Source organism: Halosimplex amylolyticum, from assembly GCF_051414035.1.
In the GTDB taxonomy this organism is placed as follows: domain Archaea; phylum Halobacteriota; class Halobacteria; order Halobacteriales; family Haloarculaceae; genus Halosimplex; species Halosimplex amylolyticum.
Genome location: NZ_JBLKNW010000007.1, coordinates 56,800 through 111,244, shown reverse-complemented (window position 1 = coordinate 111,244; position 54,445 = coordinate 56,800). Strand labels below are relative to the sequence as shown.

The 54,445-nt window shown below is 69.0% G+C and carries 58 protein-coding genes and 1 pseudogene (2 of these 59 running past the window's edge); 32 read left to right on the top strand and 27 right to left on the bottom strand.

From position 1 onward, the window contains the following. Together ACMGFE_RS21665 and nucS are read left to right on the top strand one after the other, a co-directional pair. Positions 1–423, top strand: partial view of a DUF6735 family protein gene (locus ACMGFE_RS21665; protein ID WP_436927377.1) — the 3' portion only. It extends 144 nt beyond the left edge of the window; only the last 423 of its 567 coding nucleotides appear in the window; its start codon lies beyond the left edge, outside the window; it ends in the stop codon at positions 421–423. Positions 424–566: 143 nt separating this feature from the next. Next, entirely contained in the window at positions 567–1,325 is a 759-nt protein-coding gene (gene nucS / locus ACMGFE_RS21660) for an endonuclease NucS (RefSeq protein ID WP_436927376.1), read from the top strand. A 47-nt stretch (positions 1,326–1,372) separates the two neighbouring features. On the opposite strand, the gene mutS is transcribed toward nucS, so the two are convergent. Next, positions 1,373–4,165 (bottom strand): DNA mismatch repair protein MutS, encoded by a 2,793-nt coding sequence (mutS, locus tag ACMGFE_RS21655; protein WP_436927375.1) that lies wholly within the window; start codon positions 4,163–4,165, stop codon positions 1,373–1,375. A gap of 118 nt (positions 4,166–4,283) precedes the next feature. On the opposite strand from mutS, the gene ACMGFE_RS21650 reads away from it, so the two are divergent. Continuing rightward, the gene (locus ACMGFE_RS21650) at positions 4,284–4,616 is read left to right on the top strand and encodes a thioredoxin family protein (protein WP_436927374.1); all 333 of its coding nucleotides are present in this window, start codon (positions 4,284–4,286) and stop codon (positions 4,614–4,616) included. A 14-nt stretch (positions 4,617–4,630) separates the two neighbouring features. Here the strand turns inward: ACMGFE_RS21650 and ACMGFE_RS21645 are convergent, their stop codons facing one another. From ACMGFE_RS21645 to ACMGFE_RS21615, 7 genes are all read right to left on the bottom strand, one after another. Next, entirely contained in the window at positions 4,631–5,401 is a 771-nt protein-coding gene (locus ACMGFE_RS21645) for a sensor domain-containing protein (RefSeq protein ID WP_436927373.1), read from the bottom strand. Positions 5,402–5,506: 105 nt separating this feature from the next. Next, on the bottom strand, positions 5,507–5,851 hold the full coding sequence (locus ACMGFE_RS21640; RefSeq protein WP_436927372.1) for a DUF7521 family protein: 345 nt from the start codon (positions 5,849–5,851) through the stop codon (positions 5,507–5,509). Between the two features lie 61 nt (positions 5,852–5,912). Continuing rightward, positions 5,913–6,224 carry a DUF7521 family protein gene (locus ACMGFE_RS21635; protein ID WP_436927371.1) on the bottom strand — a complete coding sequence of 104 codons (312 nt, stop codon included), beginning with the start codon at positions 6,222–6,224 and terminating at the stop codon, positions 5,913–5,915. Positions 6,225–6,250: 26 nt separating this feature from the next. Continuing rightward, entirely contained in the window at positions 6,251–6,610 is a 360-nt protein-coding gene (locus tag ACMGFE_RS21630; protein ID WP_436927370.1) for a helix-turn-helix domain-containing protein, read from the bottom strand. A gap of 76 nt (positions 6,611–6,686) precedes the next feature. Further along, a complete protein-coding gene (locus ACMGFE_RS21625; protein ID WP_436927369.1) occupies positions 6,687–7,004 on the bottom strand; it encodes a hypothetical protein in 318 nt (105 codons plus the stop codon). Positions 7,005–7,082: 78 nt separating this feature from the next. Next, positions 7,083–8,117 (bottom strand): ferredoxin--NADP reductase, encoded by a 1,035-nt coding sequence (locus ACMGFE_RS21620; RefSeq protein ID WP_436927368.1) that lies wholly within the window; start codon positions 8,115–8,117, stop codon positions 7,083–7,085. A 55-nt stretch (positions 8,118–8,172) separates the two neighbouring features. Beyond that, on the bottom strand, positions 8,173–8,808 hold the full coding sequence (locus tag ACMGFE_RS21615; protein WP_436927367.1) for a DsbA family oxidoreductase: 636 nt from the start codon (positions 8,806–8,808) through the stop codon (positions 8,173–8,175). Positions 8,809–8,999: 191 nt separating this feature from the next. Here ACMGFE_RS21615 and ACMGFE_RS21610 point away from each other — a divergent pair, with 191 nt between their 5' ends. The 3 genes from ACMGFE_RS21610 to ACMGFE_RS21600 all read left to right on the top strand — a co-directional run bounded on the left by ACMGFE_RS21610 (position 9,000) and on the right by ACMGFE_RS21600 (position 11,115). Further along, positions 9,000–9,725, top strand: a complete 726-nt coding sequence (locus ACMGFE_RS21610) for a hypothetical protein (RefSeq protein ID WP_436927468.1) — start codon at positions 9,000–9,002, stop codon at positions 9,723–9,725. Positions 9,726–9,795: 70 nt separating this feature from the next. Then, entirely contained in the window at positions 9,796–10,155 is a 360-nt protein-coding gene (locus ACMGFE_RS21605) for a hypothetical protein (protein ID WP_436927366.1), read from the top strand. Positions 10,156–10,233: 78 nt separating this feature from the next. Next, positions 10,234–11,115: an EamA family transporter gene (locus ACMGFE_RS21600; protein ID WP_436927365.1), complete on the top strand. Its 882-nt coding sequence runs from the start codon at positions 10,234–10,236 to the stop codon at positions 11,113–11,115. 39 nt (positions 11,116–11,154) lie between these two features. On the opposite strand, the gene ACMGFE_RS21595 is transcribed toward ACMGFE_RS21600, so the two are convergent. Next, on the bottom strand, positions 11,155–11,322 hold the full coding sequence (locus tag ACMGFE_RS21595) for a DUF7331 family protein (RefSeq protein WP_436927364.1): 168 nt from the start codon (positions 11,320–11,322) through the stop codon (positions 11,155–11,157). A 134-nt stretch (positions 11,323–11,456) separates the two neighbouring features. Between ACMGFE_RS21595 and ACMGFE_RS21590 the strand changes: the two genes are divergently transcribed. Then, positions 11,457–12,404, top strand: a complete 948-nt coding sequence (locus tag ACMGFE_RS21590; RefSeq protein ID WP_436927363.1) for a phosphotriesterase family protein — start codon at positions 11,457–11,459, stop codon at positions 12,402–12,404. Positions 12,405–12,486: 82 nt separating this feature from the next. On the opposite strand, the gene ACMGFE_RS21585 is transcribed toward ACMGFE_RS21590, so the two are convergent. After that, positions 12,487–12,738 (bottom strand): DUF5789 family protein, encoded by a 252-nt coding sequence (locus ACMGFE_RS21585; RefSeq protein ID WP_436927362.1) that lies wholly within the window; start codon positions 12,736–12,738, stop codon positions 12,487–12,489. A gap of 112 nt (positions 12,739–12,850) precedes the next feature. Between ACMGFE_RS21585 and thiD the strand changes: the two genes are divergently transcribed. Beyond that, complete coding sequence (thiD, locus tag ACMGFE_RS21580) at positions 12,851–14,215, top strand: bifunctional hydroxymethylpyrimidine kinase/phosphomethylpyrimidine kinase (protein ID WP_436927361.1); 1,365 nt, start codon at positions 12,851–12,853, stop codon at positions 14,213–14,215. Positions 14,216–14,260: 45 nt separating this feature from the next. Here the strand turns inward: thiD and ACMGFE_RS21575 are convergent, their stop codons facing one another. Then, positions 14,261–16,441, bottom strand: coding sequence for a PGF-CTERM sorting domain-containing protein (locus ACMGFE_RS21575; RefSeq protein WP_436927360.1), 2,181 nt, complete (start codon positions 16,439–16,441; stop codon positions 14,261–14,263). Between the two features lie 169 nt (positions 16,442–16,610). Between ACMGFE_RS21575 and ACMGFE_RS21570 the strand changes: the two genes are divergently transcribed. Continuing rightward, positions 16,611–17,330: a pentapeptide repeat-containing protein gene (locus tag ACMGFE_RS21570; protein ID WP_436927359.1), complete on the top strand. Its 720-nt coding sequence runs from the start codon at positions 16,611–16,613 to the stop codon at positions 17,328–17,330. 18 nt (positions 17,331–17,348) lie between these two features. On the opposite strand, the gene ACMGFE_RS21565 is transcribed toward ACMGFE_RS21570, so the two are convergent. After that, positions 17,349–18,071 (bottom strand): sugar phosphate isomerase/epimerase family protein, encoded by a 723-nt coding sequence (locus tag ACMGFE_RS21565; protein ID WP_436927358.1) that lies wholly within the window; start codon positions 18,069–18,071, stop codon positions 17,349–17,351. Positions 18,072–18,258: 187 nt separating this feature from the next. Here ACMGFE_RS21565 and ACMGFE_RS21560 point away from each other — a divergent pair, with 187 nt between their 5' ends. Then, on the top strand, positions 18,259–19,329 hold the full coding sequence (locus ACMGFE_RS21560) for a Gfo/Idh/MocA family protein (protein WP_436927357.1): 1,071 nt from the start codon (positions 18,259–18,261) through the stop codon (positions 19,327–19,329). Positions 19,330–19,437: 108 nt separating this feature from the next. Continuing rightward, positions 19,438–19,644: a DUF8029 family protein gene (locus ACMGFE_RS21555; RefSeq protein WP_436927356.1), complete on the top strand. Its 207-nt coding sequence runs from the start codon at positions 19,438–19,440 to the stop codon at positions 19,642–19,644. Positions 19,645–19,667: 23 nt separating this feature from the next. On the opposite strand, the gene ACMGFE_RS21550 is transcribed toward ACMGFE_RS21555, so the two are convergent. The 3 genes from ACMGFE_RS21550 to ACMGFE_RS21540 all read right to left on the bottom strand — a co-directional run bounded on the left by ACMGFE_RS21550 (position 19,668) and on the right by ACMGFE_RS21540 (position 22,449). Then, positions 19,668–21,143 (bottom strand): receiver/sensor box histidine kinase, encoded by a 1,476-nt coding sequence (locus tag ACMGFE_RS21550; RefSeq protein WP_436927355.1) that lies wholly within the window; start codon positions 21,141–21,143, stop codon positions 19,668–19,670. A 161-nt stretch (positions 21,144–21,304) separates the two neighbouring features. Then, on the bottom strand, positions 21,305–22,282 hold the full coding sequence (gene corA, locus ACMGFE_RS21545) for a magnesium/cobalt transporter CorA (protein ID WP_436927354.1): 978 nt from the start codon (positions 22,280–22,282) through the stop codon (positions 21,305–21,307). Further along, on the bottom strand, positions 22,279–22,449 hold the full coding sequence (locus ACMGFE_RS21540) for a hypothetical protein (RefSeq protein WP_436927353.1): 171 nt from the start codon (positions 22,447–22,449) through the stop codon (positions 22,279–22,281). Before ACMGFE_RS21540 ends, corA begins: the two co-directional genes overlap by 4 nt. A gap of 227 nt (positions 22,450–22,676) precedes the next feature. On the opposite strand from ACMGFE_RS21540, the gene ACMGFE_RS21535 reads away from it, so the two are divergent. Then, positions 22,677–22,850, top strand: coding sequence for a hypothetical protein (locus ACMGFE_RS21535; protein WP_436927352.1), 174 nt, complete (start codon positions 22,677–22,679; stop codon positions 22,848–22,850). 42 nt (positions 22,851–22,892) lie between these two features. On the opposite strand, the gene ACMGFE_RS21530 is transcribed toward ACMGFE_RS21535, so the two are convergent. From ACMGFE_RS21530 to ACMGFE_RS21520, 3 genes are all read right to left on the bottom strand, one after another. Then, positions 22,893–23,540 (bottom strand): DUF6517 family protein, encoded by a 648-nt coding sequence (locus ACMGFE_RS21530; RefSeq protein WP_436927351.1) that lies wholly within the window; start codon positions 23,538–23,540, stop codon positions 22,893–22,895. Between the two features lie 139 nt (positions 23,541–23,679). Continuing rightward, on the bottom strand, positions 23,680–25,164 hold the full coding sequence (gene cysS, locus ACMGFE_RS21525; protein WP_436927350.1) for a cysteine--tRNA ligase: 1,485 nt from the start codon (positions 25,162–25,164) through the stop codon (positions 23,680–23,682). 61 nt (positions 25,165–25,225) lie between these two features. After that, entirely contained in the window at positions 25,226–25,699 is a 474-nt protein-coding gene (locus ACMGFE_RS21520) for a DUF7523 family protein (RefSeq protein WP_436927349.1), read from the bottom strand. 103 nt (positions 25,700–25,802) lie between these two features. Between ACMGFE_RS21520 and ACMGFE_RS21515 the strand changes: the two genes are divergently transcribed. Then, the gene (locus ACMGFE_RS21515) at positions 25,803–26,678 is read left to right on the top strand and encodes a CbiX/SirB N-terminal domain-containing protein (RefSeq protein WP_436927348.1); all 876 of its coding nucleotides are present in this window, start codon (positions 25,803–25,805) and stop codon (positions 26,676–26,678) included. 21 nt (positions 26,679–26,699) lie between these two features. On the opposite strand, the gene ACMGFE_RS21510 is transcribed toward ACMGFE_RS21515, so the two are convergent. Both ACMGFE_RS21510 and ACMGFE_RS21505 read right to left on the bottom strand, forming a co-directional pair. Next, the gene (locus ACMGFE_RS21510; protein WP_436927347.1) at positions 26,700–27,803 is read right to left on the bottom strand and encodes an outer membrane protein assembly factor BamB family protein; all 1,104 of its coding nucleotides are present in this window, start codon (positions 27,801–27,803) and stop codon (positions 26,700–26,702) included. After that, a complete protein-coding gene (locus tag ACMGFE_RS21505; RefSeq protein WP_436927346.1) occupies positions 27,800–28,825 on the bottom strand; it encodes a M48 family metalloprotease in 1,026 nt (341 codons plus the stop codon). Before ACMGFE_RS21505 ends, ACMGFE_RS21510 begins: the two co-directional genes overlap by 4 nt. 237 nt (positions 28,826–29,062) lie before the next feature. Between ACMGFE_RS21505 and ACMGFE_RS21500 the strand changes: the two genes are divergently transcribed. Further along, the gene (locus ACMGFE_RS21500) at positions 29,063–30,289 is read left to right on the top strand and encodes a DR2241 family protein (protein WP_436927467.1); all 1,227 of its coding nucleotides are present in this window, start codon (positions 29,063–29,065) and stop codon (positions 30,287–30,289) included. A 19-nt stretch (positions 30,290–30,308) separates the two neighbouring features. On the opposite strand, the gene ACMGFE_RS21495 is transcribed toward ACMGFE_RS21500, so the two are convergent. Together ACMGFE_RS21495 and ACMGFE_RS21490 are read right to left on the bottom strand one after the other, a co-directional pair. Beyond that, on the bottom strand, positions 30,309–30,884 hold the full coding sequence (locus tag ACMGFE_RS21495) for a DUF7524 family protein (RefSeq protein WP_436927345.1): 576 nt from the start codon (positions 30,882–30,884) through the stop codon (positions 30,309–30,311). Between the two features lie 101 nt (positions 30,885–30,985). Continuing rightward, positions 30,986–31,180, bottom strand: coding sequence for a methytransferase partner Trm112 (locus ACMGFE_RS21490; protein ID WP_436927344.1), 195 nt, complete (start codon positions 31,178–31,180; stop codon positions 30,986–30,988). A gap of 139 nt (positions 31,181–31,319) precedes the next feature. On the opposite strand from ACMGFE_RS21490, the gene ACMGFE_RS21485 reads away from it, so the two are divergent. After that, positions 31,320–31,499, top strand: coding sequence for a hypothetical protein (locus ACMGFE_RS21485; RefSeq protein ID WP_436927343.1), 180 nt, complete (start codon positions 31,320–31,322; stop codon positions 31,497–31,499). A gap of 61 nt (positions 31,500–31,560) precedes the next feature. On the opposite strand, the gene ACMGFE_RS21480 is transcribed toward ACMGFE_RS21485, so the two are convergent. Continuing rightward, positions 31,561–32,946, bottom strand: a complete 1,386-nt coding sequence (locus tag ACMGFE_RS21480) for an adenylosuccinate synthase (protein ID WP_436927342.1) — start codon at positions 32,944–32,946, stop codon at positions 31,561–31,563. A 271-nt stretch (positions 32,947–33,217) separates the two neighbouring features. On the opposite strand from ACMGFE_RS21480, the gene ACMGFE_RS21475 reads away from it, so the two are divergent. Further along, positions 33,218–33,523, top strand: a complete 306-nt coding sequence (locus ACMGFE_RS21475; RefSeq protein ID WP_135364319.1) for a hypothetical protein — start codon at positions 33,218–33,220, stop codon at positions 33,521–33,523. Positions 33,524–33,553: 30 nt separating this feature from the next. Here the strand turns inward: ACMGFE_RS21475 and ACMGFE_RS21470 are convergent, their stop codons facing one another. After that, the gene (locus ACMGFE_RS21470; RefSeq protein ID WP_436927341.1) at positions 33,554–36,358 is read right to left on the bottom strand and encodes a DUF7527 domain-containing protein; all 2,805 of its coding nucleotides are present in this window, start codon (positions 36,356–36,358) and stop codon (positions 33,554–33,556) included. 143 nt (positions 36,359–36,501) lie between these two features. Between ACMGFE_RS21470 and ACMGFE_RS21465 the strand changes: the two genes are divergently transcribed. The 11 genes from ACMGFE_RS21465 (at position 36,502) to ACMGFE_RS21415 (ending at position 47,663) form a co-directional block, all read left to right on the top strand. After that, positions 36,502–36,906 (top strand): DUF7541 family protein, encoded by a 405-nt coding sequence (locus ACMGFE_RS21465; RefSeq protein ID WP_436927340.1) that lies wholly within the window; start codon positions 36,502–36,504, stop codon positions 36,904–36,906. Between the two features lie 187 nt (positions 36,907–37,093). Next, positions 37,094–37,351 carry a DUF6684 family protein gene (locus ACMGFE_RS21460; protein WP_436927339.1) on the top strand — a complete coding sequence of 86 codons (258 nt, stop codon included), beginning with the start codon at positions 37,094–37,096 and terminating at the stop codon, positions 37,349–37,351. A gap of 221 nt (positions 37,352–37,572) precedes the next feature. Further along, positions 37,573–39,375, top strand: coding sequence for a cytochrome c oxidase subunit I (gene ctaD / locus ACMGFE_RS21455; RefSeq protein ID WP_436927338.1), 1,803 nt, complete (start codon positions 37,573–37,575; stop codon positions 39,373–39,375). A 319-nt stretch (positions 39,376–39,694) separates the two neighbouring features. Continuing rightward, entirely contained in the window at positions 39,695–39,979 is a 285-nt protein-coding gene (locus tag ACMGFE_RS21450; RefSeq protein WP_436927337.1) for a DUF7520 family protein, read from the top strand. 394 nt (positions 39,980–40,373) lie between these two features. Further along, positions 40,374–40,643: an NADH-quinone oxidoreductase subunit J gene (locus tag ACMGFE_RS21445; RefSeq protein ID WP_436927336.1), complete on the top strand. Its 270-nt coding sequence runs from the start codon at positions 40,374–40,376 to the stop codon at positions 40,641–40,643. Further along, positions 40,640–41,041, top strand: a complete 402-nt coding sequence (locus tag ACMGFE_RS21440; protein WP_436927335.1) for a hypothetical protein — start codon at positions 40,640–40,642, stop codon at positions 41,039–41,041. The genes ACMGFE_RS21445 and ACMGFE_RS21440 overlap by 4 nt, the downstream gene beginning before the upstream one ends. Further along, the gene (gene nuoK / locus ACMGFE_RS21435) at positions 41,041–41,346 is read left to right on the top strand and encodes an NADH-quinone oxidoreductase subunit NuoK (protein ID WP_436927334.1); all 306 of its coding nucleotides are present in this window, start codon (positions 41,041–41,043) and stop codon (positions 41,344–41,346) included. Before ACMGFE_RS21440 ends, nuoK begins: the two co-directional genes overlap by 1 nt. Position 41,347: 1 nt before the next feature. After that, on the top strand, positions 41,348–43,441 hold the full coding sequence (gene nuoL, locus ACMGFE_RS21430) for an NADH-quinone oxidoreductase subunit L (RefSeq protein ID WP_436927333.1): 2,094 nt from the start codon (positions 41,348–41,350) through the stop codon (positions 43,439–43,441). Next, positions 43,441–45,000: a complex I subunit 4 family protein gene (locus ACMGFE_RS21425; protein ID WP_436927332.1), complete on the top strand. Its 1,560-nt coding sequence runs from the start codon at positions 43,441–43,443 to the stop codon at positions 44,998–45,000. The genes nuoL and ACMGFE_RS21425 overlap by 1 nt, the downstream gene beginning before the upstream one ends. Beyond that, positions 44,994–46,523, top strand: coding sequence for an NADH-quinone oxidoreductase subunit N (locus ACMGFE_RS21420; RefSeq protein WP_436927331.1), 1,530 nt, complete (start codon positions 44,994–44,996; stop codon positions 46,521–46,523). The genes ACMGFE_RS21425 and ACMGFE_RS21420 overlap by 7 nt, the downstream gene beginning before the upstream one ends. Positions 46,524–46,712: 189 nt before the next feature. Continuing rightward, positions 46,713–47,663 carry an NADP-dependent oxidoreductase gene (locus ACMGFE_RS21415; RefSeq protein WP_436927330.1) on the top strand — a complete coding sequence of 317 codons (951 nt, stop codon included), beginning with the start codon at positions 46,713–46,715 and terminating at the stop codon, positions 47,661–47,663. Between the two features lie 213 nt (positions 47,664–47,876). Here ACMGFE_RS21415 and ACMGFE_RS21410 read toward each other — a convergent pair whose 3' ends face one another. Next, entirely contained in the window at positions 47,877–48,350 is a 474-nt protein-coding gene (locus ACMGFE_RS21410; RefSeq protein WP_436927329.1) for a redoxin domain-containing protein, read from the bottom strand. A 63-nt stretch (positions 48,351–48,413) separates the two neighbouring features. On the opposite strand from ACMGFE_RS21410, the pseudogene ACMGFE_RS21405 reads away from it, so the two are divergent. After that, a pseudogene (locus ACMGFE_RS21405) lies at positions 48,414–48,620 on the top strand (mechanosensitive ion channel family protein); the annotation flags it as partial. A 21-nt stretch (positions 48,621–48,641) separates the two neighbouring features. Here the strand turns inward: ACMGFE_RS21405 and surE are convergent. Continuing rightward, positions 48,642–49,517: a 5'/3'-nucleotidase SurE gene (gene surE, locus ACMGFE_RS21400; protein ID WP_436927328.1), complete on the bottom strand. Its 876-nt coding sequence runs from the start codon at positions 49,515–49,517 to the stop codon at positions 48,642–48,644. 142 nt (positions 49,518–49,659) lie between these two features. Here surE and ACMGFE_RS21395 point away from each other — a divergent pair, with 142 nt between their 5' ends. Next, positions 49,660–50,250, top strand: a complete 591-nt coding sequence (locus ACMGFE_RS21395; protein ID WP_436927327.1) for an NUDIX hydrolase — start codon at positions 49,660–49,662, stop codon at positions 50,248–50,250. 34 nt (positions 50,251–50,284) lie between these two features. Here the strand turns inward: ACMGFE_RS21395 and ACMGFE_RS21390 are convergent, their stop codons facing one another. Continuing rightward, positions 50,285–51,661, bottom strand: coding sequence for a cytochrome P450 (locus tag ACMGFE_RS21390; RefSeq protein ID WP_436927326.1), 1,377 nt, complete (start codon positions 51,659–51,661; stop codon positions 50,285–50,287). Between the two features lie 470 nt (positions 51,662–52,131). Here ACMGFE_RS21390 and ACMGFE_RS21385 point away from each other — a divergent pair, with 470 nt between their 5' ends. From ACMGFE_RS21385 to ACMGFE_RS21375, 3 genes are all read left to right on the top strand, one after another. After that, on the top strand, positions 52,132–52,806 hold the full coding sequence (locus ACMGFE_RS21385) for an O-methyltransferase (protein ID WP_436927325.1): 675 nt from the start codon (positions 52,132–52,134) through the stop codon (positions 52,804–52,806). A 190-nt stretch (positions 52,807–52,996) separates the two neighbouring features. Further along, the gene (locus ACMGFE_RS21380) at positions 52,997–53,599 is read left to right on the top strand and encodes a chemotaxis protein CheC (RefSeq protein ID WP_436927324.1); all 603 of its coding nucleotides are present in this window, start codon (positions 52,997–52,999) and stop codon (positions 53,597–53,599) included. Positions 53,600–53,722: 123 nt separating this feature from the next. Beyond that, positions 53,723–54,445 carry the beginning of a long-chain fatty acid--CoA ligase gene (locus ACMGFE_RS21375; protein WP_436927323.1) on the top strand. The gene runs 933 nt beyond the window's last position, so only the first 723 of its 1,656 coding nucleotides appear in the window; it begins with the start codon at positions 53,723–53,725; the stop codon falls past the right edge of the window.

Sequence of the window (54,445 nt, the reverse complement as noted above, 5' to 3'; positions counted from 1 at the left end):
CCCGTCCGCACGGCCGTTCCCGCCGACCGCGTCCTCGCCCGGATCGACCCGCGAGGCTACGAGGCACTGGTCGCGGTCGCTGTCGACGGAGCGGTCGAGGCGTATCTGGTCTGCTGGCCGGGCATCGAGACCGGCCAGCAGACCGGGACCGACGCCGCGACGGCAGGGTCCCGCACCGACGCGGCGGCGTCGTTTGTCCGTGACGCCGCCGTGCTCGTGCCGTGGACCGACGCGGCGACCGCCGCGCGTCTCCGACGGTTTTCACGTATCGCGAAGGGCGTCCTCGGCGACGCCGTCGACGCCCGCCTCCTGCCCGCCTGGATGGCGACGGCGTACCTCGCCGTCCGACTGGCCCGACACCCCGACGTCTGCGACGCGTTCCTGTGGTTGCCCCCGGGGGGTGAGATGGCGGCGGAATCTTAGTCGTCAGCCCTCGCTTCTCGCCCCCGATTCACGCCCCTGCACCCCGCCTCTGCTTCACGCCTCCGCTCCCCGCGCCCGCTCCCCGCCGCCGTTGCCCGCCCGGTGTCGCGCGGTTTTTACCCCCGGAACTGCAAGCGGGAGGCGTGACTGCCGTCGAAGACGGACTCCGGCTGGAGACGCGCGAGCGGCCGGATCACGGGACCGCCCGGGACCTCGTGGCCGCGGCCATCGACGCGGGCGCGTTGGTGACCGTCGTCGGTCGCTGCACAGTCGACTACGAGGGGCGCGCGTCGAGTACGCTCGGTCCCGGCGAGCGACTGGTGATGCTCAAACCCGACGGCGCCGCCCTGGTCCACACCGACGAGGGCCAGCAGCCGGTCAACTGGCAACCGCCGGACTGCGAGCACGGGGCGACACTCGACGACGGCCAGCTACTGGTCGAGAGCCACCGCGAGACGCCCGAGGAGCACCTCGCGGTGCGCTTCGAGTCCGTGCTCGAAGTGTCGGCCTACGGTCTAACCGACGAGCGCGACCTCTCCCTGGAAGGCACCGAGGAGGACCTCCGCCAGCGCATCCTCGACGAGCCGTACCTGATCGAAGAGGGGTTCATCCCGCTCGCGACCGAGCGGGCGACGCCAGCCGGCGCCGTCGACATCTACGGCGAAGACGCCGACGGCCGGGCGGTGGCCGTCGAACTCAAGCGCCGGCGCGTCGGCCCGGACGCGGTCGGCCAGCTGGGTCGCTACGTCGACGCGATGGAGCGGGACCTCCACGCCGAGACGGAGATGCGCGGGATCCTCGTCGCCCCGTCGGTGACCGACCGGGCGAGCCGACTGCTCGCCGAGCGCGGTCTGGAGTTCGTCCCGCTGACGCCGACCGGGGCCGCGGAATCCGTCGACTGACCGCGGAGCCCGCGGGCTGGCCGAGGGAGCGTCGACCCCGGCCGTTCTCACTCGTCCAGCGACTCTTTCAGTTCGGCGAGCGCGTTCATCGCTTCGAGCGGCGTCATCGTCGCGACGTCGAGGGCTTCGAGTTCCTCCGCCAGCGGCGAATCCGCCGGCTCGTCGACGTCACGGTCGTCGCGGTCACCGTCGTCAGGGTCGTCGGCCGTGTTACTGACCCGGACGCTTTCGGACGAGTCGTGGCCGTTGGTCTCGACGGCGGGTTCGGCGGCGGCCCCCGCGTCGCTCTCGTCGAGCAACTCCCGGGAGCGCGCGACCACGTCGTCGGGGACGCCGGCCATCTTGGCGACCTCGATGCCGTACGAGGCGGCCGCGGCACCCGGCGCGACCTCGTGTTCGAACACCACGTCGTCGCCCTCGCGCTCGGTCTCGAAGTGGAGGTTGAACACGCCGGGCAGTTCGTCTGCGATGCCGGTCAGTTCGTGGTGGTGGGTGGCGAACAGCGTCGTCGCGCCCACCTCGTCGTGGACGTGTTCGGTGACCGCGCGGGCGATGGCGAGGCCGTCGGCGGTGCTGGTGCCCCGTCCCACCTCGTCGAGGAGGACCAGCGAGTTCTCCGTCGCGTTCCCGAGGATGTCGGCGAGTTCGGTCATCTCGACCATGAACGTCGACCGGCCGCCGGCGATGTCGTCGCTGGCGCCGACGCGGGTGAACACCCGGTCGACCACTGGCAGTCGGGCCGCCGCGGCGGGGACGAAGCTCCCCGCCTGAGCGAGCACGGCGATGAGCGCCACCTGGCGCATGTACGTCGACTTGCCGCTCATGTTCGGACCGGTGATCACGGCGAAGAAGTCCTGGTCGTCGAAGTGCGCGTCGTTCGGGACGAACCGCTCCTCGGTCCGCTCGACGACCGGGTGGCGCCCGGCCTCGACCTCGAAGCCGTCGGCGCCGACCTCCGGTCGGCTGTAGTCGAACTTCGCCGCGACGCTCGCGAACGAGACGAACACGTCCAGCCGTGCGAGTCGGTCCGCCAGCGCCTGCACGCGCTCGGACTCCTCGGCGACGTCGCGGCGGACCTCGCAGAACAGTTCGTACTCGAGGTCGTCGGCGCGGCCCTCGGCGCGGATGATCTCGTCCTCGCGCTCCTTGAGCTCCGGCGTGACGAAGCGCTCGGCGTTCTTCAGCGTCTGCCGGCGCGTGTAGTCGTCGGGCACGCTGTCGAGGTTCGGGTCCGTCACCTCGATGTAGTAGCCGTGGACGGAGTTGTGGCCGACCTTCAGCGAGTCGATGCCGGTGCGCTCGCGCTCGCCGGCTTGGAGGTCGTCGATCCACGCCTTGCCCTCGCGTTCGGTCTCGCGGAGCGTCCCGAGTTCGTCGTCGAACGCCGGCTTGACGACGCCGCCCTCGGTGAGTTCCGCGGCGGGGTCCTCCCGGATCGCGCGGTCGATGAGGTCGCGCACGTCCGCGAGCGAGTCGAGGTTCTCCCGCAGTTCGACGAGCGTCTTGGATTCGACGTCGGCGAGCGCCGCTTCGACGTCGGGGACGACGGCGAGCGTGTCGTGGAGCGAGCGCAGGTCCCGGGCGTTCGCCCGGCCGCGGGCCACCCGCGAGACCAGCCGCTCGATGTCGTACACGTCGTCGAGCAGTTCGTGGAGTCGCTCGCGCAGCGTCACGTCGCCCGTGAGTTCCGCGACGGCGTCGTGGCGGGCGGCGATACGGTCCTCGTCGAGCAGGGGGCGCCGGAGCCAGTCGTTCAGTTTCCGTCGCCCGAGCGCACACGCCGTCTCGTCGAGCGCGTCGACGAGCGTCAGCCCCTGGTGGCCGTGGACCGCCCGGCGGTCGAACAGTTCGAGGCTCTCCAGGGCGACCCGGTCGAGCAGCATGTACTCCCGGGGGTCGTACCGGGTGAGGTGGTTGATGTAGTCCAGCGCGGCGGTAGCTTCGCCCTCGGCGGTCGTCCCGCCCGGCCCGGCGACCGCCGCCGTCGAGTCGTCGCCGATGTCGCCCGCGTCGGGGTTGCCCCCGCGGGTGTACTCGGCGTAGGCGAGCAGGGCACCGCAGGCGCGGACCTCGGCCTGGTCGGCGAGGGCGAGGTCGCCGAAGTACGCCTGTACGCGTTCGCGTGCTCGATCCGTCTCGAAGGCGGTTCGCTCGTACGGCGAGACCATGCAGTCGCCGTCGAAGACGTCGACCGGGGCGTCCGGGCCGACGATGGCCTCTGCGGGGGCGAACCGGCCGAGTTCGTCGGCGACCGAGTCCAGCCGGTCGGCGCTCGTCGCGTAGCAGTCGCCGGTCGACACGTCGAGCAGGGCCAGCCCGTAGGGACCGTTCTCGTCCGCCCTCGGGCGAGCGGTCCCGCGGGCCCGGTCGCGTTCGCCCGTCGAGGCGTCGCGGTCCGTGTCGCTCGCTGTGAGGCAGGCGACGTAGTTGTTGTCGGCGCTGCGGAGGAGTTCGTCCTCGGTCAGGGTTCCGGGCGTGACGACGCGCGTGACCGCGCGGTCGACGACGCCGGTCACCTCGTCGGGGTCTTCCACCTGGTCGGCGACGGCCACCCGGTAGCCGGCCTCCAGCAGTCGCTCGATGTACGACTCGGCGTTGTCGATGGGGATGCCCGCCATCGCGTACTCGCCGGTGGAGTCCTCGCGTTTGGTGAGGGTGATCTCGCAGAGCCGCGCGACTCGCTCGGCCGCCTCGCAGAACGCCTCGTAGAAATCGCCCACCTGGAACAGCACGAGCGAGTCGTCGTACTCCCGGCAGAGCTCGAAGTACTGGGCCATCATCGGCGTCAGGTCGTCCTCCCGGTCGGCCATCTTCGCCGGCGCACCCAGAGCCGCGTCCATGGGTGTGAGACAGCGGACCGTCCGGGTTATATCCATCGGGTCCGCGTCCCGCGACCGACTCGGCCACTGTCGGGACGACCGGCGCGACGCTTACACGTCTCCGGACCGTGGATCCGGTATGGCTGCGACACACGACCGCCCGGTTTCACTGTCGAATCGCGACGACCTCGACGACGTCATCGCCGACCACGACCGCGTCCTCGTCGAGTTCCACACCGAGGGCTGCGGCAAGTGCAAAGCGATGGAGCCGGTCCTGAGCGGGGCCGCCCAGACCACCGACGCGGTCGTCGCGACGATGAACCCGCGCGACGACCCCGTCCTCGTCGACGAGTACGACGTGCGCAGCGTCCCCAAACTCATGCTGTTCGTCGACGGCGAACTCGTCGCGACGCGCGAGGGGGAGGTCCTGAGCGTCGACGAGGTCCAGGCGTTCGTCAGCGGCGAGGACTGAGCCGGGGCGGCGAGTTACACGTCCAGGATCCGACGGACCGTCGACCGGTCGGTCCCGCCGAGCAACAGGGACGCGTACCACCCTGCGACCCGCGCGGCGAAGTTACAGACGTGGAGCGAGCAGATCGCCGCCAGCACGCCGACCACCGACACCGCGAGGGCCTCCGGGAGCGTCGTGACGTACCACGTCGTCACCCGGAAGGGGATGGTCAGGCCGACCTGCCAGGTCTGGAGGGCGAACTCGATCGACGGCCGCGCGCTCACCTCGCCGGAAACTGGGTGGACTCCCACGTTGACGTCCTCGTAGTACAGCGGGACGAACAGCAACGACAGCGATATCGCCCCGAGCGAGACGAGGAGGGTGAACGCCCCGACCCCGAGCGCGAGCTTGCTCACCAGATAGACGAGCCCCTTCCACGTCGAGAGGCTGGTGAAGACGTACTTGAGGTGGGCGACGGGATCTGAGAGCGGTGGCTGGTCACCGTCGCCAGCCGGCACGTCGACGGCGAGCGCGCGGTCCGCTACGAACCGTTCGAGCGCGGTCAGTTCGCGCGTCAGATACACCATACCGACGATCAGGCCGATCCCGACGAGGAGCACCGAGAGCCCGAGGCCGAGCGCGAACCCGACGGTGAAGGCGATGAAGTAGCCAAGTCCGACCGGGAACAGCGCCGAGAGGTACAGCAGGTTCGCGTACGTCTGGAGGCGGAGCGGGACCCGGAGGAACCGCCAGAGGAGGGCGCGCGGTCCGCCGGGGACAGGGGGGAGCGAAACCCGTTGACTCATTGTCGGCTGCTCGCCCGCCGGTGTAGTAAAACGAATGGTGATAGTGCAGGCCGACCGCGCGAGTCGACGATCGGCACGGAGTCGCGGAGAGTCGCGGACTGGCCCTCACGCGCCGGTCAGCGCGTAGAGGATCGAGCCGAGGCCGAGGATCTCTAGGATCGTCCAGGCGAGGACGGCCGCGGCGTCGCTGGCGCCGAGCGGACCGGCGAGTACCGTCGTGACGACGAACGGGAGCGCGGTCACGAGGAAGATGCCGAGGCCGAGGAACAGCATCGGGCGGCTGTCGTTGCGCCGGTAGCCGCGAAACGCCTGGTAGGCCACGAACAGCCCGACGACGGCCGTCAGCGACCGCGCGAGCGTCGCCGGCGTGACGCCGACGATAGTCTGGAGGGGCGGGATCGTCTCGGCGAACGCCAGCGCAAGTGCGAGCGCGAGCGGGTCGCCGCTCATGGGCCCACCTCCTGGCGGGCGGCGGTCGGGGCGGTCGCGTCTTCGGGTCGCGTGCGTCCGGTCATGGTTGTCCGTAGATGGCGTAGAGGATGCAGCCGAGGCCGAGCAGTTCGCTGACGGTCGTCGAGAGGAGGCGGACGGACTCGGGCGTCTCCGTGAACGTCGGGAGCAGGATGCGGAGGGCGATGGGGCCGCCGGTCAGGAGGACGATCCCGACCGCGAGGAACAGCATCGCGCGGTCGCGGGTCCCGCGGTAGCCTTTCAGCGCCTCGTAGGCGATCAGCACGGAGAGCCCGGCGGCCGTAGCGAGACCCAGCAGGGCCAGGGCGGCGACGACGGGGGACCCGCCGGTGGCCGAGACCTGCGCCGGCATCGGAGCGAGGGCGGTTGCGGTCGGTATCATGGTTCGGTCAGTCCCTCGAACAGGCGCGTGAACCGGTCGGCGGCGTCGACCTCGCGGCGCGAGACGTCGATCGAGTACTCGCCGTCCTCGATCTCGACGGTGACGCGCTCGACGCGGGTCTGGTAGGTCTTGTAGTGGTGGCCGTCGGGGTCCAGTTGCTGCTGTTCGACGATGAGGTCGTGGTCCTGTAGCTGCTCGATGCGCCGGTAGATGGTCGGCGGCGACGCGTCGCATCGGTCGGCAAGGGCCGAGGCCGACAGCGGCTCCCGGCTCGACTCGACCAGGATCGCGCGGGCGTACTCGTCGTCCAGCAACGAGATCACCCCCGACTCCTCGGGATCCTGGCCCGCGCTCATCACTCGCCGCTATTCCCGGCGGGCCTATAAAAACGTCCGCACTGTTTCCGAGTCGGAAACCGCGGCCCGCCGGCGGCTAGACGAACTCCGCGACCCAGCTCGCGGCCAGCAAGAGGAACGCACCGGTCGAGACGACCGGCAGAACGTACAGATAGGCGGGCGCCGGCTCGGCTCCGTCGTGGAGGGAATCCGGATTGCGGTGCATCCAGACGGCGCTCGCGAGCGCGAACCCGCCGATAGCCGCCAGCCCTGCCGCAGTCGTCGTCGCGGTGCCCGCGAGCCCCGCCAGCGCGAAGTCGCCGACGTACACGAGGCCCATGAGACCGACGACGTACGCGAAGACGTCGGCGCGTCGGATCCGCTCGCTCGGGGTCCGGGAGAGGGCGGTCGCCATACCGATGCCTCTCGCTTCGTTCACAGGATTCTTTCGGTCGACGCGCTGGTGCGCTGCTCGTCCGTCGTTCTGATCGGGCTACCCGAACCCTTCGGCGTCGATGCGGTCGTCGGGGACGCCGACGGACTCGGCGGCGTCGACGAGGCTGTGGACCATCGCGTTCAACCCGCAGGCGTACACTTCGGCGTTCCCCGGGTCGATTCGCGCGTCGACGCCGGAGTCGGGCGACTCGCCCAGCCACTGCTCCAGTTCGCGGCCGAGCGGCGCCGTCACGGTCGATTCGTCGACGTGTTTCACGAACGCGTGTTGCACGTAGTCGGTCTCGCCGGTCCACTTCGAGAGGTAGGACTCGCGGCTCAGACAGGGGACGAAGTGGAAGTTGTCGCGCTCGCTGGCGTATTCGCGGAACGCCTCGCGGTAGGGCAGGTCGTCTTCCCAGGCGGCCCCGAGGAAGACCCACACGTCCCGCTGTTGGCCCTGCACCTCGTCGAGTCCCGTCTCGAAGACGTAGTCGACCATGCCTTTGAACGGCGCGACGCCGGTCCCGGTGGCGAGGAAGACCAGGTCGCGCCGCGAGGGGTCGTCGAGCACTAACTCGCCGCGCGGACCGCGCATCGTCACCCTGTCGCCGACCGAGAGGTCCGCGCAGAGCTGCGGGGAGAGGTCGCCGCCGGGGACGCGGCGGACGCAGATCTCGACCGTGTCACGGGTGGGGGAACTCGCCAGCGAGTACGCCCGGGAGTTGCCGCAGTAGCGCAGGCCGACGTACTGGCCGGCGAGGTACTCGAAGGGCTCGTCGGGCTCGAACTCGATCCGCGTGAGCATCGGGTAGGGCCGCTCGTAGCGCTCCATGAGCGCCCCGCAGCGGCGCGCGAACCCGTGATAGCCGTCGGCGCGGAGTTCCTCGACGAGCGTCCCCCAGTCGTCGTAATCCGAGACGCTCTCGTAGCGGTCGGCCAGGCCCGCCTCCTCGAACCAGTGGTCGACGGCCTCGCGGACCTCCTCCGTCCGGTCACGGTCGAGGTCCTCGGTCGCGACGACCGTCGCCGACTCCGTCACCAGCGGCAGGTCGGCGATGCGGTCGTGCTTCGACGCGTGTTTCCTGACGGTCATTACCCAGTCGTGGGTCCGCCGAGCGTAAGAAGTGTGGGTCGGCGGGCGGCTCCGATCAGGCGCCTTCGACTAGCCGCTCGATGTGCTCCGGCGGGACGGCCCCGCGGGCCGCGTGCTCGCCGTAGATGAACGTCGGCACGCCGGTGACGCCCTGTTGGCGCGCCTCGTCGAACCGTCGTTCGACCTCGTTTCGCCACTCCTCGTCGTCGACGGCGGCGCGGATCTCCTCGGGGTCGAGGTCGGCCTCCCCGGCCAGGTCGGCGAGCACGTCGACGTCGCCGATGTCGCGCTCGTCCTGCCAGAGCGCCTCGAAGATCGCCACGTCGAACGCCAGCCACTGCTCGTAGGGGTAGTGTTCCTTGACGTAGAAGGAGGCGACCTGCGCCGGCAACGAGTCCACGTCTCGCGACAGGTCGAGGCTCATCTCGACGCCGTACTCCTCCTGTAAGCGCTCGACGTTCGCTTTCGCCTGCTCGAAGTACTCCTCGTCTTTGCCGTCGTCGACCGAGTGGTCGATCGACCCGTCGGAGTTGCGCTTGCCCGCGCGCAGGTCGAAGGGGCGCCAGTCGATCGCCAGTTCCTCGTCGCGCTCGTCCTGGTACTGTGACAGGGACTCGCGGCCCAGGTAACAGAACGGGCAGACGTAGTCGGAGTAGATCCCGATGCGTTCGACGTTCTCCGTGTCGCTCATGGCCGGCGGTAGTGGTCGGACGCGGAAAAGGAACGCGACGGACGACGGTCACGCCGACCCGACGCCGGCGGCCCGGTGTCGAGAGACGCTCTCAGTAACCCTCGAAACTACCGGGACGAGTACTTTTTTGACCGATGCTCGGCGTCGTGACAGGTATGTCGACGACGACGATCAGGGGTACGGTCGGCGGACTGGGACGGCGAGCCAATCCGGCGTTCGCGGTGGCGGTGATCCTCGTCCCGCTCGCCGCGCTGGGCTACGCGCTGACGGTCGCGTCGCTCCAGGGACACACCTACGTTCACGTCATGGCGGGCGTCTTCTGGACGGGCATCGACCTCTTCATCGGCGCGGTCGTCGGCCCGGTCGTGGGCGGGCTCGACGACGAGCAGAGCGCGGCGGTCTTCCAGCGGCTGACGCCCAAGACCGCGTTTCTCCTCCCGTCGCTCGCGACGGTGACGATCGCGAGCGGACTCGCGCTCGCTCAGCGACTGGGGCTGTTTACCCACGCCGAACCGTGGCTGGCCATCTTCACGGCCGCCAATCTGATCCCCGTCTTCGTGCTGATCGGCTGGCGGCTGGACTGTTACGACGACTGGCGCTGGCGGGCCGGCTTCGCCGTCGTCACCGTCGGCTCGCTCGCGTGGGTCGGGCTCACGATCGGCGAGTTCCGGATGACCGAACCCGCCGTCGTCGTCGCGCTCGCTATCGTCACGGTCCTCTCGGTGCAGGGCTTCGGCTTCCTGCTGCCCGGCGAAGTGCGGATGTACCTGGAGATGAACGCCGCCGACCCGGACCCGTCGGTCATCGCCGCCATCGGGAAGCAAAACGCGATGCTCGGCGGCGTCCAGGGCGTCTTCCAGCTCCTCCTGATCCTCGACATGGTGTACCTGCGCTACGGCGGTATTCCCTGGCTCTGAGCCGGGCAGACTCCGAGTGACCGGGTCGGCGACCCCTCCCTTTTTTGACCCGCCGCTTCTGACCTCGCTCATGGGACTCGTCACTGGGCTGATCACGTTCGTCGTCGGGGTACTGGTCGGTGGGTTCGGCATCTACGTCGGCGCCGAACTGATCGCGGGCGGCGGGAGCTTCGAGAAAGCGGTCACCGCGGCGATACTCGGGTCGGTCGTCTGGGCGGTCGTCGGGACGTTTTTCGGGTGGATCCCGCTGCTCGGGCCGATCCTGACCTTCGTCGCGTACCTCGCCGTCCTGAACGTCGCCTACTCGGGCGGCTGGGTCGAGGCGCTCGCCATCGCGGTCGTCGCCTGGCTCACGCTCGTCGTCGTGTTCGCGGTGCTCGGCCCGCTCGGACTCGGCGTGTTCTCCGCGGTCGGCGTCCCCTGGGTGTAGGTCACCCCTGGTGTCGGTCGACTGTCGCGACCGGGACCAGAAGGGAACGCTCTTGGTCTCACAGGGGAACCTTCCGCCGTGTTCGGCCCGGAACCCGGACTGGTCTACGCCGGCATGGCGGCGCTCGTCCTCGGCGTCTACCTGTTCTGCATCAAGCGCTACTTCAGCGACTACCCGTCGACGGTGTACGTCGCGCTGACGTTCGCGGCGTCGCTCGTCTGGTACCTGCCGATCGCCGCCGTCGCGAGCGACGGCCCCTTCCTCCCGGGCGGATTCGGCGCTCCCGGCGTCGGCATGTTCGCGCTTACAGTCGGTGGCTCGATCCTGGCCTTCCTCGCCTCGTTCCGGGCCATCGCCGTCGGCGACGTGTCCTACGTCGCCCCGATCAGCAAACTCGTCGCCGTCTTCGTCCTCCCCATCGAACTGATCTTCCTGCAGGAGCACCTCTCCGCGGTCCAGATCGCCGGCGTCCTCGTCGCGACTGCCGCGGTGTACGTGGCCAACTACGAACCCGGGAAACTGATCGACCCGTTCGTCCAGGCGGCCCGCTCGCGCCCGGCCCAGCTCGCGCTCGCCAGCGCCGCCATCTTCGGCGTGGTCGACGTCGGCAAGCGCGTCCTGATGCAGGAACTGCAGGTGCCGCCGGAGACGTTCAACCTCGTGCTCTTCGTGGTCGTGCCGCTCTCGCTCGCGCCGCTGGCGGCCCGACGGGTACCCGAGGGCGTCCGGGATGACCTGCACCTGTTCGCGGGTGCCGGACTCCTGATCGCGGTGGGCGAGCACTTCGTGATGCTGGCGTTCTCGACGCTCTCGGCCAGCCTCGCCTCGCCGATCATCAACACGCAGGCGGTCATCGCCGTCCTGCTCGGGGGCGTGATACTCGGCGAGGACGCCTTCAGGGTACGACTCGTCGCCGCGGCGTTCGCGATCGCCGGCGTGACGCTGATCACCGTCGGGTGAGAAGAGACGCGCACTCGCCGTGAGGCGCGGCCCGGGTGGCTACTCGGACGGCCCGTACGCGTGTACGTCCTCGAAGTCGATGGCGTAACTGGCCTGGATCCAGGCCTCTGTGTTCTCCCGGTCGTAGAGCACCAGGTCGCCGTCGATGGTCTCGAAGGTCCCGCATCGATCCGCCGCCCGTTCCAGTCGCCGCTGCGTCTCGGACATCGTGTGGTTCGCTCTAGTTGCTATCGTTGATCGAGTTAAGCTTTACCGTGGGTATGATACCCAAACTCTATATTGTATAAGGGTGCCGGCACGGCGCGGGACCGGTCGCGCTCGCCGGTGTGCGAGGTGTTACGGTGTTCGCTACCGTGGCGGCAGACGTGAAAATCCACACGACGCGTGGACCGCTCGAACGGGAGGACCTGGGGCTGATACTGCCACACGAGCACGTCTTCGTCGACCTCGGGCCCGCGGAGGAGGCGAACTGGCGCGACGCGGACCCCGCGGAGGTCGTCGAGGTGATGGCGCCCGAGATCGAGCGCGCCCGCGAGGCCGGGGTCACCGCGCTCGTCGAGGCCACGCCCGAAGGCGTCGGCCGCCGCGTCGACGTCGACCTGGCCGTCTCGGAGGCCACCGACTTCCCCATCGTCGTCCCGACGGGGATCTACCAGGAGCCGTCGATCCCCGAGTGGGCCCGCGACGCGAGCGAGGACGAACTGACCGAGTGGCTGGTCGGCGAACTCACCGAGGGCGTGGGGGACACCGGCGTCACGGCGGCGTGGATCAAGGTCAGCACCGACGACGACGACCCGACCGGGCTCTCGTCCGACGAGGAGACGATCCTCAGAGCGGCCGCCCGGGCCGGCGAGCGGACCGGTGCGGCCATCGGGAGCCACACGCTCCACGGCGAGGTGGTCCACCGGCAACTGGACGTGATCGAGGAGGTCGGCTACAGCGCCGACCGGTTCATCTGGATCCACGCGCAGGCCGACGACGAGCGATACCACCGCGAAATCGCCGACCGCGGCGCCTACGTCGAGTACGACTGGATCGGCGGCGACGACCAGAACGACGCCGACTACGTCGACCGGATACGGACGCTCCGCGACGCCGGCCACACCGACCGGATCCTCCTGAGCCAGGACCGGGGCTGGTACGACCCCTCGGAACCCGGCGGCGGGGAGCAGAAACCCTACACCTACCTCACCGAGACGTTCCTGCCGCTGCTCCGCGACGCGGGCTTCGAAGAGACGACCATCCGCCGGATGACCCACGACAACCCGTTCGACGCGTACGCGAGATAGGCGACGCTGCCATCTCGACACCTTCCCGATACCCCGCCGCTCGCTGCCGGCGCTCCCTCGCCGTTCGTCCCCCGCCGACTCGCTATCCCTCGCCCTCGGACTGGTAGGGCTCGCCGACGGCTTCTCGCGGGAGGTCGTTCTGGACGGCGGTGTAGGCGTCGTCGGCCGACTCGAAGCGGTTCGCGTCGGCGTTGCCGACCAGGTCGCCGAGATTCCGCTCCCCCTCGGCCAGCTGGACCGTCACGCCTCCGCAGGCGTCGGCGAGTTCCTCGCGGTCGGCCGGGTAATCGAACTCCCCGAGGTACGTCTCGACTTCGGCCAGTTCCAGTTCCATGTCTACACACACGGCCGGCAGGTGTTTGTGCGTAGTTACCATCTGTCTGCGCGGAACGTACTGCGGTCGGTGTCTCGCCACGGCTTTAGTGTCGGCGCGGGAACACCCGCACATGACACGACGGGAAGCGCCGGTCGCGCCGCCGGTCGTCCTCGCGATCGCGGGGAGCGACTCCGGCGGCGGCGCCGGCATCCAGGCGGACCTGAAGACGATCGAGGCCGGCGGCGCGTTCGGCACGACAGCGATCACGAGTGTCACCGCGCAGAACACGACGGGCGTCGAGAGCACGCACGTCCTCCCGACGGAAGAGATCGACGCCCAGTGCGAGGCTGTCTGTTCCGATATGGACGTCGCAGCCGTCAAGACCGGCATGCTCGCCACGAGCGAGGTTGTCGACCTCGTCACCGAGCGAGTCCGCGCGACCGATGCGCCCGCAGTCGTCGACCCCGTGATGGTCGCGGCGTCGGGCGACCGCCTGCTCGCCAGCGAGGCCGAATCCGCCTACGAGGACCTCGTCGCGGAGGCGACGCTCGTCACTCCCAACGCCGACGAGGCGGGGGTCCTCACCGACGTGACGCCCGAGAGCGAGGCCGAGGCCCGCGAGGCGGGCGAGCGACTGGTCGACCTGGGCGCCGACGCCGCCCTGGTCAAGGGCGGACACGTCCCCGGCGAGAGCGTGGTCGACGTGCTCGTCACCGGCGACAGCGTCGAGACGTTCCGCCACCCGCGGGTGGACACCGACGCGACCCACGGCTCCGGCTGTACGCTCTCCTCGGCGATCGCCGCCCGCCTCGCACACGGCGACGACCTCGTCGACGCGGTCGGCGCGGGCATCGACCTGCTCGCTCGCGCCGTCCGCTACAACCTCGACGTTGGCGAGGGCCCTGGCGCCGTCCACCACGCCGTCGAACTGCGCGACCGCGCCGCCAGCGACGCCACCGCGGAAGCCGTCGAGGGGGTCGTCCAGTCGTTCGTCGACCGGGACGTCGGGCCGCTGGTGCCCGAGGTCGGGCTCAACGTCGCCGGCGCGACCCCCTACGCCGAACGACCTGACGAGACCGCGGCCGTCGAGGGGCGCATCACGCGGACCCTGTCGGGCGCACACCCGAACCGCGGGGTCCGTTTCGGCGCGTCGACCCACGTCGCCCGCCTGCTGCTCGCGGCCCGCGAGCACGACCGCGCGCTCCGGTTCGCGGCCAACTGTCGCTACGGCGACGACGTCGCGACCGCCCTGGACGAACTCGACGGTCCCGTCGCCGAGTTCGACGCCGGCGAGCGCACCCAGAACGGCCAGGAACGCGCCGTCGAGCGCGGCGTCGCGGCCGCGTTCGACTCGGTCGACGAGACGCCTTCAGCGGTCGTGAACCGCGGCGCGTACGGGGACGAGCCGCTGACGTTCGTCCTCGCCCGCGAACCCGACGCGCTGGTCGACCGGACGCTCACCCTGCTCGAAGTCGTCGAGTCGACCCCGGAGTAGTTCGGTGCGCTCGCCGCGCTCGCTCGGCCCAGATGCTGCACCCGCTCAGCCCCGGCGTCGGCCGAGCAGAGCGAGCGTCGCGAGCACGGCGACGAGCGCCGTCACCGGCCCGAAACCGGGTCCGAAGCCGGTGCTCCCGCCGCTTCCACCGTCACCGCCGCCCTGGCTGTCGCCGCTTTCGCCGGCCCCGCCGTCGCCGGTCTGTCCGACGGTGACGGTGAGCGTGCCGGCGTCGCCGACGGTGAACTCGTAATTACCCCGTTCCAGTCGGGCGACGCCCGAGACGGTGCGGTTCTCGCGAGGACCGAGCGCGACCCGCCGGTCGATGATCGGCCCGTCCGGCCCGCGGATCCTGACGGCCCCGCGCGCCGGAACGTCGTGCGTATTGCTGACCGTGGCGGTGAACGCCACCGCGCCGGGCGCCGAGAGGGTCGTCCGGTTCGCCGAGAACGCCGTCACCGTCGTCGGCGCGGGGTCGTGCACCTCGACGGTCACCTCGTCGCTCCCCACGGCGAGCGTGTGCTCGCCGGGTTCGCTGAAGGTCCGCTCGAACGCGTGGGTCGTCCGGCCGCCCGGTCGGATCGTCCCGGATTCGACGGCGGCGATCCGCTCGTCCACGACGAACCGTGCCTCGTACTCGGCGGCCGCGTCGCCGGTGTTCGAGACGGCGCCAGTGAGCGTCACCGTCTCACCGGCGAACAGCGTCAGTTCGGGACCGTCGAGGCTGCGGTTGCGGTACGGTCCGGTGACGGTGAGGGCGTTAGAGCCGTCGACCAGCCCGATCTCGACCCGCGCCGGCGTCGACCCGAACGCCTCGCGGTGGGCCGCGTTCGTCCAGAGGTCGGGAGCCCGTTCGGTACTCGCGTAGGTGACCGCCGCCCGCCGGACCTCGGCGTCGCCGACCGTCCCGACCGACTCGAAGACGGTCCGGTGGTCGACCGGTCCCGGGTGGGCGTTCATCGTCGAGAAGACGGCCTGGAGCGACCGCGACCGGTCCGTCGCCAGGCGGATCCGCCGGTCGGCGTCGGCGGCGACGAGGCTCCCCTTCAGGTAGTTGGCGGCGTTGGCCCACGTCGACGGGTCGGTGAGGACCGCGTCGGACTGCGGGCGGTTCGTCCCCTGCCGGAGCACGTTGCGAAGACCGTCGAACTCCACGTGGCCCTGATCCATCGCCAGCAGCGCGGCGTAGTAGGTGGCGAACGCCTCGGTCGTCCACCGCGCCGAGGGCGCCGTCTCGAAGTCCTGTCGGGTGTGGACGTACTCGTGGATCCAGGTGTTCTCGGCGGTCGCGAGCGGTTCGGCGTCGCGGACCCACATGTCGCTGTCGCCGTACTGCAGACCGCGCACGCCCCACTCGACAGTCGTCGTCGGCGCGGCGAACGCGATCACCTCGTCGTCGCGGTCCCCGACGCGCAACTGGTCCGAGGAGGCAGCGAACGTGTCGAGGATCGACTCGGGCGATTCGGCGAGCGTCGCGCGGTCGGGGACGACCAGCCTGAACTGCTGGCCGTGTGCCCGCCGCTCGTGCGTCTCGATTTCGCCCATGTAGGCGATCCACTCGCCGACGTAGCCCGGTCCCGCGGTGACCGAATCGCGAGTGATCCCGATCGGTTCGGCCCCCTGCCAGGACCAGCTCGTCGGGATCGACGGCTTCCGGAACAGCGCCCACTCGCCGGCGTCGACGAAGAGGTAGCGCCCGCGAGCACCCTCCGGGCCGGCGAGATCACGCGTCTGGTTGACCTGCATCGTGAACGTGATCCGCGGCTCCGTCGTGTTGCCGTCCCACTCGTAGGTGGTCCCCTCGCCCCGCGAGAAGCCCGTCGTCTCCGTGACGGTCACCGAATCCGGGAGTTGCGGCTTCAGCGCCGCGACGCGGTCCGGCACCCGGTAGCGCTGGACGACGGTGACCTGGCCGCGCGTCTCGGGCGTCAACCGGAGCTCTTGCGTGGCCGAGATGTTCGCCACAGCGCCGTCGAAGACGTCGTCGGTCCCGACCGCCGAGGCTGTCCCACCCGAGTCGGTGACCGACTTCGTGATCCGCTCGGGCGGCGCGTCCGGCCCGACCGCGTCCGCGGCGAAGCCGTCCCCGGTCGCCCTCGACGGCCCGTCCGAAATCGGGGACCCGGCGTCGGAGAGGCCCGCGGCCACGCTCGCGCCGAGCGCGCTCGCGAGCAGTGAGAAGACGACGGCACCGACGAGACATCGGCGAACCAGCGACGAATCCATATTCTCGCATTGGGAAGGGTCTCCTTAACAGTTGGCCGTCCGGTCTCGGCGGCCGGACCTCCCCGGGTTCGGCCGGCGTGCGACGGTCCGAACGCACGGCACGTTCCGGGTCGGGGTGTCCCGTAGCGTGACCGATCTTTTTGTGGGGCACCCGTGTAGCTCCGGGGGAATGCCACGGCAGGGCGACGATCTCAGCGGTCGGGACCTCTCCGGTGCGGACTTCAGCGACGCGAATCTCCGTCACGTGGACCTCAGCGAAACGGACCTCTCGGACGCGGACCTGAGCGGTGCGAACCTCGGGCACGCCGACCTCGGCGGCGCTGACCTCTCCGGGGCCGATCTCAGCGACGCGAATCTCGGGCACGCGACCCTCGTGGGCGCTGACCTGACGGACGCGACGCTCTCGGGCGCCCAGATGGAGCACGCCGTCTTCGAGGCAGGCGGCGATTCGGAGGCGGGGGACCTCTCCTCTGCCGTCGGGTCAGTCGTCGTCGGCGCGACACTCGTGCTCGGGGTCGCGCTCTCGCTCGTCGGCTGGTCGAACTTCTGGATCGTCTTCGTCGTCGGGTTCGCCGGCGTGCTCCCCGTCGCGAGCGCGCTCGCAGGGTGGTACGAGAGCCGCGTCAGCGATCCGGATTCGGAGGATCCCGACGACCAGACCGATGCACTCGCCGCACTGCGTCGACGGTACGCCGACGGCGAGATCGGCGACGCAGAGTTCGAGCGACGCGTCGAGCGGCTGCTCGAAGCCGAATCGGTCGACGACGCCGAGACTGTCTACGGGGAGTCGGCCCCAGAGTCAGAGTCGGAGTCTGTGTCACAACCGGCGTCGGAGCCAGAGTCGGGGTCGACGGCCGCTGATCGGCGAGCGGAGCGGGAAGTCGAGTAGCGCCGCGGCCAGTCCGTTTCAGAGGTCGGCGAGGAACTGGGCGCCGTGGTCGATGGACGCGGCGGGGTCCTCGGGCTGGTCGTGTTCGTAGACGAGCCACTCGGCGCCGGCGTCGCGGGCCGTGTCGGCGCAGGCCTGCATGTCCACGTCGCCGTCGCCGATCTCGCAGAAGTCGCCGTCGTCCATGTCCTTCATGTGGACGATCTCGACCCGGTCGCCGTAGCGCTCCAGGAAGTCGACGGGGTCGTGGCCGGCGGTCTCGATCCAGCCCACGTCCGGTTCGAGGAGGAGGCTGCAGGCGTCGGCGAACACCTCGTAGCCGTTCGTGTCGTCGAACGCGACGAACTCGTGGTCGTGGTTGTGGTAGTGCAGCGAGAAGTCGTGGTCGGCGAGGTTCGCGGCGACGTTCTCCAGGCGTTCGGCGGTGTCCTCGGCGGCCTCGCGGGACTCGAAGTGCTCGGCGCCGAGCCACGGGACGACCGCGCCGTCCGCGCCGATGGTCTCGTGCGTCTCGACGACGCTGGCGGCGTCGGCCTCCATCGCGTCGAGGTCGACGTGCGCGGCCGTCACGTCCAGGTCGAGGTCGTCGAGGTGGTCGGCGATCGCCTCCGGGGAGAGGCCGCCGAACTCGCCGGAGAACTGGACGCCGTCGTAGCCGGCGGCGGCGCAGCGTTCGAGGATCTCACCCATCGGGAGGTCGAGATTCCGGACCGAATAGAGGTTGATGGCAGTGCGTACCATACCCGTCACGTCACGCGGGCGGGCTTTCAGTCCACGGGTTCGGGCGCGACTCTCCGGGGGTAGCGATGCACCCGGGCAAGACTCCCCGGGGACGGCGCGCTCGGACGGGCCCGACCGGGGAGCCCGCAGTTCCGGCGCACCCGTCCGGGAGCCCGGGGCTTTTGTACTATCGCCGTAAGGCGAGTGTATGGCATACGATATCGCCGTTATCGGGACCGGGCCGGAGCCCGACAACCCGGTGTGGGGAGAGAGCGCGGCGATGGCATACCGCCACGCCGAGGGGTACCGCGACCGCGACGACTGCGACATCGTCGCCGCGGCCGACATCGTCCGCGAGAACGTCGCGGCCTTCGCCGAGGAGTTCGCGATCCCCGAGGACGGGATCTTCGAGGACTACGAGCGGATGCTGGAGGTCGTCGACCCCGATATCGTCTCGATCTCCACGCCCGTCCCGACCCACGCCGACATCGTGCTCGACTGCGTCCACAGCGGCGTCCCCGACGCCGTCCACTGCGAGAAGCCGATGGCGACGACGTGGGGCGACGCGCGGCTGATGGCCCAGGAGGCGAGCCGCCGGGACGTCCAGCTGACGTTCAACCACCAGCGCAGGTTCTCGCCGGTGTGGCGGGAGCCGAAACTCGCGCTGGAGAGCGGGGCCATCGGCGACCTCCATCGGGTGGAGGTGTCGACGAGCACGCTCCTCGACAACGGCACCCACCACATCGACCTGGCGCACATGTACGCCGACGAGTCGGCTGTCGAGTGGGTGATCGGCCAGATCGACTACCGCGAGGAGTACGTCAAGTACGGCGCGCACAACGAGAACCAGGGCCTCGTCCAGTGGGCCTACGACGACGGGGTTCAGGGCATCGCCACCACCGGATACGGAGCAGACGGCGTCGGTGAGGACGTCCGCCACCGCCTCCACGGGACCGACGGGGTCATCGAGATCACGCCGTGGGCCGACGAACAGGCGCGCGTCCGCCAGGACGGCGGCGAGTGGGAGACGCTGGTGGCCGACGCACCGGCCGCGGCTGTGCCGCCGGCCATCGACCACGTGGTCGACTGCCTGCGCGACGGCGTCGAACCGGAGTTCTCGGCCCGACGGGCGCTCTCGGTGACCGAAGTGATCTTCGCGGCGTGGGAGTCCTCGCGCCGGCGCGGCCGGGTCGACCTCCCGCTCACCGTCGACGACAACCCCCTGGAGGCGATGGTCGAATCCGGTGACCTCTCCCCGGGACCCGCCGACGAGGAGTGACGGCGCGCCCACCTCCGCTCCAGTCGACGGGAGAGGTCCGTTCGCTCCCGTCAGACGCCCGTCGTACGGGCCCGGAAGCTTATGGTGACGGGGAGGTGAGTATCTGGTATGCTCAGCGCGCTGGCACTCCAGTCCGGGCTCGGGCCGCTGGCCTCGCCCGTCGGTATTCTCGCGGTACTCGTGGTCCTGGCGGCCATCATCCTGATCGGTCGCTTCCTGCTGTCGCTGGCCTGGCGGCTCGTCGTCATCGGGATCATCGTCGTCGGGACGCTGTACATCCTCGGCCTGCTCGGCTTCGGCCTCGGTATCTTCTGACGGCCGAGGCCCCGATCCGACCGTCAGGAGGCGGTCTCGACGCCGCGTATCTCGAAGCGGGCCCCGCCGCTCGCGCTCTCGGTGAGTGACACGTCCCAGCCGTGCGCCTCCGCGATCTCTCCGACGATCGACAGGCCAAGCCCGGTCCCGGCACCGGTCGTCGAAAATCCGCTCTCGAACACCCGCTCCCGGTCTTCTGCCGGGATGCCCGGCCCGTCGTCTTCGACGGAGAAGCCGGTGCCGTCCGGGATGTCGCCGACGGTGACGGTCACTCCGTCCGACGCGTGCTCCACGCTGTTGCGAAACAGGTTCTCCAGTAACTGCCGTAACCGCCCGCCGTGAGACAGCACGGTGGCCGTCGTCTCGACGTCGAGGGTCGCATCGACCGTCGCGACGGCGTCCCAGGACTCCGTGGCGACGGTCGGTAGGTGGACCGCGGTCGCCTCCTCGACGTCACCGGTTCGGGCCAGCGACAGCAGGTCGTCGATCAGCTGTTCCATGCGTTCGAGCGCCCGGCGTCCGCGCTCGAAGTGCTCGCTGTCACCCGTCGCTTCCGCCATCTGGAGCGACCCGCCCAGGACGGTCAGGGGGTTGCGGAGGTCGTGACTCACGACCTCCGCGAACGCTTCCAGGCGCTCGTTCTGTCGGTGGAGCGCCTTCTCGCGTTCGATCCGACCGATCGTGGCGGCGGTGTGGGTCACGAGCAGTTCCGTGAGTTCGAGGTCTCTGTCGTCGAAGGCGTCCGTCTCCGTCTGGACGGCCTGGAACACCCCGCGGTCTCCGACCGGGACGCTGATCCCCGACCGGTATATCTCCTTGGCGGGGTCGCTGTCCTCGTCACGAGCCAGGTCGTTCACGATCTGGGCCTCGCCCGTTTGGTGCGTCTTCCCGGCGAGGCCCTGGTCGACCCGCATGCGGCGGCTGCCGTCCGGCGGTGCGTCCTCGGCGGTCGCCCGCGGGACCAGCCAGTCGCCGTTCCTGACGAGGACGGTGCACATGTCGTAATCGAGGAGCGTCGACGCCGCCGCGACGGTCCGTTCGCAGACGGCGTCGACGGTCTCCGCGGTCTGGAGGCGCGTCGCGACCGCGTGGAGCGCTTCGAGCGTCTCCTCGTGGTGTTTCTCCTCGGTCACGTCCTCGTGGAACGCGACGAACTGGGTCGTCTCTTCCGAGCCGTCGCACACCGGTGCGACCTTGATCCGGTTCCAGAACAGCGTCCCGTCGGCGCGGTAGTTCCGGAGGTCGACAGTGACCTGCTCGTTTGCAGCCACGGCGTCGCGGAGCGCCCCGACCGACGCTTCGCTCGTCTCCGCCCCCGTGAGAGCGAGCCAGTTCCGACCGACGACCTCGGAGGCCGCGTGGCCAGTCAGTTCGAGGAACCGGTCGTTCGCGTAGACGACCGGCGACCCGTCCCGCGAGACGTCGAATCTCGTGATACCGACGGGCGCCTGGTCGACGATGTCGTGGCCCGAGACGCCGTTCGAGTCCTCGTCGCTCACAGAGTCACCTGATATACCAGGGCCTAACGCCTGTGAACTATAAAAACCCTCTCCGACCGTCGGTTCGTCCTATCCCCCGGCGCTCCCGTCGTCGGTTCGACCCACTGTCAGCCGCTTCGATCGTCGGTCAGTCCTCTCGGCCGGCGCTTCGACCGCTCCTCTCAAACGTACCCCTGTCGACTGAAGTAGCCGAGCATGACCAGAGCGACGACGATCATCCCGATCATGACGGCCGGGTAGCCGTACGTCCAGCCGAGTTCGGGCATGTTGAAGGGACTGTCGCCGAAGTTCATGCCGTAGACGCCGGCGACGAAGGTGAGCGGGATGAAGATGGTCGCGACGACGGTGAGCACTTTCATCACCTCGTTGGTCGACTGGGCGAGCGTGTTGAGGTAGATGTCGCGGGCGCCCGAGGCCAGGTCGCGGTACGTTTCGGTGAGGTCGACGAGCTGGACGAGGTGGTCGTACACGTCCCGGTAGTACTTCTCGGTGTCTTCCTGGATCTGTCTGGGATCGCCGCGGGCGAGGACGCCGACGGCCTCGCGGGTCGGCCAGGCGAGTTTGCGGAAGGAGAGGAGTTCCCGGCGGACGCTGTTTATCTCCTCGAGCGTGTCGAGCTCCGTCGAGGAAGTCACCTGGTCTTCGACGGCTTCGATGTCGTCCTCGATGGCGTCGAGGAGGGTGAAGTACTCGTCGACGATGACGTCGATGATCCGGTAGGCGGTGAAGTCGGGGCCGCGGTGGAGGAGACGCTCGTCGCCCGAGTCGACGGCGCGGCGGACGCGCGCGACCGGTTCGGCGGAGTCGGGCGTCATCGAGACGACCCAGTCGTCGCCGATGAACACCCCGATGGGGACGTCCTTGATCTCCTCGTCGAAGGTGGTGTCGCCCCTGCGGAGCATCGCCCGCTTGACGAGGACGAACGTGTACTCCTCGTACTCCTCCGTCTTCGGACGGACGTCGTTCAGGATGTCCTCGACGGTGAGCGGGTGCAGGTCGAAGCAGTCGGCGATCCGGTCCATCTCCGCGCGGTCGGCGTCGCCGGCGTGGACCCAGGTCGTCCCCCGCGCCGCTCTGGCCGCCGCGAGGTCGTCGTATTCGGTGACCTCGTCGGACCGGTAGACGAGCGCGGAGGTCACGGCGACTCCTCCGGGCCGGCCGACCGCCCGATAGCCGCGAGCGTGACGCCGACCATGACGGCCGTCACGGCGAAGGAACGGCCCGGATAGGCCGTCTCGACGCCGACGACGTAGCCGACGAGTCCGAGCGCGGTCAGCCCGAGGCCGAGGGCGAGTTGCGCGTTCATGTCCCGCCCGATGACCGCGAGCGTGAAAAGCGTAGGCGCCCGCCCTCACGGGCTTCTCCCCGTGAGTCGGCGTCCAGCACGGCCGAACACGCAACCTACGGCCGGTCCGCCCGACGGTGGTCCGCGGCGAGGCCGGCGTGCGAGACAACAGTCCGTGCGGAGACCCGCCCGCGCGACGACGTCGACTCGGGACAAGACACTTACCCTGCCGGCCGCACCTGTCGGCCATGGTACATTGCCCCGAGTGCGAGGCCGAGATCGTCGACAGCTCCGACGTGGAGTTCGTCGACATGGAGTCGAAGATGGCCGGGCTGTTCAAGTCGGCCAAGCGGTTCTACGTCGCCGCGTGCGACGACTGCGGCGCCGCGATCGGGACCGGCGTCGCCGGCGGCGGCGGATAGCGAGTTCGCGGCGGGCCGCGCAGGAGCCCGCGACGAGGCGGTCTACGCCGGCGGGTGACGAAGTCCCGCGAGGAGTTCGTCGACGTGTGACCGCTCGTCGACGTCCTCGGGATGGACCGCGACGGCGATCACGGTGTCGCCGTCGTGTTCGACTATCGAGAGGTGGATCGTGACGTTCGTCTCCGTTCCGCCCATCGACTGCCGGGCGCCGTACTCGGAGACCGTCCTGTCGGCGCCCAGGAACTGTACGGACCGGTTGGACTGGAACCGGAGGTCAGCGAGGCCGGACGTCGAACGCACCAGCCGCCGGACGACCCGCTCGGTCGACCAGTCCTCGACGGGGTTGACAGAACGGCCGGCGACCGTGGCGGCCGGCGTCGTGTACACCGAGAAGCGCGCGAACTCGCCCTCGACCTCCGGCGCGAGGGCGACCGTCCGGTTGTACGTGCGGACTTCGCTCGAGATGGTCACCTCGCGGGTCTGTCCGGCGGCGGTGACGTTGAACGTGCGGTTGGGCGAGTCGCTGCTCGCCAGGCGGTACTCCGTCGATTCCAGCGTCGAATCGTCGACTTCGGTCGCGTTGGCGGCGAACTCGTAGGGTTGGCTCCCGGTCAGAAAGCCCAGACAGCCTCCGCCCGCGATGGCGAGGACGACGGCGAGTGCGATCGCGAGATCGCGCGGTCGTGACATACTGCGCGGTCGACCTGTCGGCTGATAAACCCGTCGGCAACGGGATCGAACGCGGCAACGGGATCGAACGCAGAGACGGGATCGAACGCAGAGACGGACCGATTCGACGGTCGCGTGAGCCACAGCGCTCGCGGGCTGGCTACTCGAAGCGGTAGGTCGGGCCGTCGTCGCTGTCCTCGACTTCGACCCCGGCGTCGTCGAGCCGGTCGCGGAGCTCGTCCGCGCGCTCGTAGTTGCCGGCTTCGCGCTCCCGCTCGCGCAGGTCGAGCACGAGTTCGACCAGGTCCTCGGCGACCCGGACCTCGCCGCCGGCCCGACTCCCGAACGAGAGACCGAAGACGTCTCCGCCTAGCTCCTCGAACGCGTCGATGGCCCGCTTGAGCGCGGGGTAGTCGTACCGGTCGCGCTCGTCGACGTGCGCGTGGACGGCCGAGGCCAGTTCGAGGAGTGCAGCCATCGCCTCGCGGGTGTTGAGGTCGTCGTTCATGGCCGCCTCGAAGTCGGCCCGCGTCGCCTCGACGGTCTCGCGGAGCGCTTCGTCGGGCGCTTTCGCCACGGCGTCGACGCTGTCGGCGGCCTCGACGGCGCGTTCGTACCCTCTTTCGAGCCGCTCCCAGCGTTCCTCGGCCTCGGCGAGCGTCTCCTCGGAGAACGTCGGGTCCGCCGAGTAGACCGTCGAGACGAAGAACGTCCGGAGCACGTCGACGCCGAACTCCTCGATGGCCGCGCGGGCGGTGGTGAAGTTCTGGAGGCTCGAACTCATCTTCTCGTCGGCGACCTGGACCATCCCGGTGTGGAGCCAGTAGTTCGCGAACGCCTGGCCGGTGGCGCACTCGCTCTGGGCGATCTCGTTCTCGTTGTGGGGAAAGACGAGGTCCGACCCGGCGACGTGGACGTCGAAGGTCTCGCCGAGGTGCGTCGTCGACATCGCCGAGCACTCGATGTGCCAGCCGGGGCGGCCCTCGCCCCACGGCGAGTCCCAGGTCTGGGCCTGCTCAGCGGCTTCTTCCGCGGGTGCCGCCTCGTCGTGGCGGTGTTCCTCGATGTCTTCCGGAGCGACGCCTCCGGCCTTCCAGAGCGCGAAGTCGGCGGGGTTGCGCTTCTCCGCGCGTTCGTCCTCGTCGCCCCGGGCCTCGGAGTCGTCGACGTCCTGGTTCGAGAGCTTGCCGTAGTCGGGGTCGGCGGTCACGTCGAAGTAGACCGACCCGTTGGACTCGTAGGCGTAGCCCCCGTCGACCAGCGTCTCGACCATCGCGATTATTTCGTCGACGTGCTCGGAGACGCGGGGGTAGACATCGGCGCGCTTGAGGTTCAGGGCGCGCATGTCCTCGACGAACGACTGGGTGTAGTGGCGGGCGACCGCGGCCTCGTCCTGGCCGACCTCGCCGACGCGGGCGACGATCTTCTCGTTCACGTCGGTGAAGTTCTCCACGTGGCGTACGTCGTAGCCGAGGTACTCCAGCCATCGGTGGATCACGTCGGTGTGTGTCCACGTGCGGGCGTGGCCGACGTGGGCGGGGTCCGAGGTGGTGAGGCCGCAGAGATAGAGCAGGACTTCCTCGTCGTTCACCGGCTCGAACGCCTCGCGCTCGCCCGTGAGCGTGTTCGTCACCTGAAGCGTCATTACCCGAAGCTACGCCGCCCGCCGCTTCAATGCGTCGGATACCCGTCGCGCCGTGGCACGCTCACCCTGCGAGCGCGTCTTCGACCGCCCGAACGGCGTCCGGGCCGTCCCGCCGCCCGACGACGACCACCAGCGAACCGCCGCCGAACGCCGCGGCTTCCACGGGCACCTCGGCGGTTTCGAGTCGACCGAGCACCTGCTGGAGCGCCGCGGCGTCGGCGTCCCCGCCCGCCGTGATCGCCGTCAGCGACCCCGCGTCGGAGACCAGCGACCGGTCGCCGACGACGAGCAGGGCGTCGGCGGGGTCGCCTTCGCCGAGCCCACTCTGCATGTTCACCGGCGGGTCCGAGCCGGGTCGTTCGTACTCGGGCAGGTCGTCGGCGAAGCGGCGGAGCGCGGCGACCACCGCGTCGGGTTCGCCGTCGGCGTCGAGGAAGCGGGCGGCCGCGCTGTAGTTGACCACGTCCGCCCGGAGCGCGTCGAAGAGGAACGGGTGGCGGCGCACGGCCTCGCGGGTGTCCGCGGCGAGCGTCATACCTGCGGATGGACGGCGGGTGCGAAAAATCTCCCGGAGGTCCCCTGCTCGGTCGGCCGTCGCCAACGAAGCGCCTATGGGATCGTTTTCCCTACCCGTGGGTATGGAAGCGCTCGTCATCGTCGCCCACGGGTCGCATCTCAACGCCGGGTCGAGTGCGCCGACGTTCGACCACGCCGACACCATCCGCGCGACCGGCGCGTTCGACGAGGTCCGCGAGGGATTCTGGAAGGAGGAGCCGTCGTTCCGCGAGGTGCTCCGGACCGTCGAGAGCGACGAAGTGTACGTCGTCCCGCTCTTCATCTCCGAGGGCTACTTCACCGAAGAGGTCATCCCCCGCGAACTGCGCCTCGACGACTGGGACCCCGAGACCTGGGACTCCGACGGCACCAGCGCCACCCACGCGACGCTCCGGGCGACCGACGTGGACAAGACGGTCCACTACTGCGGTCCCGTCGGCACTCACGAGGCGATGAGCGACGTGATCGTCCAGCGGGCCGAGTCGGTGACCGGCGACCCGGACGTCGGTGACGGGTTCGGCCTCGCCGTCGTCGGCCACGGCACCGAGCGCAACGAGAACTCGGCGAAGGCCATCGAGTACCACGCCGACCGCATCCGCGACATGGGCCGGTTCGACGAGGTCAAGGCGCTGTTCATGGACGAGGACCCGGAGGTCGACGACGTGACTGACTTCTTCGAGAGCGACGACGTCGTGGTCGTCCCCCTCTTCATCGCCGACGGCTACCACACCCAGGAGGACATCCCCGAGGACATGGGCCTGACCGACGACTACCGCGAGGGCTGGGACACCCCGGCCGAGGTCGACGGCCACCGGATCTGGTACTCCGGTGCGGTCGGGACCGAACCGCTGATGGCCGACGTGGTGCTGGAGCGGGCGGCTGACGCCGGCGCCGACGTGGACGCGGCCGTCGAGCGCGTCCGCGCAGAGACCGGCGGCGCGGAACCGGCCGACGACTGACGGGAGCGTGGCGGCGACCGCTCAGAACTGGTCGGCCGCGTAGTGACAGACGAGTTCGCCGTCCGCGACGACTAGGACGCCGCCGTCGACGAGGAACGGGCCGGCCGAGAGGGACCTGTTTTGCACCCGCCAGCGGACGCTCCCGTCGCCGGGATCGAGCGCGGTGAGTCCCCTCGAGGAGTCGACGTAGACGCCCTCGTTATCGGCGGCCACCCGGCCCATGTAGTCGTCCGGTTCGACGGCTTCGCGGTCGTTCCGGCCGGCAGACGGGTCGTCGCCCGTCGACCACTTGCGACCGCCCGACCGGTCGTAGGCGGTCAGTTCTGTGTCGTACGTGCCGTAGACGGCGTCGGGAGTTACCGCGAACCGCCCGACTCGCTCGTGGCCGAGCCAGCGCATTTCCCCAGTGGAACCGTCGATGGCGGCCAGCCCGCTGGCCCCCGACGCGACGATCTCCCCGTCGGCTATCGAGAACAGCCGCACGTTGATCTCCGACTGGCGCCACCGTCGGCGCCCGTCCGGGTCGAGACAGACGACCGACCCGCCGACCCAGCAGACGACGGTCTCGGCGCTCGCAGCGAGCGCCGGTCCGAACCCGCCCTCGTCGCTGCCGAGTTCCGGTCCCAGGTCGACCCGCCACAGTTCGGCCCCGTCCGCGCAGGCGACGAGGTCGCCCCCCTCGGAGATCGCGTACGCTCGACCGTCGGCGACGGCGAGCGCGAGGAGCGACGCGCCGAGATCGATCCGCCACTGCTCGCCGTCTGCACCGTAGCGGACGACCGTCCCGTCGAATCCGACTGCTGCGCCGCCGTCGCCGACGCTGTGACAAGACAGTTCGCTCTCCAGGTGGTCGCTCCACAGCGCCGAGCCGTCTTCGGTCGAATAGGCGGCGATCTCGCCGCCGCGGACCCACTCCTCGCGCTCGATGTCGAAGCTCGTCGTGGAGTCGGCGACGGTGACGACCAGTCCGTCGGTCACGTCGAGCGCCTCCGTCCGGAAGCCAGCGAAGTCGCCGTCCGCCCGCCAGCGGACGTCCCCGCCGCCGGGCCGATACCCGCAGCCCGCGAGGCCGGCCACGGTAGCGGTCGTGCCGAGCCCGACGAGGAATCCCCGGCGCGTCGTCACGCCTGCTCACCCGCCAGCTCCCGCAGGCGCTCGATGCGTTCCTCGGTCGGCGGGTGCGTCGCCGGGAAGAGGTCGCTGCTGAGCAACTCGCGATCGGCGTCGAACTGGTAGGTGTCCACCGGCGCGACGTACAGCGCCTCCAGCCCGCCGTCGATCTCGCGGAGGTCGCGGTCGGGCGCGTCGGACATCTCGTCGTCGACGGTCCGGAGCGCCGACGCGAGCGCGGCGGGGTCGCCGGTGATCGCCGCCGCGCCGCGGTCGGCGGCGTGCTCGCGATACCGCGAGAGCACGCGGAAGAGGAGGAAGCTCGCGACCCAGAACATGACGGAGATCGTCAGCGTGACCAGGGCGCTGACCGTGAGCACCACAATCGCGACGACGACCGCCTTCGCGCCGTCGCCGTCCACGTCCTCCATGCCGCCGAGTACGTAGAACACGCCCTTGAGCACGAAGTACGCGGCCATGGCGACGAGGTAGGTCAGCGAGGGCAGGAAGTACGACAGCGACATGACGGCCACGTCGCGGTTCTTGACGTGCGAGAGTTCGTGCGCGAGGACCGCGTCGAGTTCGTCGTCGTCGAGCGACGCGAGGAGGCCCTCGGTCACGACGACGGTCGCCTCCGACGGTCGCACGCCGACGGCGAAGGCGTTGGGCACGGACGACCGGCTGACGGCGACGGCCGGCGTCCGTGCACCGGCCACTTGCGCGAGGCGATCCACTCGGCCCACGAGGTCGGGGTGGGAATCCCGGTCGACGCGGCGGGCGTCGACGGCCCGGAGCGCCACGGAAGTGCCGAGGAAGAACTGCCCGGCGAACCCGGCGGCGACGGCGACGAGGACGGCGAGCGGGTTCACGTAAAACCGGCCGTTCCACGGGCGCTCGGTCGCCCAGGCGAGGAGTTCGACGCCGACGGTGTTGAACGCGAACACGAAGGCGTAGACGAACGCGACGGGCAGGACGGCCACGAGCGCCGCTGCGACGCCCATCCTGACCGTCAGCCCGCGGTCGGTTTCCCACTGCATCGGTCTCACCCGCGTCCCGCAGTCACGTCGCGCGGAGGGCACTGCTGCACGCGTGGAGGGCACTGCTGCATGACTCGACGGTTCCGTCCGAGGGCGGCATACGTTTTCCGGTCGCGGCGGGGTGGCTGTCGGCCGTCCGACGAGCGTGCGCGGGAGCAGGTGAACGACCGCCCGCCTGCCGCAGACGGACAACTTATTCGGATACAGTCCATCGCACCGGGTATGAACGCCGCGCAGGTGGACCCGGCACAGGTGGAAGCGCTCGCGGAGGCCGCCGCGGACGGCATCGAGTTCGACGGGTTCGCGGCCGAGGCCGAGGGCGAGGGGTACGTCCTCGCCACGGACGAGGGGTCGAAGCGGGTGGTCCACGCGGACGCCCTGGACGACGCCGCCGCGGAGTACGCACCGTACGTCTCGAACTGGTACTTCTGGCACGCGGAGGCGCCCCAGGCCGACGAGCGCTGGGCGTTCCTCCGCTGGCTCGAAGGCGCCGACGACCGGCGCGTCGGCGAGCGCTACGACGGGCTGGCGACCGGGATCTCCCGCGAGTGGGGCCAGCTCAGCGTGACCGTCACGGTCGACGACACCGGGTCCCGCCGCTACGCGATCCGCCACGTCGACGACGCCGACGCCGCGGGCGACGCGCTGACCGACTACGAGGATCCGCTGGACGCGCGACAGATCGCGAAACACGACGACCGCGAGCGCTACCGCCCGCTGAAGACGGTGCCGACGCTCCGGACGGGCTGGCGCTTCCCCGACCTGGGCCCCGAGGAGGTCTTCCGCGCCGTGGACAGTTTCTACCCGGCCACGGTCGCCAACTGGCACCGCGAGCGCGAGGGCGAACTCGACGTCTCCCACTGGCGCGAGACGATCGGCCGCCAGAGCGGCATCTACGGCGTCGTCGACACCTGGGACCGCGGCGAGGGCCACGAGCACGTCGACTGGGTCGCGGAGTCCTGCTGCGTCGACTCGCAGTGTCTCAAGCGCCGCGAGTGGCAGTACGACGAGGAGACGGACCTGGACGTCGGCGGCGGGGCGTCGAAGACGCCCCGAGACGAAGGCGGTGCAACCGCCGACGGCAGCGACGGCGTGTTCCCCTGCCGCGAGCCCTGCTCGCTCGTCATCTCGGCCGCGCGCCGCTGGACGAAACTCGAGGGCGAGCAGTCGCGGACGTACGAGTTCGAACTCACGCCGAGCGAGAAAGAGCAGATCGAGGAGATCATCGACGCCGTCGCCGACGGCCGCACCGAAGAGATCCGCGAGGCGGACGTCTACGACGGCGCGAACCGCTATCGTGCGCGCTTCCTCCGCGCCAAGCGCTTCGACGACGAGGGGAACCTCTCCGGCGTGCCCACGGACCCGGACGCGGCAGACGCGCAGGCGGCCGACGGCGGCGACGGAAGTGAGGGCGAGGGATCGACGGCCGACGAGGACGAGGCGACGGAAGAAGCGAGCGACTGACCGCGGGACGAACGCCTTCTCAGCCGGTCAGGACGATGTAGACGGCGACGAGGACGCCGACGAGCACGGCCAGTGCACCGCCGATGATCAGGACGTCGTCGACGACGATCGCGACCACCGCCGCAGCCACGAGCGCGACCACGGCGAGGACGAGGACGACGAACTCCGGGTTCTCGACGACCGAGACGAGTCCGCCGCCCTCGCCGCCGGACTCGGGCTCTCTGGGCTGGGGCTGGGAGAGCGACTCGTCGACCTCGACGGTCTGTTTGGTCTCCTCGGGTTCGGTGATCCGGACGGTGACGTAGCGCGTCTCCGCGCCGTAGGCGGCGGCGATCTTCAGGGTCCCGGTGGCCTCGCCGGCGCCGTCGACGTTGACCCGGACCGCCCGCTGGCTCTCGCCGTCGACGAAGTGGTTGCTGGCCTCGATGCTGGCGATCTCCGAGAGGTCGTCGTCGAGGTGGAGGTGGACGTGAACCGACTGGCCGTGGTTGACCATGGCGATGTCGAACGACCCGTCCGTCTCGAACCGGTCGGGCACCTCCAGCGCGTGGAGCTGGTCCCGGTTGACGTGGACGGGCAACGAATCCTCTGGCACGTCCGCCAGTCGGCGTGGACGATAGAAAAAGGTTCAGGCCGATCGGCCGCTTCGGGGGGTTCGCACCGGCAGTTCACGGTCGAGTGGGCACACCCGGGGGGTCAGGCCGGCGCTTCGTCACGCATGTCCGGCGGCAGCAGGTTCGGGATGCCGTCCTCGATGGGGTAGGTCTCGCCGCACTCGGTGCAGGTGAGCGTCCCCTCGATGATCTCCTCGTCGTCGCGCTCGGTCACGTCGAGTTCGAGGTCGTGCTTGTCGAGCGGGCAGCAGATGATGTCCATCAGGTCCTCCTTCATGGTCCTCACTCCGGAACGGTGGCAAAAAAGCGTGCCGGACGGACGGCCCCCGTCGCGGCTCCCACCCGTTCCCGCGCCGCGACCGACCGCCGCGCATGCCGGCGACACCGTTATTCCCGAATCGCTGCTAGCAGATCACATGGCGCACATCCCCGAAGAACCGAAGCGATTCGTCTGCGAGAACTGTCAGATAATCCACGCCGGGACGCCGGTCCACGCGTCCGGGGGCGACCACAGTTTCGAAACGCCGACCACCTGCGGCGGCTGCGGCGAGTCGACGTTCGTCGAATTCACCGACTGGGTCCACCACCACGCGTGAACACCGTCGCGTCGGGTCCGAGGAGGACCGCCGAGCGCCCGCAGGCGTCCCGCCGCGCGTCTCAGAAGGGGTTCTCGCGAACGACGGTCTCCGAGCGGCCCGGGCCGACGCCGACGGCGTACACCGGCGCGTCGAGTTCGGCTTCGAGGTATTCGAGGTACGTCCGGGCGTTCTCGGGCAGGGCGTCGTAGCCTTCCGCGGCGACCGCGGCCCAGTCGGTCGCTTCCCAGCCATCGAAGGTCCGCAGGTTCGCCTCGCACTCGCCCCACTGCTCGGTCGTGGCGGGCATCGTGCGGAGTTCCTCGCCGTCGAGCGTGTAGGTGTGGCCGACCTTCACCTCGTCGAGGCCCGCGAGGGTGTCCACGTGGTTGACGGCCAGCCCGGTGAACCCGTTGGCGCGCGCGGCGTGGCGGAGCATCGGCACGTCGAGCCAGCCGACGCGGCGGGGGCGACCGGTCACGGTGCCGTACTCGTGGCCTTCGTCGCGGATGTACACGGCCAGCTCTTCGCGTTCTGTCTGGGGGTCCTCGGGGTCGCCGTCGTAGCCTGGCGTGTCGCCGGGGACGCCGCCGAGTTCCGTCGGCATCGGCCCGCTCCCGACCCGGGAGAGGTAGGCTTTGACGATGCCGATCACTTCGCCGTCGCCGACGACGCCCGGCGAGAGACCGGTGCCGGTACAGGCCCCGCCCGCCGTCGGGTTCGAGGAGGTGACGTAGGGGTAGTTGCCGTGGTCGATGTCGAGGATGGTTCCCTGGGCGCCCTCCAGCATGACGTTGGCGCCGTCGGCCATCCGCTCGGCGAGGTAGCTGCCGGCGTTGACAGTCATGCCTTCCGCGGCGAGTCGCTCGCCGTACTCGGAGAACTCGTCGTAGAGGGCGTCGACGTCGAGCGCGTCGGGGTCGTCCAGGTCGGCGACGTCGAGGCCGAACACGTCCTCGACGAGCGCGCGCTTTTGCGGGACGGCGTACTCGAGGCGCTCGCGCAGGACCTCGGCGTCGAGGAGGTCTCCGACGCGGACGCCGCGGCGGCCGGCCTTGTCCTCGTAGGTCGGGCCGATGCCGCGGCCGGTGGTGCCGATCTCGTCGTCGTCCTCGCTTTTGACCTCCTCCTCGATGCCGTCGAGCAGGCGGTGGTACGGGAGGATGACGTGGGCGCGTTCGGCGACGCGCACGTCGGGGTCGAGCCCGCGTTCGCGGAGGGCGTCGATCTCGTCGAAGAGCGTTCGCGGGTTGACGACGCAGCCGTTACCGAGGACGTTGACCTTGCCGCGGATCGCGCCGCTCGGCACGAGCGAGAGCTTGTACTCCTCGCCCTCGTGGACGACGGTGTGGCCGGCGTTGTCGCCGCCCTGGTAGCGAACGACGACGTCGGCGTCGTCGCCGAAGACGTCGACGATGCCACCCTTCCCCTCGTCGCCGAGCTGCGAACCGACGATGGTGACGGTCATACACCCGAGATTTCGCCCACCGGGGTAAACCGATTACGGTCCATCGCCCGACCGCCCGCCGCCTGATATCTGATCGACCCCGCGCTCGGCGGCGCGCAGCCACGCGTCCGCGTGACCGGAATCGTTAACTGCTACCACGGAGAACGTCCGGATCGTGACCAGTCCGGCCGTCGTCCGGACGTAATACCGCTCGAAGGCGCCGCTTTACTGCCCGTCGAATCCTCTTCCGACAGCAACCTTTAAAACCCTCAAACACAAGTTAACAATTGCCATGATAGACAGACTTGAGAAGGAAGTAGATATGCTGGAGCGCCATCTGCAGGTGTTGCGGATGGTGATACAGAACGAGCCGATCGGTATCGTGAAGATGTCCAACGAGACGGGCTACCCGCACCACAAGGTCCGCTACTCGCTTCGCGTGCTCGAAGAGGAGAACCTGATCGAGCCCTCCAGCCAGGGGGCTATCACGACGGAACAGACGGGGGAGTTCGTCGAGGACCTCGACGACAAGATCGACCACATCATCGAGAAGCTCGAGGGGATGAAGATCGAAGAAGCGGCCGAAGTCGAGAACTGATTCTGCGACCGGCGGTCTCTCGTTCTGTCGCTACAGTTCCGGGACTGCCAGGTGGAACTTCTCTTCGCGCGCTTCCACGAGACAGAGGTGATAGCCCTGCTTGCGCGAGAGCTTCACGAAGCTCTCGCGCTTGTCGCGGCTGAGGAGGCCGCCGCTGGTGGCTTCGGCCGCCGTCTCCAGCGCCTCCGGCTCGAAGAAACTCGACGTGACGAGGAACGACGCACCGAGCGTCTCCGTCGACTCGCCGACGTGTGAGGAGGCGGTGACGAGCGCGGACATCATGCTCTCGCTCGCTGCCTGTCGCGAGTCGTTCATGTTCGCCGTTAGCAGCGGGTTGCCCATCCGGTCGCGCATCACCACGTCGAACGACTCCTGACTGCGCCGCTCCTGACCGTCTTCGGTGTACTCCGTGGCGACGGTCCCGTTGAGCTCCGCGCGGTCGATCTTCGGGATGGCGTCGTAGAGCGCCTGGAGTTCGGCGACCTTTCCGGTGTCGCGGATCTCGTAGAGCAGGTCGTTGATCACCCAGGTGACGAACTGGAACTGGATGGTCTCCCGCAGGAACTCGTCGAACGGGCGTCCGCTGACGGAGACGTTGTCGCGCTCGAACTGCGTGTGGTACTCCAGCCCGAGGTTCTCGCCGACCTTCTCGCGGCTCGCGTCGCCGGCGTGGGCCGTCTCCAGCGTCGCCTTCCCCTTCGACTCGTAGCGGACGAACAGGTTCGTCTGGTCGAGCGCCTCGCCCGGGCTCATCCGGCGCTCGGCGTCGACCGCGTCGCCGAACTCGGCCTCGATCTCCTGGAGCTGCGATTCGAGCCGCCCGACTTCCGCTTCGAGCTCGTCGACCTCCGCGGCGAGGTCGTCCCGTTCGGCTTCCAGCTGGTCGCGCTCGGATTCCAGGGGATCGATCCGCGACTGGAGGTCGTCGCGCTCGGTCCGCACCGCCTCGAGTTCGGCCCGGAGGTCGTCGCGTTCGGTCTCCGCGGCCGCCAGGTCCGCCTCGAGCCGTTCGATCTCCGCTTCGCGCTCCTCCAGTTCCGCCTCTAGATCGGCGACCCGGGCACTGGACCGCTCCGCCCCCGCGTCTGCCCGTCGCGGCCCCTCGCTCGAACGTTCCGAGCGGGTGTCCGGGCGTTCGCCGGCCGCCGACCCGCCAGCGGGCTCGTCGCGAGCCGCGGGACGGCCGTTCCCACGACCGCCGCTCGGCTCGGGTGGCCCGTTCGCCGAGGCCCCGGGGCGCTTCTCGGCCGCGGGCGTCGCGGTCGACGGGTCGCTCCCGGGCGGGTCGTCGGACGCCGGTGCGGGCGTCGACGACTCCTCCGCGGACTGCCGCGAGGTCGTTCGATCGGGGTCCAGCGACGGGATGGAGTGCGTCGCGAGCTGCTCCGGCGTTCCGGTGGCGCCCGCTCCCGCGGAGCCAGTTCCGGACGCCCCGGTGTCGGCGTTCCGACTCGACGCGGGCTCCCCCGTTCGCCCGTTCGTCCCGGACGTCCGGCCCTGCGGTCCGCCGGTGGAATCGGTCCGCTCGGGGCTCGCCTCGGGTTCAGGTTCCGCGGAGCGCGACTCGGTCGTCCGCCGGGAATCGCGCCGGTCGGATCGGTCGCGGTCCGTTCCCGCGGACCGATCGGACCGGTCACGGTCGGTCTCCGCCGTTCGTCCAGACCCCTCTCGGTCGGTCTCCGCCGTTCGTTCCGCCCGGGCGTCCGCGGATCGGTCACGCGAACCGCGGTCGCGCGTTCGCCCGGTGGCCCCCTCGTTCCGTGACTCGTCCCGGGCCGGGTCGGTCGCGGAACCGGTCGACTCGTCGCGGGCCTCGCGGCCACCGGTTCGGTCGGGTTCGTCACGGCGGTCGACGGACCGGTCGGTCGACTCGGTCGCGTCGCCGGCCCCGCTTTCGGCCCTCGTGCTCTCGTTCGCGTCGGAAGAGCGATCTGCCGACCCGCTACCGGGGGCGTCGTCCGGCGGTGATCGGTCGTCGGCGTCGCGCGCACCCGCGTCGGCCGTTTCACTGGCGGCGGTATCGGTACCGCCTCGGCCGCTCGCCGACGCCGTGGCGTCCCCGTCTCCCGACCCGCTCGCCGGTTCGACCTCGTCGGCGTCCGGGGACGCCGTCGCGTCGGTGGACTGGGTCTCGACCGGATCGGCCGCGCCGGTCGCGCCGTCCGCGCCGGACGGGTCGTCGGCCGCGACCTCCGCATCCTCGGCCTCGGACTCGGACTCGGGCGCGTCGTCGACGGCTTCGCTCGCGGCCGCACCGCCGGCGGCCGTGTCGGGTTCTGGCGCGTCGTCGGATTCGACCTCGGGTATCTCGACGGGATCGATCTCCGCGGGGCGGACCTCGAAGATGCCGACCTCGTCGTCGGCGCGGTCGAACGCCTCGTCGTCGGTGAGCAACTGGTTCGAGTTGCCGACCCACGCGACGGCCATGGAGCGGCCGCGGTGGTAGACGACGTAGTAGTCGCCGCTCAGGACGTTCTCGGACAGTTCGATGAAGCCCGTGAACCCGCCGTCGGCGAGCGTGTCGTCGACTTCCGAGAGCGGCGTGTCCTCGGAGTAGTACTTGGCTCGGACCTCGTCGTTGCGTTCCTGCATGAGCGCCAACAAGGGGAGCGCCGGGGACGGCGCCTCGTAGGCGGTGCCGGTGGCGTCCTCGAACGAGTCGATATCGCCGTCGAGGATCCCGACGACCGTCCCGTTGAGCATACAGAGTTTCGCGGCGCCGGCCTCGACGATCCCCGAAAACTCCCCCTCGGCGAGGTCGTGCAGGCCGCGATACCCGTCCCGGAACGGCGACGACTCCCACTCGTCGAACTGCTCCACAGCGCGCGTGGTCATTGTCTACGACAAGCCCCATGCGAACCAAATACTTTGCGCCCACGACCCGCGACCGAGCGGTGACCGGGCGCCCTCCCGACCGGACCTCCGATCCCGACGACGAGTCCGGTGCGCCTATGACCCGTCGGACCTAACGCGGGGGCATGGAAGAGCAACCGGGACTGTCTGACCAGTATCGGACGGCCAGTCCGTGGCCGCTCCTCGTGGCCGTGGGGTTCGCCCTCTCGGAGGTGGGCGTCTTCCTCGGCGTGTTCCCCGTCGCCGTCGGCGGCGTCCTGCTGCTCGGGGCCAGCGTCGCCGGCATCCTCGCCGAGTCGGGCTACGCGCGGCGCCCCTGGCGCACGCTCGCCGTACTCGGTCTCGCCTTTACCGCCCTGGGAGCGATCGTCGTCGCGACGCAGGTACCGGTCTCGTCGACCGACCTGCTGGGCATCGTCGCCGACCCGAACGGCGTGACCGGTCGGGGCCTGGCGATCGCCGTCGCCGGCGTCATGCTGGTCGTCGCGGGCGGCGTCAGTCAGGCGGCCGGACGAAACGAAGGCATCTGAGCGACGCGAGATCCGGCCGCGACGTCGGCGCGCGGGATCCAGCCACGAGATTCGACCGTGAGATCTGCCCCCGAGATTCGACCGAGATGATCCGTCCGCGACGCCCGTACGTGTGATCCGCCCGCGACGTCGCTGCTCGCCGGCGCGAACCACCAATCTATTTATCCGCGTCGCCGAACCCCTACGTATGACAGAGAAGGTCTTCGACCGCGAGACGCTGCTGGACCTGACGGTCAACTTCATCCCGCTCGGAATCCTGATCTTCTTCATCGCCGCGTTCGCACTGTTCGCGCCCTGGGGCGTCGACCCGCTCGTGACGAGCCTGCAGTTCACCATCGTCGGCGGCACCGCCATTCTGCTCATCATTCTCACGTACTACGCGGGCAAAGCCATCTCGACCGCCGAGAAGGAGATGGAAGCCGACCACGGCCACGAGGCCGAGTAGCCCGCCCCCAGACCGCTCTGGACCCCGCGGCGCCGATCGATTTTCCCCGCTCCAACGCTGCGACTGTCGAGGCCCGGTTCTACATAGTCGACATTGCCCTCGAAGCCGCCGAAATCGTGGGTATGACCCTCACGATTTACCACCACAGACGCGACGATGCGAACGGATTCGGCAGAAGGGTTTCCTAACCATTCATATGGCCCCAGTCCCGAGGTTCGAGCATGGCATCAGGGCAGCTCGTGCTAACGGTGTTGATGGGGATCTTCCTCGTCGGCATCGCCGCTTTCCTCTCTCGTGTCGAAGACTGGCGTACGTACACTCCGCTGGCCAGCGGTGGCGGCGGCTACGGTGAAGCCGGCGGCCACGTCCACCGCGAGAAGCCGGCTGGTATCATCCGCTGGTTGACGACCGTCGACCACAAGGACATCGGGCTCCTCTACGGCACCTACGGCGTCGTCGCGTTCGCCGTCGGCGGCCTCATGGCGTTCCTCATACGGCTGCAGCTCATCACACCGACGGGCGCCGTCGTCGAAAACGGCTTCTACAACGCCATCCTGACGAGCCACGGGATCACGATGCTGTTCCTGTTCGGGACGCCCATCATCGCGGCGTTCTCGAACTACTTCATCCCGCTGCTCATCGGCGCGGACGACATGGCGTTCCCGCGGATCAACGCCATCGCCTTCTGGCTGCTGCCCCCGGGCGCGCTGCTCATCTGGGCCGGGTTCTTCCTGCCCGGCATGACCGGCGCCCAGACTTCCTGGACGATGTACACGCCGCTGTCGGTCGAACAGGCCAACGTCGGCGTCGACCTCATGATGCTGGGCCTGCACCTGACCGGCGTCTCCGCGACGATGGGGGCGATCAACTTCATCGCGACCATCTTCACCGAGCGCGACGACGAGGTGACCTGGGCGAACCTCGACATCTTCTCGTGGACAATCCTCACCCAGTCGGCGCTCATCCTCTTCGCGTTCCCGCTGCTCGGGAGCGCCATCGTCATGCTCCTGCTCGACCGCAACCTCGCGACGACGTTCTACGCGGTCGGTGAGGGCGGTGGCCCGATACTCTGGCAGCACCTGTTCTGGTTCTTCGGCCACCCCGAGGTGTACATCCTCGTGCTCCCGCCGATGGGCCTGGTCAGCTACATCCTGCCGCGCTTCTCGGGCCGGAAGCTGTTCGGGTTCAAGTTCGTCGTCTACTCGACGCTGGCTATCGGCGTCCTGAGCTTCGGCGTCTGGGCCCACCACATGTTCACGACGGGCATCGACCCGCGCCTGCGCGCCTCGTTCATGGCGGTCTCGCTCGCGATCGCGATACCGTCCGCGGTCAAGACGTTCAACTGGATCACGACGATGTGGAACGGCCGCGTGCGTCTGACGACGCCGATGCTGTTCTGTATCGGGTTCATCTCGAACTTCATCCTCGGCGGCGTGACCGGCGTCTTCCTCGCCTCGGTCCCCGTCGACCAGGTGCTCCACGACACCTACTACGTGGTCGGCCACTTCCACTACATCGTGATGGGCGCCATCGGCTTCGCCGTCTTCGCCGGCGTCTACTACTGGTTCCCCATCTTCACCGGCCGGATGTACCAGCGCACGCTCGGCAAGGCCCACTTCTGGCTCTCGATGGTCGGGACCAACGTCACGTTCTTCGCGATGCTGTTCCTGGGCTACCTTGGCATGCCCCGCCGCTACGCGACCTACGACTTCAACGGGGCCATCGCCCCCCTCGACATGGTCACGCTCTCGCACCAGGCGGCCTCGGTCGGCGCCATCCTCCTGCTCGTCGGGCAGGTCATCTTCGTGTGGAACCTGCTCTCCTCGTGGCTCGAAGCCCCGAAAGTCGAGGACCCCGACCCGTGGGACCTCAAGGAGACCGACCAGCACGGCCGCGAGTTCCAGTGGCACGAGCGCCGCACCGCGACCGCGCTCGCCGACGGCGGTGAGGAAGAGGAACCCGTCACCGACGGCGGGGAAGTCGTCGACGCGGACGCCGAGTCGGCCGACGGCACTGACGACTGACGACTCGCGGACGCTTCCGACGCCGTTTCTGCGACTGTTTTCACAGATCTGGTAGCTAGAGTGGCGTCTAGCTCCGGCGAGTGGCCCGCGAAAATCGAGCGAGCGGCGGCTCGCGGTTCGGCGGACGAGGGACGCCCGTCGGGTTAACTCCCGAGGACGAGCACGAACGCGGAGACGGCCATCAGCACCGCGATGGCGGTCAGTACGAACAGGAGTAGCTCTTTCTCCGAGAAGCCGGAGTCGTCGTCGAAGTCGCTCATACCCGACGGTAGCGCGCGTGAAGTGAAAAGGCTAACCACCTGTGGATCGAACTCCGACTGTGACAGCGAACATGGACAGCCCGCCGCTGACGGAGCGGGTCGCGGGACCGCGCGTGGTGATGACGGTGTACCTCGCAGTGCTAGGGGTCGCCGGCGCGATGGGCGCGTTGCTCGGCTACGTCAACCCGGAGGGCATGGACCCGGTGCTGTTCTTCCTCGTCGACCTCCCGGCGACGCCGCTCGGGATGGCGACCTTCGGCGTCGTCACGGTCGGCGTCGGTCTGGGCGTCCTCTTGCTCGCCGTGCGCTACGTCTCGCAGTTCGACGACAACCGGGTGGAGTGATCGGGGACGGCTGTCGTGTCGGTCGGCGGGCGGAGACGTGCCGGGGACCGATCTGAGAGTTGCCGGGGACCGATCTGAGAGTTGTCGGGGACTATTCGGGGAGTTGTGAGTGGTAGATCGGAGAGGTGGCGTGACGGGTCGGGATGTACCGGGCAACGAGGTGGTGAACGGGGGCCGACGGTCGAGCGCGCGCGAGGCGCGCGAAGGGGTTCCGAGCCCCGGACGAGCCCCGAAATCGGCCACTGGCCGAACACGTCCGGCCTCGACCGGGGGGTCGAAGGGGGTCATCGGGGCGATTGCGTCGAATCGCTAACGGTTTCGGGCGCGTGAGCGGCCACGCGCGGGACGATACAGAAATCTTCAAAGGGCGTCCGGTAGGAGATGCGAGACAACGATGGCATTGCTCGAGACAATCGCGTTTGTGCTGTTCGCCATAGTTACAGTGGGGAGCAGCCTCGGCGTCGTGATGGTGCGCGACGTCTGGCACTCGGCGTTACTGCTCGGCGTGGCGCTGCTGTCGGTCGCAGTGCACTACGTCATGCTCCAGGCCGAGTTCATCGCCGCGATGCAGGTACTGGTGTACGTCGGTGGGGTGCTCATCCTCATCACGTTCGCCATCATGCTCACCGAGACAGATTCCCAGCCCGACGAGGTGGCAACATGACCTCCCGTCCGCGGCTGGCGACCGACGTCAACTACGTTAACGGGCTGGCCGCGCTGGCCCTGTTCGCCGTCTTCGCGTACGTGTTCCTGACGAGCGAACTGGCCGCGCCCGCCGGGTTCGGCGACGGCAGCATCACCGCCAGCATCGGCTACGCGATGTTCGACATGCTCGACCAGGCCGCGATCGAGGCCGAAGGGTTCCTGGTCGCGTTCATCGTCATCGCGTTCGTCCTCGACGCGGCGCTCGACGGCGCCGTCATGCTCGCCCGCCGCGAGGACGACGAGAGCGTCGTCACCGCGCTTGCGGACGGCGGTCGCCGGATCACTGGCCGCCGCGGCGGCGACGGGCGCGACCAGGCAGACCGGTCGGCCGACGCCGCGGACGGGGGTGACCACTGATGGCGATCGAGAGTCAGTACTACCTCCTCCTGTCGGCAGCGATCTTCTGCATCGGCGTCTACGGCATCCTGACGCGGACCAACGCGCTGATGTTCCTGATGTCAGTCGAACTGCTGCTCAACGCCGCGAACATCAACCTCGTCGCGTTCTCGTTCTACCACGGGAACCTGACGGGGCAGGTGTTCTCGCTGTTCGTGATGGCGCTCGCTGCCGCCGAGGTGGCGGTCGGCATCGGCATCATCCTGGTCCTGTATCGCAACTTCGAGGACGTCGACGTCACGAAAGCCGCAACGATGAGGTGGTAAGATGGCAGGTGCATTCGACTTCGTTCCCGCGATCGCAGCGCTCCCGCTCCTGGCGTTCGTCGTCTCCCTGTTCGCCGGGCAATACATGCCGAAACGCGGCGCCGAGGCCGGCATCCTCGCGACCGCCGGCTCGCTGATCCTCTCGATCTGGACGGCGCTGACCGTCGCCGGGATCACGGGCTCACAGACGTACTACAACGAGAACCTCTACACGTGGGTCGGCGGCGTCGCCGACAACGCCGTCACGCTCCGACTGGGCGTGCTCGTCGACCCGCTGACGGCGCTCATGCTCGTCATCGTCTCGCTCATCGCCCTGCTCGTCCACGTCTTCTCGCTGGGCTACATGAACGACGAGGGCGAGACGGGCCTGCCCCGGTACTACGCCGGTCTGGGCCTGTTCACGGCGAGCATGCTCGGGTTCGTCTTCTCGAACAACATCCTGATGGCGTTCATGTTCTTCGAGCTGGTCGGGCTGTGCTCGTACCTCCTCATCGGCTTCTGGTTCCGCGACGACGGGCCGCCGTCGGCCGCGAAGAAGGCGTTCCTGGTCACCCGCTTCGGTGACTACTTCTTCCTCATCGGCGTCGTCGGCATCTTCGCCACGTTCGGGACGGGCCTGTTTGCGCCCGTCGAAGGAGCGGCCGAGAGCTTCCCGCACCTCGCCGAACTGGCGCTCGACGGCGAGACGGGGGGCATCAACACCTTCGGCTACGACCCCGGCACGTGGTTCACCGTCCTCGGACTGCTCGTGCTGGGCGGCGTCGTCGGCAAGTCCGCACAGTTCCCGCTGCACACGTGGCTGCCCGACGCGATGGAAGGCCCGACGCCGGTCTCGGCGCTCATCCACGCGGCGACGATGGTCGCGGCCGGCGTCTACCTCGTCGCCCGGATGTACGGCTTCTACGCCATCTCGCCGACGGCACTGGCCGTCATCGCGCTCATCGGTGGGTTCACCGCGCTGTTCGCGGCGACGATGGGCGTCGTCAAGCAGGAACTCAAGCAGGTGCTGGCGTACTCGACTATCTCCCAGTACGGGTACATGATGCTCGCGCTGGGCTCCGGTGGGTACGTCGCGGCGGTCTTCCACCTGACCACCCACGCCATCTTCAAGGCGCTGCTGTTCCTGGGCGCCGGGTCGGTCATCATCGCCATGCACCACAACGAGAACATGTGGGACATGGGCGGACTGAAAGACAAGATGCCCGTCACGTACTGGACGTTCCTCTCGGGCTCGCTCGCGCTCGCGGGCATCGTTCCGTTCGCCGGCTTCTGGTCGAAAGACGAGGTGCTGTTCGAGGCGCTCATCCACGGCGTCGGCACCGAGGGGATGCTCGGGACGATGTTCCTGCTGGCGTACGCGATGGGGCTGCTGGCCGTGTTCTTCACCGGATTCTACACGTTCAGGATGGTCTACCTGACCTTCCACGGGGACGCCCGGACCGAGGTCGCGCGGGACCCCGAGCCGGTGCGCTGGAACGTCAAGGGGCCGCTGGCCGTGCTGGGCATCGGCGCCGCGACGGTCGGCCTCATCAACATGAAGCCGATCGCGGTGCTGACCGGCCTGCACATCGACTTCCTCCACAAGTGGGTCAACGGACCCGAGGAGGGCGGGTGGCCGGAAGCGCTCTCGACGGACCTGCACCACTACGAGGAGCTGCTGCACAACGTGCCCCTCGTGGACCCGGCGTACCCGCTGGGCGGGGAGCAGACGACGCTGATCGTGTCGGCGGCGCTCTCGCTGGGACTGGCCGTCGCGGGCGTGCTCGCCGCGCGGAGTCTCTACAACGTCTCCGAGCCGGTCGAGCACACGGACAAGCTGGGAGGTGCGAAGACGCTGCTCATGCACAACTACTACCAGGACGAGTATCAGGTCTGGCTGGCACAGGGCGTGACGGTACCGCTCGCGCGAGCGGCGGACAAGTTCGACCAGGGCGTCGTCGACGGCGTCGTCAACGGCGTCAGTAGCGTGAGCCTCTTCACCGGCTCGCGCTTCCGGCGCATCCAGTCGGGCGTCGTCTCGAACTACGCGGCGCTGATGACGCTCTCGCTCGTGCTGCTGCTGGTCGTCTTCGTCGTGCTGGGAGGTGGCGCCTGATGCCCATCGCAGGCCCTGTCGAGGCCCTGCTGGGCGTGACGCTCCTCGGCGCGTTCCTCGTCTTCCTCGCGCCGGACGAGTGGGCGGGCAAGCTCGCCACCGCGGTGAGCCTCGTGCCCGTCGCGATCACCCTCTGGATGTATTCGGCCTTCGACGGCGCGGGCAACGCCCTGCTGGGCGGCTCGCTCGCCTTCGAGTCGAACCTCGGCTGGGTCAGCCTCGGTCGCTACGACCTGGCCTGGCAGGTCGGTCTCGACGGGATCAGCATGCCGCTGCTCCTGCTCGCGACCGTGCTGACGACGCTCGCGCTGGTGAGCTCGTGGACGCCCATCGACGAGCGCCAGTCGCAGTTCTACGGGCTGATGCTCCTGATGGAGGCCAGCCTCATCGGCGTGTTCACCGCGCTCGATTTCTTCCTGTGGCTAGTGTTCTGGGAGGCCGTGCTCATCCCGATGTACTTCCTCATCGGCGTCTGGGGCGGCCCGCGCCGGAAGTACGCCGCCATCAAGTTCTTCGTCTACACGAACGTGGCCACGCTGGTCATGTTCGTCGGCTTCATGGCGCTGGTGTTCGGGCTCGGCGACTCCATCTCGACGTTCGGGATGCCGGAGATCGCCCAGGCGCTCCGGGAGGGGGGCAACCTCTCGGCCGTCGCCGGTATCGGACCCGCGAACCTCTCGCTCATCGCGTTCACGCTGATGTTCGCCGGGTTCGCCGTGAAGGTGCCCGTCTTCCCCGTCCACACGTGGCTGCCGGACGCACACGTCGAGGCGCCCACGCCGGTGTCGGTCATGCTGGCGGGCGTCCTCCTGAAGATGGGGACCTACGCGCTGCTGCGGTTCAACTTCACGATGCTCCGCGAGACCGCGGAGGCGAACGCGAGCATCATCGTCGCCTTCGGCGTCCTGAGCATCATCTACGGCGCGATGCTCGCGCTGGCACAGCAGGACCTGAAACGCATCGTCGCCTACTCCTCGATCTCGTCGATGGGCTACGTCATCGTCGGACTGGTCGCGTTCACGCCGCACGGCTTCGGCGGCGCGACCTTCCAGATGATCTCCCACGGCCTCATCTCGGGGCTGATGTTCATGACGGTCGGCGTCATCTACAACGAGACGCACACCCGGATGGTCGGCGACATCTCCGGGATCGCGGACCGGATGCCCTGGGCGGTCGGCATCTTCGTCGCCGCCGCCTTCGGCTACATGGGCCTGCCGTTCATGGCCGGCTTCGCCGCCGAGTACCTCATCTTCCAGGGCGCGTTCGCGTCGACGGCCATCCCGTACGCGCCGCTGGTGACCGCGATCGCGATGTTCGGCATCGTCATCGTCGCGGGCTACCTGCTCTGGGCGATGCAGCGGACGCTGTTCGGCGAGTACAGCCTCGCGACCGACTACGACGTCTCGCGCGCACCCGTCCACGACGTGGCGCCGCTGGTCGTGCTGCTCGCGCTCGTCATCGTGCTGGGCGTGCGACCGGGACTGGTCTACCAGATGATCCAGGACGCTGTCAACCCACTTGTTGAGCCGCTGATGTACGGAGGTGTCGGTCTATGGTAGTCGAGATCGCCGGCTTCCAGGTGGCCGACTGGGTCGCCCTGCTGCCGACGCTGATATTCGGTGCAGCGGCGATGCTCCTGTTCATCGTCGACAGCATCGAGCCCCAGCCGGGGACGAGTTCCAACGTCGTCCTGGCCGCTATCTCGACGGTCGCCGCGCTCGGGGCCTTCCTGGTCGCCGGGTACTTCCTCGTCCTCGGCGTCGGCCAACCGCGCGGGACGGGCGCCGTCGACCTGTTCAACGGCCAGCTGGTCGTCGACGGGATGAGCCTGTTCTTCGTGGTCATCGTCGGCAGCGTGACGGCGCTCGTCACGCTGGCGAGCTACGACTACCTCGAGGGACAGGAGTACCAGGCGGAGTACTACGGGCTCGTCATCATGGCGGCGACGGGGATGTCGCTGATGGCCTCGGCGAACAGCCTCGCGACGGTGTTCGTCAGCCTCGAACTCGCCAGTCTCCCCTCGTTCGCGCTGGTCGCGTTCCTCAAGACCAACCGCGGCAGCGTCGAGGGCGGCCTGAAGTACTTCCTCGTCGGCGCGCTGTCGTCGTCGGTGCTCGCCTACGGGATCAGCCTCGTCTACGCCGCGACCGGCAGTCTCCAGCTCGAAGCCGTCGCCGAGGCGCTCACCGGGTCGGGCGTTCCCGTTGGAATCCTCGGCGTCGGGGTCGTCATGATCCTGCTCGGGTTCGCGTACAAGACGGCGAGCGTCCCGTTCCACTTCTGGGCGCCGGAGGCGTACGAGGGCGCGCCCGCGCCCGTCTCGGCGTTCCTCTCGTCGGCCTCGAAGGCCGCCGGGTTCGTCGTCGCCTTCCGCGTGTTCCTGACGGCCTTCCCGGAGGTCGGCGGCCTCGCCGGCGGTGACCCGACGGTCGACTGGGTCGTCGCTGTGACCGTGCTGGCGGTCGTCACGATGACCGTCGGCAACTTCGCCGCCGCGACCCAGGAGAAGGTCAAGCGGATGCTCGCCTACTCGTCGATCGGCCACGCCGGCTACGTCCTCATCGGACTCGCCGCGCTGAACGCGCCCGACCAGGGCTTCGTCCTCGGTGCGAGCATGATGCACCTGCTCGTCTACGGGTTCATGAACACGGGCGCGTTCCTGTTCATCGGCCTCACCGAGCACTGGGGCATCGGCCGCACCTTCCAGGACTTCAACGGCCTCTCGGAGCAGGCGCCGCTCGCCTGCGCCGCGATGACCGTCTTCCTGTTCAGCCTCGCGGGCCTGCCCATCGGCGGCGGGTTCATCTCGAAGCTCTACCTGCTGGCCGCGACCGCGCAGGCCGGCGCGTGGCTGCTCGGCGCCTCGCTCATCGTCAACAGCGCCCTCTCGCTGTTCTACTACAGCCGGGTCGTCAAGGCGATGTGGATCGAGGAGCCCAGCGGCGACTTCGAGATCGACTCGTACCCGAGTTCGCTGTACGCCGCCGTCGTCATCGCGGCGTTCGTGACCTTCGCGCTCCTGCCCGCCTTCGGCCTGCTCTCGCCGAGCGCCTTCGACGCCGCGTCCGTCCTGTTCGGCTGATCGCACACCCCGTTTTCCCGATTTCGTCGGCCGCTCGCTTTCTCTCCACCCGAGACAGCGTAGCCCGCGCTCACCGCGAGAAGAAACTCTCGGATCGCGGACTGAAACGCGTTTTCGAACGCGAGCTTACAAAATATCATTTCAGGAACTACTTATCACGCCCGCGGGCCGAGCCCACTGTACGGAACCATGAACGCGATACGCGTCCACGAGTACGGCGGTCCAGCGGCGCTGTCCTACGAGGAGGTTCCCCGTCCCGAACCGGACGACGACGAGGTACTGGTCCGCGTCGAAGCGGCCGGCGTCAACCCCATCGACTGGATGGTCAGGGAGGGATACGCCGACGACGCGCTGGACCCGGCGCTGCCCTACGTGCCGGGCTGGGACCTCTCCGGCGTCGTCGCGCAGACGGGCGACGGGGTCTCGGCGTTCGAACCCGGCGACGAAGTCTTCGGTCTCGTGGGGATGCCGGACCCGGGCGAGACGTACGCCGAGTACGCCGCGGTCCCGGCGACCGACGTCGTCGAGAAGCCGGAATCGCTCGGCCACCACGCGGCGGCGGCCGTCCCGATGGCGGCGCTGACGGCGCGGCGGGCGCTCTTCGAGGAGGCCGACCTCGGGGGCGGAGAACGGGTGCTCGTCCACGCCGCCGCCGGCGGGGTGGGTCACTTCGCAGTCCAGCTGGCGGACCACGTCGACGCCGAGGTGGTCGGAACCGCCTCGGCGAGTAACGCGTCGTTCCTCGCGGACCTCGGCGTCGACGACTTCGTCGACTACCGCAACCGAGAGTTCGAGGCAGTCGTCGACGACGTGGACGTCGTCCTCGACTGCGTCGGGGGCGAGACGCTCGCCCGCTCCGTCGACGTCGTTGCTGAGGGCGGCAGGATCGTAACCCTTCCCGAGTCGCCGACGGACGCGGTCGTCGAACGGGCTCGAACCGAACGGATGGCTACCGTCGACTGGTTCAGCGTCGAACCCGACGCAGCGGCGCTCGCAGAGCTCCGTGAACTGGCCGACGGCGGAGTAGTTCGGCCGACGGTGAACGGCGTCTGGCCGCTGTCAGAGGCAGCAGCCGCCCACGAGGAGAGCGCGAGCGGACACGTGCGCGGGAAACTCGTCCTCTCGGTCGGCGAGACGTGACGACGGCCCAAACCGGTCGCACCGAGCGATGCATGCTTCACGACCCGCCGCCGCGCCGCCCGTTCACTCCGCGGTCACTTCGACGTCGTCCGGGAAGTGCGTCGCATCGGCCCCCCACACCGCTATCGCGCCGAGCGACAGGGACAACTATCGTGTCACTCGCAGCGACTCGCGAAGTCGGGGGAAAAGCGTTCCGCCGCGGATTCGCCGCCGTCAGGCCGACTCGACGGCGTCGAGGACGGCGTCGTAGTCGGGTTCGTTGGTGGGGTCGTCGGCGACCCAGTCGTAGACGACGGTGCCCTCCTCGTCGACGACGAAGACGGCGCGGTTCGCGTTGCCGTACAGGCCCAGGTCGGGGATGTCCATCTCCAGACCGTAGTCGCGGATCGCGTCGCCGTCCATGTCGCTGACGAGGTCGAACTCGATGCCGTGTTGCTCGCAGAAGGCGTCCTGCGAGAACGGCGAGTCGGCGCTGACGCCGAGTATCGCCGCGCCCGCTTCCTGGAACTCGTCGAGGCGGTCCTGCAACGCGACCATCTCGTTGGTGCAGGGCGGCGTGAACGCGCCGGGGAAGAAGGCGAGGACGACCGGGCCGTCGCCGATCCGGTCGGCGAGGTCGAAGTCCTCGTGGTCGCTCGTGCCGAGCGTCGCGGTGAACGTGGGTGCGGAGTCGCCTGTGGAAACCATCGCTGGATAGTTAGGGCGCCTGACGAATAAATCACCGACCGAACGGGTTCCCGCGGTGACGGCGCGGCCGAGACACCGGTCGAACTCGAAGTGCAGTCCCGACCCACCGTCAACGTCGCCCAGGAGGCCTCGTGGGTGAAACTCCGAGTTCGGTACATCGTCCACCCGCGGCGCGGCCAGCGGACGAAAAACCGGATCTACGAGCGGATACTCGCCGAGTTCAACGCCAACCCCGACCGCGTGAAGTTCCCGGTGAGCCGCAATCGGTGAGTCCCGCTCGCAGTACGCGGTTTACGCTACCGATCGTTCGCGGCGGTCGTTGCGTTCTTCGACCGCCCTGTCGATCACCGGACAGTCGACCGGTGCGACCGGAACCGACAGCGGCGAGACCGAGATCGCTCCGTCGCGGAGGGCACCCTGCTCCGAGTCCGCCGGCAGCGACGAGGGCGGCAGTTCGCCCGGTGCAGGTGAGTCCTCAGCGAGGCGGTTCTGCGGCCCGTAGTAGTTCTCGAACAGGATATCTCCGTCGTCGTCTCTGACGGTGGTGCCGTAGAAGTCACGCGGTTCGGTCACGCGCATCGGCGCGTCGTCGGCCACTGGCTCGCCACGTCCCACTGGGACGTTCACGTTCAGGAGGTCAGCGCCGCTCTCGCGGCGATGACTCTCGACGAGCGCCGGGAGTAACGAGGCGGCGACGTCGGCCGCGCCCGCGTAGCAGAACTCGGCTTCCGGTCGCGGCAACAGCGATCCGGGGTCGTACGCCGAGAGGGCGACGGCGGGGACGTCGAGCCACGCGGCCTCGACGGCGGCGCCGACGGTCCCCGACTGGCCGAGGACGTACGACCCCACGTTCGGGCCGTGGTTACAGCCCGAGACGACCGCGTCGGGGGTACTGTCCAGTCCCCGGAGGCCGAAGGCGGCGCAGTCGGCGGGCATGCCGTCGACGGCGTACCCGGTGTCGGTCACCTCGTAGGAGATCCGGCGCTGGCGCGTCCGCCCGACCCCGCTGACGTTTCCCTCCGGCGCGACGACCGTCACGTCAACCACCGTCGAGAGCCTGTCCGCGACTGCCCGGAGTCCGTGACCGCCGATGCCGTCGTCGTTCGTCACGAGGACGTGTTCGATCGCTTCACCGAGTCCACCCGCACGCCCGTCGGTCCCGTCCATTCGTACTCCCGACGGTTCAGGCGGTCCCCCGAAAAAGGTTCCCCCACTGACGGAACGCGCCGGCGAGCGTGAACGCGGAGCGAACCCGAACCGTCGATCGTGTCAGGGACCTTTATTATCTCTCACCGCCGACGGTGTGTCAATGCCCAACACCCCACCCGACTACTGCCCGGACTGCGGGGGTCGGCTCGAAGCGGTCGATCCACCGTCTGTCCAGCAGTGTGAAGACTGCGGCGAGTACGAGTTCTTCAATCCCATTCCGACGGCGCGAGTGGCCGTTCTCGACAGCGGGGGACGAAGTCCCCCAGGCAGTGCGGCGAAGCCGCACGACGGCGACGCGGTGCTGCTGGTCAAAGTCGATATCCCCGACCGGGACCTCTGGGGGACGCCCGGCGGGATGGTCGAAGCCGGCGAGGACCCCGACGTCGCCGGCGCTCGCGAACTCGAAGAGGAGACGACGCTGACCGTCGACCCCGAGGATATGGTCCTGTTCGACTCGCGGACGTTCGTCAAGTTCGAGGCGACCCACAAGACCTGTCTCTGTTACGCCGTCGACGCCGCCGACGTGGCCGGCACGCCAGCGGCGGACGACGAGGTGGCCGAAGCGCGCTTCTGGACGCCCGCGGAACTCGCCGCGGCCGAAGACAGACTGCTGACCAGCTGGCCCGAGGCGTACAAGGACTTGCAGTGGTGGGTCGACGAGGGACGGGCGGCGCTCGACCGGGCCGACTGACGACGAACCGAGCGGGAGCGCGCGCGAGCAGTTCTCACCGCTCCTCGATCCGCATTTCCATCGTCTGGCGGGGATGCATCGTCAGCGACGGCATGAACTCCAGCTGCGTATTCCCCAGAAAGGCCAGTTCGTACTCCGAGACGACGGTGGCGAGGATGAGCTTCGCTTCTAGCAGGGAGAGGTGCTTCCCGATGCAGTGGCGCGGCCCGCCTCCGAACGGGAAGAACGCGAAGCGCGGCCGGTCGGCGCGACGCTCGGGGCTGAACCGGTCGGGGTCGAACGTCTCGGGGTCCTCCCAGTACCGCTCCGAGCGGTGGACGCCCCACTGCGGGAGCATGATCGTCGAACCCGTCGGCACGTGGTACCCGCCGAGGTCCACGGGCTCGGTCGATTCGCGGAAGATAGTGAACACCGGCGGGTACAGGCGCATCGCCTCGTTGACGACCCGGTCGAGGTACTCGAACTCCCGGACGTGTTCCATCCCCGGTCGGTCACCCGCGAGGACGTCGTCGACTTCCCGCTGGACGCGACGCTCGGCCTCCGGGTGCTCGGAGAGCAGGAACCACGTGTAGGTCAGCACCAGCGCGGTCGTGTCGTGGCCGGCCAGCAGCATCGTCATCATCTCGTCGCGGAGTTGATCGGCCGACTGCTCGCCCCGATTCTGCGCCCGCAACAGGATCGAGAGGAAGTCCATCGGGGGGTCGCCGCCGACGTTCTCGCCGTCCGCCGAGATACGCTCCACGCCGGTGGATCCCTCGGTCCCGCGACGCGTCTCGATGATCTCGTCGAGCACCGAATCGAGCGCGTCGACCGCGGATTCGAACTCCTCGTCGCCGGGCATCGGCACCCACTCCGGCATCGCGAAGCGGAGCGGGTCGGGCTCGAAGCGCCGCCCCAGCGGTTCCAGCTGGTCCTCGACGGTCTGGACGCGCTCGTCCGAGAGTTCGACGCCCATCATCAGGTCGAGGATGACGTTCAGGGTGACCCGGGCCATCTCGCTCTCGACGTCGACGGTCTGGCCGGCCGACCACCCCTCCACCATCGACTCGGCGTGGCCGGTGATCCGGTCGGCCATCCCCGAGAGGCGAGCCATCCGGAAGGCGGGATTGGCGAGGTCGCGCTGGCGCTCCCAGGTCTCGCCCTCGCTGAGGAGGAGTCCGTCGCCCAGCAGGTCGCCGAGCGCGTCGTTCTGGAAGTCCGGTTTCCGGTAGGCGTCGGCCTGCGAGACGAGCACGCGCTCGATGTCGGCCGGATCGGTCACCATGTAGGTGTCCATCGGTCCCATGTCGAACAGCGCCACGCCGTCGTAGGTCGCCTCGACTGCCGCGATGAACGAGAACGGGTCTCGGGCGTACCGTCGGCTGCTCCCGAACAGCGGCTCGCCCTTCGGCCCCGGCGGCGTCTCTGACATGTCCGGGGTTACGGCCGTACCCGTTTGAATGTCTCGACGGCTAGGAGTGGATGCTTCCTGTGTTGGATCGACGAGTGCTATCGTGCTCAGGGTCCCCGCCTACAACAGCGTGAAAGCCCCGACCGCCTTCGGTCGCGCGGCTCTCACGGTTCGCTTCGCTCACCGTTCGAGCGACCGTGGCGCTCCCGTCGGTCGCGCCACGCGCTCGCTGCGCGCGCTCACTCCGTTCGCGTGCTTACGTCGCCGTGCTTCCCGAAGGCGGTCGCCCCTTTCATTCCCACCCGAATCTGCCAAGTCATCAGTCAATGTGGGTGGGAATGAAAGGGGCCGGGGGCTTTCACGCTGTACGCGGTGGCTCGTTCGCTGTCGCCGGAGTTCTCGTTCGGATCCTCGACACTCGCTACTCCTGATCCGGCACGGACTACCGGGGCGGGGCCCCTTTTTCCGGACGGGGAGCGAACCACTGGCCTATGACGGCAGACGAACTCCCGGACCTGCTCGAATCGTACGCGACGGCCATCGGCCCCGAGGCCGACGAGATTATCGAGGAGATGGGCGCACAGGCCCGCCGCGAGGGGTTCCCGTACGTCGGGCCCGCGGTGGGCGGCTGGCTGGCGATGTGCGCGCGCTTCGCCGACGCCGAGCGGGTCTTCGAGTTCGGGTCGGGTTTCGGCTACTCGGCGTACTGGTTCGCGCGGGAACTCCCGGAGGATGGCGAGGTCGTCCTTACCGAGATCGACGCCGACGAACTCGACCAGGCCCGCGAGTACCTCGACCGCGGAGGCCTCGCGGACCGGGCGGCGTTCGAACACGGCGACGCCATCGAGACCGTCGAGGACTACGACGGCCCCTTCGACGTGGTGCTGATCGACTGCCAGAAGGAGCGCTACGCCGAGGCGTTCGAGGCGGTCCGGGACAAGGTGGCACCGGGCGGCATCGTCGCCGCCGACAACGCCGTCGCCGGCGGGTCGATCGACGCCGAACAGCTACGCGACTACTTCGAGAGCGACGGAGACGCCGGATCGATGGACGGGATGACGCGCGGCATCGCGGAGTACGTCGAGACGGTCCGCGGCGACGAGGCGTTCGAGACGACGCTGTTGCCGCTGGGCGAGGGCGTCGCCGTGAGCCAGCGCGAGCACTGAACCGCACCGCCCCATCTCGCGCCAACTTTCCCCACTCCGCCCCGTCTCGCGCCACCCTGCCCCATTCCGCCCCACTCCGCCCCACTTCGCCCCACCGCGGCGGATTCCTCGCCAGTCTCGATTGCGAAAATCGGGGGGGACCGCTTATGTGGGTCGGGTCGAAACCCGTCGGCACCCCGCAGGGTCGCCAATGAGTCTGAAGATAGATATCCGCAAACTCGGGTTGTTCAACAAGATGGCCAAGGAGGGCGGAAACACCGTCGCGGGCCATCTGAGCCAGATGACTGGGATGGAGACGGAGATGGAGATCACCAAGATCAACTTCATCGATATCCCCGACATCAAGACGCACGTTGGTCACGCCGAGCAGATCGGCATCAGCATCGAACTGGTCGAACCGCCCCACGGCCACATCCTCTTTCTCCTCGAAGCCGCGAGCGCGAAGGAACTCTCTCACGGGATGATCGGCGACATGGGGGAGACCGACCCGTCCGCCGACGGCTTCACCGACATGGAGCGCTCGGCCATCCAGGAGATCGGCAACATCATGACCAGCGGCTTCATCGACGGGTGGGCGAACGTCCTCGACACCACCATCGACATCGGCCCGCCGAGTTTCATCTTCGGCCCCGGGAGCGGCATGGTCGACGAACTCGTCGGCGACCGCGAGAGCGACATGGCGCTCATGTTCGACTCGCACGTCCAGGCGCCCGAGTCCAACGTCGACGTGAAGGTGTACACCTTCCCCCAACTCGACGAGCTCGTCGAACTGATGCAACAGATCGAAGTGTAGCCCGACGGCTCCGAGCCCGGACGCCGCCCGACCCGTGCCGAACACGCGCACACCGAACGAACGACCGAGTCGTTTGCGATCGTTCATGCACGTTTCTTGTACTAGCGGTACGTGTGCTACCGTATGCCAGGCGGAACCGACCAGACGCTGCGACCGTTCCTGTGGCGCGCCGAGCAACTGTATCCGGAGACAGCGGTCGTCTCGCGCACGCACGACGGCATAGTCAGGTACGATTACGACGAGTACGGCGACCGGACGGCACAGCTGGCCGGTGCCCTCGACGAGGCGGGGTACGGCGACGGTGAACGGATCGGCACGTTCTGCTGGAACCACCACCGCCACTTCGAGACGTACTTCGGCGTGCCGGGGATCGGCGCCCAGCTGCACACGATCAACCCGCTCCTGCCCGACAAGCACATCCAGTACATCGTCGAGAACGCCGAGGACCGGACGCTGTTCGTCGACCACTCGCTGCTGCCGAAACTGGAGGGCGCGGTCGCGAGCGACCCCTCGTCGTTCGAGTCGGTCGAGCGCTACGTGGTGATGGGCGAGACGGTGCCCGACACGGACCTCGACGCGGTGGCCTACGAGTCGTTCATCGGGGGCCACTCGACGGAGTACGACTGGCCGGACAACGACGAGGACCAGCCCGCGGGGATGTGCTACACGTCGGGGACGACCGGGCGGCCGAAGGGCGTCGAGTACACCCAGGGCATGCTGTGGAGTCACACGATGGCCCTCCAGCAACCGCAGGGGATCCCGCTGGACGACGACGACGTGGTGATGCCCGTCGTCCCGATGTTCCACGTCAACGCCTGGGGCCTGCCGTTCTCGGCGACCGCGGGC

Excerpts from the sequence above, each read along its gene's own strand:
- ACMGFE_RS21635 (WP_436927371.1), bottom strand. The coding sequence starts at position 6,224 with ATGCCGGCGCAGGTCTCGGCCACCGGCGGGTCCCCCGTCGTCGCCGCC.
- ACMGFE_RS21615 (WP_436927367.1), bottom strand. The coding sequence starts at position 8,808 with ATGAGCGACACGGAGAACGTCGAACGCATCGGGATCTACTCCGACTAC.
- ACMGFE_RS21420 (WP_436927331.1), top strand. The coding sequence starts at position 44,994 with ATGGTAGTCGAGATCGCCGGCTTCCAGGTGGCCGACTGGGTCGCCCTG.
- ACMGFE_RS21380 (WP_436927324.1), top strand. The coding sequence starts at position 52,997 with ATGAGTCTGAAGATAGATATCCGCAAACTCGGGTTGTTCAACAAGATG.
- ACMGFE_RS21485 (WP_436927343.1), top strand. The coding sequence starts at position 31,320 with ATGGCGCACATCCCCGAAGAACCGAAGCGATTCGTCTGCGAGAACTGT.
- ACMGFE_RS21515 (WP_436927348.1), top strand. The coding sequence starts at position 25,803 with ATGGAAGCGCTCGTCATCGTCGCCCACGGGTCGCATCTCAACGCCGGG.
- ctaD (WP_436927338.1), top strand. The coding sequence starts at position 37,573 with ATGGCATCAGGGCAGCTCGTGCTAACGGTGTTGATGGGGATCTTCCTC.
- ACMGFE_RS21645 (WP_436927373.1), bottom strand. The coding sequence starts at position 5,401 with ATGAGTCAACGGGTTTCGCTCCCCCCTGTCCCCGGCGGACCGCGCGCC.
- ACMGFE_RS21565 (WP_436927358.1), bottom strand. The coding sequence starts at position 18,071 with ATGGTACGCACTGCCATCAACCTCTATTCGGTCCGGAATCTCGACCTC.
- mutS (WP_436927375.1), bottom strand. The coding sequence starts at position 4,165 with ATGGACGCGGCTCTGGGTGCGCCGGCGAAGATGGCCGACCGGGAGGAC.
- ACMGFE_RS21460 (WP_436927339.1), top strand. The coding sequence starts at position 37,094 with ATGACAGAGAAGGTCTTCGACCGCGAGACGCTGCTGGACCTGACGGTC.
- ACMGFE_RS21520 (WP_436927349.1), bottom strand. The coding sequence starts at position 25,699 with ATGACGCTCGCCGCGGACACCCGCGAGGCCGTGCGCCGCCACCCGTTC.
- ACMGFE_RS21585 (WP_436927362.1), bottom strand. The coding sequence starts at position 12,738 with ATGGAACTGGAACTGGCCGAAGTCGAGACGTACCTCGGGGAGTTCGAT.
- ACMGFE_RS21625 (WP_436927369.1), bottom strand. The coding sequence starts at position 7,004 with ATGGCGACCGCCCTCTCCCGGACCCCGAGCGAGCGGATCCGACGCGCC.
- ACMGFE_RS21470 (WP_436927341.1), bottom strand. The coding sequence starts at position 36,358 with ATGACCACGCGCGCTGTGGAGCAGTTCGACGAGTGGGAGTCGTCGCCG.
- surE (WP_436927328.1), bottom strand. The coding sequence starts at position 49,517 with ATGGACGGGACCGACGGGCGTGCGGGTGGACTCGGTGAAGCGATCGAA.
- ACMGFE_RS21425 (WP_436927332.1), top strand. The coding sequence starts at position 43,441 with ATGCCCATCGCAGGCCCTGTCGAGGCCCTGCTGGGCGTGACGCTCCTC.
- thiD (WP_436927361.1), top strand. The coding sequence starts at position 12,851 with ATGACACGACGGGAAGCGCCGGTCGCGCCGCCGGTCGTCCTCGCGATC.
- ACMGFE_RS21475 (WP_135364319.1), top strand. The coding sequence starts at position 33,218 with ATGATAGACAGACTTGAGAAGGAAGTAGATATGCTGGAGCGCCATCTG.
- ACMGFE_RS21640 (WP_436927372.1), bottom strand. The coding sequence starts at position 5,851 with ATGAGCGGCGACCCGCTCGCGCTCGCACTTGCGCTGGCGTTCGCCGAG.
- ACMGFE_RS21480 (WP_436927342.1), bottom strand. The coding sequence starts at position 32,946 with ATGACCGTCACCATCGTCGGTTCGCAGCTCGGCGACGAGGGGAAGGGT.
- ACMGFE_RS21395 (WP_436927327.1), top strand. The coding sequence starts at position 49,660 with ATGCCCAACACCCCACCCGACTACTGCCCGGACTGCGGGGGTCGGCTC.
- ACMGFE_RS21650 (WP_436927374.1), top strand. The coding sequence starts at position 4,284 with ATGGCTGCGACACACGACCGCCCGGTTTCACTGTCGAATCGCGACGAC.
- ACMGFE_RS21410 (WP_436927329.1), bottom strand. The coding sequence starts at position 48,350 with ATGGTTTCCACAGGCGACTCCGCACCCACGTTCACCGCGACGCTCGGC.
- cysS (WP_436927350.1), bottom strand. The coding sequence starts at position 25,164 with ATGACGCTTCAGGTGACGAACACGCTCACGGGCGAGCGCGAGGCGTTC.
- ACMGFE_RS21445 (WP_436927336.1), top strand. The coding sequence starts at position 40,374 with ATGGCATTGCTCGAGACAATCGCGTTTGTGCTGTTCGCCATAGTTACA.
- nuoL (WP_436927333.1), top strand. The coding sequence starts at position 41,348 with ATGGCAGGTGCATTCGACTTCGTTCCCGCGATCGCAGCGCTCCCGCTC.
- ACMGFE_RS21575 (WP_436927360.1), bottom strand. The coding sequence starts at position 16,441 with ATGGATTCGTCGCTGGTTCGCCGATGTCTCGTCGGTGCCGTCGTCTTC.
- ACMGFE_RS21540 (WP_436927353.1), bottom strand. The coding sequence starts at position 22,449 with ATGAACGCGCAACTCGCCCTCGGCCTCGGGCTGACCGCGCTCGGACTC.
- ACMGFE_RS21505 (WP_436927346.1), bottom strand. The coding sequence starts at position 28,825 with ATGCAGTGGGAAACCGACCGCGGGCTGACGGTCAGGATGGGCGTCGCA.
- nuoK (WP_436927334.1), top strand. The coding sequence starts at position 41,041 with ATGGCGATCGAGAGTCAGTACTACCTCCTCCTGTCGGCAGCGATCTTC.
- ACMGFE_RS21530 (WP_436927351.1), bottom strand. The coding sequence starts at position 23,540 with ATGTCACGACCGCGCGATCTCGCGATCGCACTCGCCGTCGTCCTCGCC.
- ACMGFE_RS21570 (WP_436927359.1), top strand. The coding sequence starts at position 16,611 with ATGCCACGGCAGGGCGACGATCTCAGCGGTCGGGACCTCTCCGGTGCG.
- ACMGFE_RS21490 (WP_436927344.1), bottom strand. The coding sequence starts at position 31,180 with ATGAAGGAGGACCTGATGGACATCATCTGCTGCCCGCTCGACAAGCAC.
- ACMGFE_RS21440 (WP_436927335.1), top strand. The coding sequence starts at position 40,640 with ATGACCTCCCGTCCGCGGCTGGCGACCGACGTCAACTACGTTAACGGG.
- ACMGFE_RS21385 (WP_436927325.1), top strand. The coding sequence starts at position 52,132 with ATGACGGCAGACGAACTCCCGGACCTGCTCGAATCGTACGCGACGGCC.
- ACMGFE_RS21595 (WP_436927364.1), bottom strand. The coding sequence starts at position 11,322 with ATGTCCGAGACGCAGCGGCGACTGGAACGGGCGGCGGATCGATGCGGG.
- ACMGFE_RS21630 (WP_436927370.1), bottom strand. The coding sequence starts at position 6,610 with ATGAGCGCGGGCCAGGATCCCGAGGAGTCGGGGGTGATCTCGTTGCTG.
- ACMGFE_RS21560 (WP_436927357.1), top strand. The coding sequence starts at position 18,259 with ATGGCATACGATATCGCCGTTATCGGGACCGGGCCGGAGCCCGACAAC.
- ACMGFE_RS21620 (WP_436927368.1), bottom strand. The coding sequence starts at position 8,117 with ATGACCGTCAGGAAACACGCGTCGAAGCACGACCGCATCGCCGACCTG.
- ACMGFE_RS21390 (WP_436927326.1), bottom strand. The coding sequence starts at position 51,661 with ATGTCAGAGACGCCGCCGGGGCCGAAGGGCGAGCCGCTGTTCGGGAGC.
- ACMGFE_RS21555 (WP_436927356.1), top strand. The coding sequence starts at position 19,438 with ATGCTCAGCGCGCTGGCACTCCAGTCCGGGCTCGGGCCGCTGGCCTCG.
- ACMGFE_RS21415 (WP_436927330.1), top strand. The coding sequence starts at position 46,713 with ATGAACGCGATACGCGTCCACGAGTACGGCGGTCCAGCGGCGCTGTCC.
- ACMGFE_RS21605 (WP_436927366.1), top strand. The coding sequence starts at position 9,796 with ATGGGACTCGTCACTGGGCTGATCACGTTCGTCGTCGGGGTACTGGTC.
- ACMGFE_RS21535 (WP_436927352.1), top strand. The coding sequence starts at position 22,677 with ATGGTACATTGCCCCGAGTGCGAGGCCGAGATCGTCGACAGCTCCGAC.
- ACMGFE_RS21465 (WP_436927340.1), top strand. The coding sequence starts at position 36,502 with ATGGAAGAGCAACCGGGACTGTCTGACCAGTATCGGACGGCCAGTCCG.